General features: G+C 58.6%; 47 protein-coding genes, 1 tRNA gene, 3 pseudogenes and 1 riboswitch (2 of these 52 running past the window's edge). Of the genes and pseudogenes, 27 read left to right on the forward strand and 24 right to left on the reverse strand.

The window, feature by feature from the left end; genetic code table 11:
* The 6 genes from lepB to rpoE form a co-directional block, all read right to left on the reverse strand.
* A protein-coding gene (gene lepB / locus BLT55_RS15685) for a signal peptidase I (RefSeq protein ID WP_007248794.1) crosses the window boundary here: on the reverse strand, window positions 1–274 show its beginning. The gene continues 581 nt to the left of window position 1, outside the view; only the first 274 of its 855 coding nucleotides appear in the window; the start codon lies at window positions 272–274; the stop codon falls past the left edge of the window.
* A gap of 9 nt (window positions 275–283) precedes the next feature.
* Complete coding sequence (lepA, locus tag BLT55_RS15690; RefSeq protein ID WP_042912503.1) at window positions 284–2,080, reverse strand: translation elongation factor 4; 1,797 nt, start codon at window positions 2,078–2,080, stop codon at window positions 284–286.
* A 171-nt stretch (window positions 2,081–2,251) separates the two neighbouring features.
* Window positions 2,252–3,670 carry a DegQ family serine endoprotease gene (locus BLT55_RS15695; RefSeq protein ID WP_223862781.1) on the reverse strand — a complete coding sequence of 473 codons (1,419 nt, stop codon included), beginning with the start codon at window positions 3,668–3,670 and terminating at the stop codon, window positions 2,252–2,254.
* A 295-nt stretch (window positions 3,671–3,965) separates the two neighbouring features.
* Window positions 3,966–4,925: a MucB/RseB C-terminal domain-containing protein gene (locus tag BLT55_RS15700; RefSeq protein ID WP_055000560.1), complete on the reverse strand. Its 960-nt coding sequence runs from the start codon at window positions 4,923–4,925 to the stop codon at window positions 3,966–3,968.
* 8 nt (window positions 4,926–4,933) lie between these two features.
* Window positions 4,934–5,524 (reverse strand): anti sigma-E factor RseA C-terminal domain-containing protein, encoded by a 591-nt coding sequence (locus BLT55_RS15705; RefSeq protein ID WP_055000561.1) that lies wholly within the window; start codon window positions 5,522–5,524, stop codon window positions 4,934–4,936.
* A gap of 32 nt (window positions 5,525–5,556) precedes the next feature.
* Entirely contained in the window at window positions 5,557–6,138 is a 582-nt protein-coding gene (gene rpoE, locus BLT55_RS15710; protein ID WP_055000562.1) for an RNA polymerase sigma factor RpoE/AlgU, read from the reverse strand.
* A gap of 497 nt (window positions 6,139–6,635) precedes the next feature.
* Between rpoE and nadB the strand changes: the two genes are divergently transcribed.
* The gene (nadB, locus tag BLT55_RS15715) at window positions 6,636–8,252 is read left to right on the forward strand and encodes an L-aspartate oxidase (RefSeq protein WP_055000563.1); all 1,617 of its coding nucleotides are present in this window, start codon (window positions 6,636–6,638) and stop codon (window positions 8,250–8,252) included.
* Here nadB and BLT55_RS15720 read toward each other — a convergent pair.
* Both BLT55_RS15720 and BLT55_RS15725 read right to left on the reverse strand, forming a co-directional pair.
* Entirely contained in the window at window positions 8,221–8,688 is a 468-nt protein-coding gene (locus BLT55_RS15720; protein WP_055000564.1) for a protein YgfX, read from the reverse strand. The two genes, nadB and BLT55_RS15720, sit on opposite strands and share 32 nt — an antisense overlap.
* On the reverse strand, window positions 8,672–8,926 hold the full coding sequence (locus BLT55_RS15725; protein ID WP_004881759.1) for an FAD assembly factor SdhE: 255 nt from the start codon (window positions 8,924–8,926) through the stop codon (window positions 8,672–8,674). The genes BLT55_RS15720 and BLT55_RS15725 overlap by 17 nt, the downstream gene beginning before the upstream one ends.
* A gap of 159 nt (window positions 8,927–9,085) precedes the next feature.
* Between BLT55_RS15725 and ygfZ the strand changes: the two genes are divergently transcribed.
* Both ygfZ and BLT55_RS15735 read left to right on the forward strand, forming a co-directional pair.
* Window positions 9,086–10,027: a CAF17-like 4Fe-4S cluster assembly/insertion protein YgfZ gene (gene ygfZ / locus BLT55_RS15730; protein WP_055000577.1), complete on the forward strand. Its 942-nt coding sequence runs from the start codon at window positions 9,086–9,088 to the stop codon at window positions 10,025–10,027.
* 112 nt (window positions 10,028–10,139) lie between these two features.
* Window positions 10,140–10,961 (forward strand): HDOD domain-containing protein, encoded by an 822-nt coding sequence (locus BLT55_RS15735; protein WP_055000565.1) that lies wholly within the window; start codon window positions 10,140–10,142, stop codon window positions 10,959–10,961.
* An 11-nt stretch (window positions 10,962–10,972) separates the two neighbouring features.
* Here the strand turns inward: BLT55_RS15735 and BLT55_RS15740 are convergent, their stop codons facing one another.
* Together BLT55_RS15740 and BLT55_RS15745 are read right to left on the reverse strand one after the other, a co-directional pair.
* Window positions 10,973–12,358, reverse strand: coding sequence for a sensor histidine kinase (locus BLT55_RS15740; RefSeq protein ID WP_055000566.1), 1,386 nt, complete (start codon window positions 12,356–12,358; stop codon window positions 10,973–10,975).
* Window positions 12,351–13,022, reverse strand: coding sequence for a response regulator (locus tag BLT55_RS15745; protein ID WP_007248804.1), 672 nt, complete (start codon window positions 13,020–13,022; stop codon window positions 12,351–12,353). The genes BLT55_RS15740 and BLT55_RS15745 overlap by 8 nt, the downstream gene beginning before the upstream one ends.
* 482 nt (window positions 13,023–13,504) lie before the next feature.
* Between BLT55_RS15745 and BLT55_RS15750 the strand changes: the two genes are divergently transcribed.
* The 4 genes from BLT55_RS15750 to BLT55_RS15765 all read left to right on the forward strand — a co-directional run bounded on the left by BLT55_RS15750 (window position 13,505) and on the right by BLT55_RS15765 (window position 17,552).
* Window positions 13,505–14,488 carry a Bug family tripartite tricarboxylate transporter substrate binding protein gene (locus tag BLT55_RS15750; protein ID WP_174518622.1) on the forward strand — a complete coding sequence of 328 codons (984 nt, stop codon included), beginning with the start codon at window positions 13,505–13,507 and terminating at the stop codon, window positions 14,486–14,488.
* 62 nt (window positions 14,489–14,550) lie between these two features.
* Window positions 14,551–15,009 carry a tripartite tricarboxylate transporter TctB family protein gene (locus tag BLT55_RS15755; protein WP_055000568.1) on the forward strand — a complete coding sequence of 153 codons (459 nt, stop codon included), beginning with the start codon at window positions 14,551–14,553 and terminating at the stop codon, window positions 15,007–15,009.
* 1 nt (window position 15,010) lies between these two features.
* Window positions 15,011–16,525, forward strand: a complete 1,515-nt coding sequence (locus BLT55_RS15760) for a tripartite tricarboxylate transporter permease (protein WP_055000569.1) — start codon at window positions 15,011–15,013, stop codon at window positions 16,523–16,525.
* A complete protein-coding gene (locus BLT55_RS15765) occupies window positions 16,518–17,552 on the forward strand; it encodes an AbrB family transcriptional regulator (RefSeq protein WP_055000570.1) in 1,035 nt (344 codons plus the stop codon). Before BLT55_RS15760 ends, BLT55_RS15765 begins: the two co-directional genes overlap by 8 nt.
* Window positions 17,553–17,561: 9 nt before the next feature.
* Here the strand turns inward: BLT55_RS15765 and ung are convergent, their stop codons facing one another.
* Together ung and BLT55_RS15775 are read right to left on the reverse strand one after the other, a co-directional pair.
* A complete protein-coding gene (gene ung, locus BLT55_RS15770; protein ID WP_055000571.1) occupies window positions 17,562–18,254 on the reverse strand; it encodes a uracil-DNA glycosylase in 693 nt (230 codons plus the stop codon).
* Between the two features lie 163 nt (window positions 18,255–18,417).
* Complete coding sequence (locus tag BLT55_RS15775; protein WP_007248810.1) at window positions 18,418–18,792, reverse strand: hypothetical protein; 375 nt, start codon at window positions 18,790–18,792, stop codon at window positions 18,418–18,420.
* Between the two features lie 489 nt (window positions 18,793–19,281).
* Window positions 19,282–19,384: riboswitch (guanidine-I (ykkC/yxkD leader) on the forward strand.
* Between the two features lie 63 nt (window positions 19,385–19,447).
* On the opposite strand from BLT55_RS15775, the gene BLT55_RS15785 reads away from it, so the two are divergent.
* The 12 genes from BLT55_RS15785 to BLT55_RS15840 all read left to right on the forward strand — a co-directional run bounded on the left by BLT55_RS15785 (window position 19,448) and on the right by BLT55_RS15840 (window position 35,635).
* Window positions 19,448–20,515, forward strand: coding sequence for a putative urea ABC transporter substrate-binding protein (locus BLT55_RS15785; RefSeq protein ID WP_055000572.1), 1,068 nt, complete (start codon window positions 19,448–19,450; stop codon window positions 20,513–20,515).
* A 27-nt stretch (window positions 20,516–20,542) separates the two neighbouring features.
* The gene (locus BLT55_RS15790; RefSeq protein WP_055000573.1) at window positions 20,543–21,358 is read left to right on the forward strand and encodes an ABC transporter permease; all 816 of its coding nucleotides are present in this window, start codon (window positions 20,543–20,545) and stop codon (window positions 21,356–21,358) included.
* Window positions 21,355–22,137 carry an ABC transporter ATP-binding protein gene (locus BLT55_RS15795; RefSeq protein ID WP_055000574.1) on the forward strand — a complete coding sequence of 261 codons (783 nt, stop codon included), beginning with the start codon at window positions 21,355–21,357 and terminating at the stop codon, window positions 22,135–22,137. The genes BLT55_RS15790 and BLT55_RS15795 overlap by 4 nt, the downstream gene beginning before the upstream one ends.
* Window positions 22,134–22,859, forward strand: coding sequence for an urea amidolyase associated protein UAAP1 (locus tag BLT55_RS15800; RefSeq protein ID WP_055000575.1), 726 nt, complete (start codon window positions 22,134–22,136; stop codon window positions 22,857–22,859). Before BLT55_RS15795 ends, BLT55_RS15800 begins: the two co-directional genes overlap by 4 nt.
* Window positions 22,860–22,870: 11 nt before the next feature.
* Entirely contained in the window at window positions 22,871–23,488 is a 618-nt protein-coding gene (locus tag BLT55_RS15805) for an urea amidolyase associated protein UAAP2 (RefSeq protein ID WP_055000576.1), read from the forward strand.
* Window positions 23,489–23,597: 109 nt separating this feature from the next.
* The gene (locus tag BLT55_RS15810; protein WP_074800630.1) at window positions 23,598–27,962 is read left to right on the forward strand and encodes a 5-oxoprolinase/urea amidolyase family protein; all 4,365 of its coding nucleotides are present in this window, start codon (window positions 23,598–23,600) and stop codon (window positions 27,960–27,962) included.
* Window positions 27,959–29,773: an allophanate hydrolase gene (gene atzF / locus BLT55_RS15815; RefSeq protein WP_054998562.1), complete on the forward strand. Its 1,815-nt coding sequence runs from the start codon at window positions 27,959–27,961 to the stop codon at window positions 29,771–29,773. Before BLT55_RS15810 ends, atzF begins: the two co-directional genes overlap by 4 nt.
* Window positions 29,774–29,895: 122 nt before the next feature.
* On the forward strand, window positions 29,896–33,231 hold the full coding sequence (locus BLT55_RS15820; RefSeq protein ID WP_054998561.1) for a dermonecrotic toxin domain-containing protein: 3,336 nt from the start codon (window positions 29,896–29,898) through the stop codon (window positions 33,229–33,231).
* Between the two features lie 41 nt (window positions 33,232–33,272).
* A complete protein-coding gene (locus tag BLT55_RS15825) occupies window positions 33,273–33,506 on the forward strand; it encodes a cysteine-rich CWC family protein (RefSeq protein WP_007248820.1) in 234 nt (77 codons plus the stop codon).
* A 38-nt stretch (window positions 33,507–33,544) separates the two neighbouring features.
* Window positions 33,545–34,237, forward strand: a complete 693-nt coding sequence (locus BLT55_RS15830) for a 16S rRNA pseudouridine(516) synthase (RefSeq protein WP_054998560.1) — start codon at window positions 33,545–33,547, stop codon at window positions 34,235–34,237.
* Window positions 34,238–34,523: 286 nt separating this feature from the next.
* The gene (locus BLT55_RS15835) at window positions 34,524–35,405 is read left to right on the forward strand and encodes an alpha/beta fold hydrolase (RefSeq protein WP_054998559.1); all 882 of its coding nucleotides are present in this window, start codon (window positions 34,524–34,526) and stop codon (window positions 35,403–35,405) included.
* 156 nt (window positions 35,406–35,561) lie between these two features.
* Window positions 35,562–35,635 (forward strand) — tRNA-Gly (locus BLT55_RS15840).
* A gap of 210 nt (window positions 35,636–35,845) precedes the next feature.
* On the opposite strand, the gene BLT55_RS15845 is transcribed toward BLT55_RS15840, so the two are convergent.
* From BLT55_RS15845 to BLT55_RS15855, 3 genes are all read right to left on the reverse strand, one after another.
* Window positions 35,846–36,772, reverse strand: coding sequence for a sugar ABC transporter substrate-binding protein (locus BLT55_RS15845; protein ID WP_054998558.1), 927 nt, complete (start codon window positions 36,770–36,772; stop codon window positions 35,846–35,848).
* Window positions 36,773–36,863: 91 nt separating this feature from the next.
* Window positions 36,864–37,655, reverse strand: a complete 792-nt coding sequence (locus BLT55_RS15850; RefSeq protein WP_054998557.1) for a TIM barrel protein — start codon at window positions 37,653–37,655, stop codon at window positions 36,864–36,866.
* Window positions 37,652–38,674, reverse strand: a complete 1,023-nt coding sequence (locus tag BLT55_RS15855; protein ID WP_054998556.1) for a Gfo/Idh/MocA family oxidoreductase — start codon at window positions 38,672–38,674, stop codon at window positions 37,652–37,654. Before BLT55_RS15855 ends, BLT55_RS15850 begins: the two co-directional genes overlap by 4 nt.
* A 190-nt stretch (window positions 38,675–38,864) precedes the next feature.
* Between BLT55_RS15855 and BLT55_RS15860 the strand changes: the two genes are divergently transcribed.
* From BLT55_RS15860 to BLT55_RS15875, 4 genes and pseudogenes are all read left to right on the forward strand, one after another.
* A complete protein-coding gene (locus BLT55_RS15860) occupies window positions 38,865–40,862 on the forward strand; it encodes a sigma-54 interaction domain-containing protein (protein WP_054998555.1) in 1,998 nt (665 codons plus the stop codon).
* Window positions 40,863–40,868: 6 nt separating this feature from the next.
* Window positions 40,869–41,192: pseudogene (locus BLT55_RS15865) on the forward strand (HoxN/HupN/NixA family nickel/cobalt transporter); the annotation flags it as partial.
* A 45-nt stretch (window positions 41,193–41,237) separates the two neighbouring features.
* Entirely contained in the window at window positions 41,238–41,678 is a 441-nt protein-coding gene (locus BLT55_RS15870; protein ID WP_054998554.1) for a YqaA family protein, read from the forward strand.
* A 137-nt stretch (window positions 41,679–41,815) separates the two neighbouring features.
* Window positions 41,816–43,171, forward strand: coding sequence for a Fic family protein (locus tag BLT55_RS15875; RefSeq protein ID WP_054998553.1), 1,356 nt, complete (start codon window positions 41,816–41,818; stop codon window positions 43,169–43,171).
* Here the strand turns inward: BLT55_RS15875 and BLT55_RS15880 are convergent.
* From BLT55_RS15880 to BLT55_RS15895, 4 genes are all read right to left on the reverse strand, one after another.
* Window positions 43,126–44,424, reverse strand: coding sequence for a pectate lyase family protein (locus BLT55_RS15880; protein WP_074800633.1), 1,299 nt, complete (start codon window positions 44,422–44,424; stop codon window positions 43,126–43,128). The genes BLT55_RS15875 and BLT55_RS15880 overlap by 46 nt on opposite strands.
* A gap of 94 nt (window positions 44,425–44,518) precedes the next feature.
* On the reverse strand, window positions 44,519–44,989 hold the full coding sequence (locus BLT55_RS15885; RefSeq protein ID WP_054998551.1) for a GNAT family N-acetyltransferase: 471 nt from the start codon (window positions 44,987–44,989) through the stop codon (window positions 44,519–44,521).
* 25 nt (window positions 44,990–45,014) lie between these two features.
* Window positions 45,015–46,163: an L-threonine dehydrogenase gene (yiaY, locus tag BLT55_RS15890; RefSeq protein WP_054998550.1), complete on the reverse strand. Its 1,149-nt coding sequence runs from the start codon at window positions 46,161–46,163 to the stop codon at window positions 45,015–45,017.
* A 156-nt stretch (window positions 46,164–46,319) separates the two neighbouring features.
* A complete protein-coding gene (locus BLT55_RS15895) occupies window positions 46,320–47,540 on the reverse strand; it encodes a class I SAM-dependent methyltransferase (protein ID WP_054998549.1) in 1,221 nt (406 codons plus the stop codon).
* 297 nt (window positions 47,541–47,837) lie between these two features.
* Between BLT55_RS15895 and BLT55_RS15900 the strand changes: the two are divergent.
* A pseudogene (locus tag BLT55_RS15900) lies at window positions 47,838–48,101 on the forward strand (alpha-xenorhabdolysin family binary toxin subunit A); the annotation flags it as partial.
* A 106-nt stretch (window positions 48,102–48,207) separates the two neighbouring features.
* Here BLT55_RS15900 and BLT55_RS15905 read toward each other — a convergent pair.
* The 3 genes from BLT55_RS15905 to BLT55_RS15915 all read right to left on the reverse strand — a co-directional run bounded on the left by BLT55_RS15905 (window position 48,208) and on the right by BLT55_RS15915 (window position 51,895).
* Window positions 48,208–49,311, reverse strand: coding sequence for an IS5-like element ISPsy19 family transposase (locus BLT55_RS15905; protein WP_004663854.1), 1,104 nt, complete (start codon window positions 49,309–49,311; stop codon window positions 48,208–48,210).
* A 310-nt stretch (window positions 49,312–49,621) separates the two neighbouring features.
* Window positions 49,622–50,602, reverse strand: coding sequence for an IS5-like element ISPsy2 family transposase (locus tag BLT55_RS15910; RefSeq protein WP_054078085.1), 981 nt, complete (start codon window positions 50,600–50,602; stop codon window positions 49,622–49,624).
* Window positions 50,603–50,791: 189 nt separating this feature from the next.
* Window positions 50,792–51,895, reverse strand: a complete 1,104-nt coding sequence (locus BLT55_RS15915; protein WP_004663854.1) for an IS5-like element ISPsy19 family transposase — start codon at window positions 51,893–51,895, stop codon at window positions 50,792–50,794.
* A gap of 57 nt (window positions 51,896–51,952) precedes the next feature.
* On the opposite strand from BLT55_RS15915, the pseudogene BLT55_RS15920 reads away from it, so the two are divergent.
* Window positions 51,953–52,931, forward strand: a pseudogene (locus tag BLT55_RS15920) (alpha-xenorhabdolysin family binary toxin subunit A); the annotation flags it as partial.
* On the forward strand, window positions 52,928–53,944 hold the full coding sequence (locus BLT55_RS15925) for an alpha-xenorhabdolysin family binary toxin subunit B (protein ID WP_055001001.1): 1,017 nt from the start codon (window positions 52,928–52,930) through the stop codon (window positions 53,942–53,944). The pseudogene BLT55_RS15920 and the gene BLT55_RS15925, both read left to right, overlap by 4 nt.
* Window positions 53,945–54,001: 57 nt before the next feature.
* Here BLT55_RS15925 and BLT55_RS15930 read toward each other — a convergent pair whose 3' ends face one another.
* On the reverse strand, window positions 54,002–54,619 hold the full coding sequence (locus BLT55_RS15930; RefSeq protein ID WP_007248835.1) for a TPM domain-containing protein: 618 nt from the start codon (window positions 54,617–54,619) through the stop codon (window positions 54,002–54,004).
* Window positions 54,620–54,645: 26 nt separating this feature from the next.
* Entirely contained in the window at window positions 54,646–55,338 is a 693-nt protein-coding gene (locus BLT55_RS15935; protein WP_055001002.1) for a TPM domain-containing protein, read from the reverse strand.
* A 321-nt stretch (window positions 55,339–55,659) separates the two neighbouring features.
* Here BLT55_RS15935 and bglX point away from each other — a divergent pair, with 321 nt between their 5' ends.
* On the forward strand, window positions 55,660–57,671 hold the 5' portion of the coding sequence (bglX, locus tag BLT55_RS15940) for a beta-glucosidase BglX (protein WP_055001003.1). Its footprint extends 286 nt past the window's final position; 2,012 of the gene's 2,298 nt are visible here — the first part of the coding sequence; it begins with the start codon at window positions 55,660–55,662; its stop codon lies off the right edge, out of view.

The raw sequence follows: 57,671 nt of genomic DNA on the forward strand, positions 1-57,671 counted from the left end.
TCATGGAGCCCGAAGGAATCTGGAACGGCTCGACCAGAAACGAACGAAGCACCAGCACGATGAACAGCACCGGAAAGAACGATTTGCCGTATTCAACCAGCAAAGGCTCCTTGTTCAATCGCTCGACGACAGCAATGTCAGGTTCACCGACGCTGCCCTGATAATTCGAAATGGCCGCCCGGCGACGAGGCGCCAGGACAATCAGGTCGATCAGTGCAAGCACGCCACAGACGAACACAGCGATGACCAACAACAGCGGGAAATTTAGTGACATAGGACCTGACTATTCCAACCTGAGCACTGCAAGGAAGGCTTCCTGTGGAATTTCCACGTTGCCGACCTGCTTCATGCGTTTCTTACCGGCCTTTTGCTTCTCCAGCAATTTACGCTTGCGGCTGACGTCACCGCCGTAGCATTTGGCCAATACGTTCTTTCTAAGCGCCTTGACGGTTGTCCGCGCCACAATCTGACCGCCGATGGCCGCCTGAATTGCCACGTCGAACATCTGCCGAGGAATCAGCTCTTTCATCTTCTCGGTCAACGCACGCCCTTTGTAGTGGGCGTTGTCGCGGTGAACGATCAGTGCCAGGGCATCGACCTTCTCGGCGTTGATCAACACGTCGAGCTTGACCAGGTTGGCTGACTGGTAACGATCGAAATGATAGTCCAGCGAAGCATAACCGCGGCTGACAGACTTGAGACGGTCGAAGAAGTCGAGGACCACTTCATTCATCGGCAAATCGTAGCTCACCTGTACCTGGGTGCCGAGGAACAGCATGTCGTGCTGAACGCCACGCTTTTCGATGCACAGGGTAATGACGTTGCCCAGGTGCTCCTGCGGCACAAGAATATTTGCCCGAACAATGGGTTCGCGCATGTCTTCGATGGCCGACAGGTCAGGCAGCTTGGATGGGTTGTCGACGTAGATGGTCTCGCCGGTCTTCAACAGCAATTCAAAGATTACGGTTGGCGCGGTGGTGATCAGGTCGAGGTTGTACTCACGCTCCAGGCGCTCCTGGATGATCTCCATGTGCAGCATGCCGAGGAAACCACAACGGAAACCGAAGCCCAGTGCGTCGGAGCTTTCCGGCAAATACTGCAGCGAGGAGTCGTTCAGCGTCAGCTTTTGCAGGGCTTCGCGGAAGTCTTCGAAGTCGTCCGAACTGACCGGAAACAGACCGGCATAGACTTGCGGCTGAATGCGCTTGAAACCCGGCAGCACGTCTACGTCAGGGGTGGTGCTCAGGGTCAGGGTGTCACCCACCGGCGCACCGTGAATGTCCTTGATGCCGGCAATGATGAAGCCCACTTCACCGGCTTTCAGATCAACGGTGGCTATGTGCTTGGGATTGAACACACCCACGCTGTCGACCAGGTGCATCTTGCCGGTGGACTTGACGAGGATCTTGTCGCCCTTGCGCACGCGGCCATGGCGTACACGCACCAGCGACACAACGCCCAGGTAATTGTCGAACCATGAGTCGATGATCAGCGCCTGCAACGGCGCTTCGATGTCGCCGGTCGGTGGCGGGATGGTCGCTACCAGACGCTCGAGGACTTCGTCGACACCCATGCCGCTCTTGGCGCTGCACGCGACGGCGTCAGTGGCATCGATGCCGATGATCTTCTCGATCTCTTCCTTGACGCGGTCCGGATCGGCCTGCGGCAAATCCATCTTGTTCAGAACCGGCATGACCTCCAGGCCCTGCTCGATGGCGGTGTAGCAGTTGGCAACCGACTGGGCCTCAACGCCCTGACCGGCATCGACCACCAGCAACGCACCTTCGCACGCAGCCAGGGAACGGCTGACTTCATAGGTGAAGTCGACGTGCCCCGGGGTGTCAATGAAGTTCAGTTGGTAGGTGATACCGTCTTTGGCCTTGTAATACAGGGTAACGCTATGGGCCTTGATGGTGATCCCGCGCTCGCGCTCGAGGTCCATGGAGTCGAGCACCTGCGCTTCCATTTCGCGCTCGGACAGGCCGCCGCACATTTGAATGAAGCGATCGGCCAGCGTCGACTTGCCATGGTCAATGTGGGCGATGATGGAGAAATTGCGGATATGACTCAAATCACTCACGGATCAACACTCAAAAAGGTTGCAGGCAGATTGCCCGCCGAAAAATAGCCGGGAATTGTACCTGAACTAAGCAAGAGGCGTCACGCTTACAGGCATCCGGATCGGTGCCGGGCAAACAGTCAGCCACAAAAAAGGGTGGCCGCAGCCACCCTTCCCGGCCAAATCAGCCCGTTACTCGGACAGCTTGAAGGTAATGAAGGTCGCACGGCCCTGGCGCAAAACACGCATCGAGACGGAACGATCCTTGGGCAGGCTTTTCGCAACTTCGGTGAACTGCTTGCCGGAGATGATCGCCTGATTGTTCAGGTGAGTGATCACATCACCCGGTTGCAGGCCGATCAGCGCTGCCGGACCACCGGAGACTTCTTTGATGGCCACGCCACCTTTGATGTCCAGAGTCTTTTTCTGCTCGGCGGTCAGCTCGATCACCGATACGCCCAGACGATTGCTGCTGCGCTCGGCACCGGAACCTGAAATGTCGCCCATCTCCTGACCTTCATCCGGCAATGCGCCGACAGTCACGGTCAGTTTCTGACGCTTGCCGTCACGAATTACTTCGAGTTCGGCTTTGCTGCCGTCCTTGAGGTTACCGATCAAGTGCGGCAGGTCAGCCGACATAATGATTGGCTGGCCGTTGGCGCTGAGAATCACGTCACCGACCTGCAAACCACCCTTGGCCGCCGGGCCATCTTCCAGAACCTGGGCAACCAGCGCACCGGCAGGTTTGTCCAGCCCGAACGATTCGGCCAGGTCCTTGTTCACTTCCTGAATGACCACACCCAGCCAGCCGCGGCTGACTTTGCCATTGGCCTTGAGCTGGTTGGCAACGTCCATAGCGACGTCAATCGGGATTGCGAACGACAGGCCCATGAAGCCGCCGGAACGGGTGAAGATCTGCGAGTTGATCCCAACCACCTCGCCCGCCATGTTGAACAACGGGCCGCCCGAGTTACCCGGGTTGATCGCCACGTCGGTCTGGATGAACGGCACGTAAGTGTCATTCGGCAGACTGCGGCCCTTGGCACTGACGATGCCTTTAGTCACCGAATGATCAAAGCCGAAAGGCGAACCGATGGCCAACACCCACTCACCCACTTTGAGCGTGTTGGAATTGCCCAGCTTGGCGGTTGGCAGGTCTTTGCCCTCGATTTTCAGCACGGCCACGTCAGTGCGCGGATCAGTACCGACCAGCTTGGCTTTCAATTCACTGCGATCGGACAGGCGCACGAGAATCTCGTCGGCGCCATCGATCACATGGTTGTTGGTCAGAACGTAACCGTCCGACGAAATAATGAACCCCGAACCCAGCGACTGCGCTTCGCGCTGGCGATCACCTTTGCCTGGCGCCCGCGAACCCGGCGGCATACTGCGCTCGAGAAACTCGCGGAGCATGGGCGGCAAGCCTTCCATATCCGGCATCTGTTGGTTGGCGACAGCGCGATCCGGCAATTTCTGACGGGTACTGATGTTCACCACTGCGGGCGAGGCCTGCTCGACCAGCCCGGTAAAGTCGGGCAGGTTCTCGGCCTGAGCCGCAGCGACCTGTCCGAGCATCAGCACGGCGGCGATCAATGAAAAATAAGACTTCATACGTGGTATCGACATACGGCTCCCGTTCGTAACGAGCAAAATTAAGCAGTACAGAGCAGCTGACTCAAAGACCCTGAGCCACGATGCTCACTCCAGAGTCAGATATAGGGCCCACAAACGACAAAGGCCAGAGCTGCGAGGCTGTGACCTATAGAAAAAATAGAGGATTTTTGCAACGTGAAAACCTCACCAAACATTTCAGTATCTCGCCCAAGGCCAGGTTGACTGCGGTCAGGCGGCTCATCGAGCCCAAGATGAAAATTTTTACATCCCGGGCATTCGTCGCTTCAGATGTTTATTGCTTTACCGGAGTTTCATCATTGCGCATGGATAACGCAATACGCTCGGCCGTACCCATGGGCACTTCTCCGACGACCGTCACCATCATGTCACCCTGAGGCGTAGTGAGACGACGCGAAACCGCCGCGGTCGGCCCCAATTGAGTGCGGATATCTGACGAAGACGCCCCTTTCACGGATTCGATAAACACCGAAAAACGCGCCAGACCATCGCCGTACATCAAACGGGTGACAGAGGACTGCGTGGCGGGGTCCTTGCGGACGCCACTGCTGCTGAGCTCAAAACCGGGAGGCAACCAGTCCGAGCGCCATGCCACCGGGCTGATAGCAACTTCAGGCTTGGTTTTCACGACAGGCACCGGCTTGCACTCATCACTTGCCTTGAGCGTTTGCTCGGACAATAGGCTGGATGTATCAAGATCGGTAAACTGGAAACGCTCGAGCAATTGACCCCGCTCACTTAATAACAGTGATTTGAGCAACAGTCCGGCTTCATTATCCAGATGAAGTTCGAGGCCGTAACGATGCTGATCCTTGGGCGCCAGCGCGACAATGGTCGTTGGGCGGCCAGCCACTCTGGATTTGCCGACAATTTTCATGTCGTACCAGGCAGAAAGTCTTTTGACATCGAATGCACGGGCGGTGGAAACAGCCGGATTGGCTACACCCGCTTCAAGCGTACCGCTGACGCACTGGGTAAGTCCGCCAACGCGCAACACTTCCTGAGCAGACCCATCAAGTTGCAATAAACGCTCTTGGACCTTTCCATCCGCGATGCGGTGCCAGATTCGGTGGGTAGAAAAACTACCATTACGCTCGTAAACAAATGCGCCTTGATAACTCTGCGACTGATCGACTTTGGCAAGACGATTGATAGCGTCCTGCGCGTCGTCAGCCTGTACCGGGAGGGCAAGCCATCCACTAAGCAGTAACGGCAGTAGAGGGACGGCTCGCATGATCCTCCTTAACGGTTTTCCAGGCTGGCAGCACGGGCATACGGCAACGCGCTTTCAGTGCCTTTCAACGCTGCTTCCTGAGCGTGTTGACGCAGGTAACCAGGCAGACGCTGATCGCCTTCACCTGCACCCTGCAACACACCGTTAGCCATCGGGCCTGGTGCCTGCTCGGCGCTTTCAGTGTAGCCGGCAAGTACAGCCGGGCCTTTTACTTGCGGCACGGTCAGGCTGGCAGGCTGTTGGGTCTGCTGTGCTAGCTGCGCGCCGGCTATTTCATCCTGGTTGTACAGGCGGACACCGGCCAGAACGGCTACGGTAACCGACGCTGCAACGGCCAGACGACCGAGCGTACGCCAAGGACCACGCGCTGCCTTGAGCGGGCTGACTTCATCGGCAATGGCGGCAGATACAGCAGCCGAAATATCCAGATGAGGCATCAGTAACTCTTTGTGCATCGCTGCACGGGCAACTTGATAACGCGCCCATGTGGCGCGAGTATCGGCATCGTCAATGGCATTCAATACCCGACGTAATTCCAGTTCGTCCGCTTCGTTATCCAGTACCGCGGACAGCGATTCCTGCAGGGCTTCACGACTCATGGCGGGTCCTCTCTTGGGCTATCGCCGCTGTCTCAGGATTCCTGCAACAACGGCTGCAGGGCTTTATCGATGGCTTCCCGAGCGCGAAAGATGCGAGAGCGCACGGTACCAACAGGACACTGCATGACGCTCGCAATGTCTTCATAACTCAGACCATCGAATTCACGTAAAGTTAGTGCCGTACGTAAATCTTCCGGGAGAAGCTGGATGGTCCGATGGACGGTGCCCTCGATCTCATCCCTCAACAATGCACGTTCCGGCGACTCGATGTCCTTGAGGTCGTGATCGCCGTCGTAGAACTCCGCGTCTTCAGACCTTACATCGCTATCAGGTGGCCGACGACCTCTCGACACCAGATAGTTCTTCGCCGTATTAATGGCGATGCGGTACAGCCAAGTATAAAAAGCACTGTCGCCGCGAAAATTTCCGAGTGCACGATAAGCTTTTATAAACGCTTCCTGTGCAACATCCTGAGCCTCATGGGTGTCGTGCACGAATCGCACGATCAACCCTAGAATTTTGTGCTGATATTTCAGCACCAACAGATCAAACGCTCGCGTATCACCGCGCTGTACGCGCTCGACAAGCTGCTGATCCTCTTCCTGGGTTAGCATGAACACTCCTCGTTAAGCTTGAAGGAGCGTTGCAACTGACAGTGTTCAGGCTTGCAAACATAGACTCGGGCTTTTCGCAAAAGTTCTCCCCCTTCCAGCAAGTTTCCTGCAGACCATCTTGACGCCTGCACGAAAAACGCAGCTCGACAGGGTCGGCTGCGCGAATAGTCTTGTCGTCGAATTCGCAGTTGATGATCACTTATCTAACACTGCAAAAAACGACGCTGTTCCTGTGTAGGCAACCTGCTATTGAGCCTGGAACCCGGTAAAAAGTTCCATTGACACAATGTCAGGCGTGGACCCCAGACTGCATATATCGCCAGGAAATCACTGAATTGAAGCATTTCCAGTGAAGAACCCGGTAAAACAAATAGGCATGACATCAGGGACTGGAGCACAATCCCTGCCCGCCGTGGTCTCACATTGCCATGTAGGCGCGGCTATTGTGCCGTTACCCCCATACTTATACTAGTGGCCGCCAAGGACAGAATGCGCAGATGAGTCAACATTTTCAGCACGACGTACTGGTAATCGGCAGCGGCGCTGCCGGACTGAGTCTGGCCCTGACGCTTCCCGGGCATCTGCGGATTGCCGTGCTGAGCAAGGGCGATCTGGCCAACGGTTCGACATTCTGGGCGCAAGGCGGCGTGGCGGCGGTCCTCGATGACAGCGACACCGTGCAGTCTCATGTCGAAGACACACTGAACGCCGGCGGCGGCCTTTGCCATGAAGACGCCGTGCGCTTTACCGTGGAGCACAGCCGCGAGGCCATTCAGTGGTTGATCGATCAGGGCGTGCCGTTTACCCGTGGCGACCACGGGGACACGGACGAAAGCGGCTTTGAGTTTCACCTGACCCGCGAAGGCGGTCACAGCCATCGACGCATCATTCACGCCGCCGACGCCACCGGCGCGGCGATATTCCGAACCTTGCTCGAGCAAGCCAGCAAGCGACCGAACATCGAGCTGCTGGAGCAGCGCGCCGCCATCGACCTGATCACCGAGCGCCGTCTCGGGCTTGACGGCCAGCGCTGCCTGGGCGCGTATGTGCTCAATCTCAGCAGCGGCGAAGTCGACACCTACGGTGCGCGCTTCACGATTCTGGCCTCGGGCGGCGCTGCAAAAGTCTATCTGTACACCAGCAACCCGGACGGCGCGTGCGGTGACGGCATCGCAATGGCTTGGCGCTCGGGCTGCCGGGTGGCGAATCTGGAGTTCAACCAGTTCCACCCCACCTGCCTCTATCACCCGCAGGCCAAGAGCTTTCTGATCACCGAAGCGCTGCGCGGCGAAGGTGCCTATCTCAAGCTACCCAACGGCGAGCGTTTCATGCCGCGATTCGACGAACGGGCAGAATTGGCCCCGCGCGATATCGTAGCGCGGGCGATCGACCACGAGATGAAGCGCTTGGGCATCGACTGCGTTTTTCTGGACATCAGCCACAAACCCGAAGCATTCATCAAGACACACTTCCCCACCGTCTATGAACGCTGCCTCGAGTTCTCCATCGACATTACCCGCCAGCCCATTCCAGTGGTGCCCGCCGCGCACTACACCTGCGGCGGCGTGATGGTCGACAGTCACGGCCATACCGATGTGCCCGGCCTGTATGCCATCGGAGAAACCAGCTTCACAGGCCTACACGGCGCAAACCGCATGGCCAGCAATTCGCTGCTGGAGTGCTTTGTCTACGCGCGCTCGGCAGCCGCAGACATCGAGCAGCAACTGGATGAAGTGTCCATGCCCACAGACCTGCCAGCCTGGGATGCCAGTCAGGTCACCGATTCGGATGAAGACGTAATCATCGCCCACAACTGGGACGAGTTGCGGCGCTTCATGTGGGACTACGTAGGCATCGTGCGCACCAACAAGCGCTTGCAGCGCGCCCGGCATCGGGTGCGTCTGTTGCTGGACGAAATCGACGAGTTTTACAGCAACTACAAGGTCAGCCGCGACCTGATCGAGCTGCGCAACCTGGCGCAGGTCGCCGAACTGATGATTGAGTCAGCCATGCAGCGCAAGGAAAGCCGTGGCCTGCATTACACGCTGGATTATCCCGACATGCTGCCCGAGGCGCTCGACACTATTCTGCTGCCACCCAATTACGCCGGCTGAATTTCAGACGCACGCGCAGGCGTCGATGCATGTCCGGCGTCAGCGCATCGCGAGGTATACAGCAACTGCTGGTGAACCCCGAGGGCCTGCCGTCGCCGTCGATCAGGCGAAAACGCATCATCACGACCCACGGCAAGGCGAGGCTATCAGGCCTGAGGCAGACAGGTTGCCAGCCGCCCCGCTCACTCCAGAGCTGCCACCCCTGGCGATCACGTTTCAGCGCGCGGTACGCCGCAGGATGATTAAGCAGGATCGACCGGGGCAGCACCCAGACGGCGTGCGCCAGGCAAGAGGCGGATCCGACCAGTGTCGCCCATGGGCTGATATCCAGCTGGCACAACGCAATCAACGCCAGCAGCTGAGCGACCAGATAAGCGGCCAGCAGCAGACGCGACGCCTGCCAGTGGCACTCGAAACGGTCACTTGGGCTGGACACGGTCCAGAATCATGCGAACCATGCGTTGCAGCTCAGGGTCTTCGGATTCGGCACGCTGCATGAACCAGCCGAACATGTCCTGATCCTCACAGGTCAGCAGACGACGATACAGATCGCGGTCCACGTCATTCAAATGCGGGTAGACCTCACGGACAAACGGCACCAACAGCACGTCCAGTTCAAGCATGCCGCGGCGGCTGTGCCAGTAAAGGCGGTTGAGTTCAACGTCTTCGACCATGGAGCGCTCCTCAAAGTAGGCGGCGAGTATACAGCCGTGAGCCGACGGAGCGAACCGCACAATGGTCGCAGCAGTTTTCATGTAACCGTATTCATATCGTCGACTGGGCACTATGCACTATGATGTGCCCCCGGACTTTTTCCCCAATCTGCGATGACCATGGCCCACACAGCTTTTTTCTGCACGCTATCCCATGAGGGCGTTCTCGCCGTTCGCGGCGTGGATGCCGGCAAATTCCTACAAGGTCAATTGACATGCAACCTCAATTATCTGAGTGAGAGCCAGTCCAGCCTGGGCGCACGCTGCACGCAGAAAGGCCGCATGCAGTCGAGTTTTCGTATAGTTTTCGAAGGCGATGGCTGCCTGCTGGCGATGGCCAGCGAACTGATCGAGCCGCAATTGCTGGACCTGCGCAAGTACGCCGTGTTCTCCAAATCGAAACTCACCGACGAAAGCGCTGCCTGGGTGCGCTTTGGTTTACAGGAAGGCGACGACGCGCTTGCCAGCCTTGGCCTGGATCTGCAGCAGGAAACCGGGGCGGTGGCGAGGACCGACGCGCTGATCGCCATTCGCGTTTCGCCGGCCCGCGCCGAACTCTGGGTACCCGCCGGGCAGGCGGACAGCACCCGATCGCATCTGGCAGCCCGACTGGCAGAAGGCTCGCTGAACGACTGGTTGCTGGGCCAGATACGTGCCGGTATCGGCCAGGTATTCGGCAGCACGCGTGAAGAATTCATCCCGCAGATGATCAATCTGCAGGCGGTCGGCGGTGTCAGCTTTAAAAAGGGCTGCTACACCGGCCAGGAAATTGTCGCGCGCATGCAGTACCTGGGCAAACTCAAGCGTCGGCTTTATCGCCTGACCTTGCAGGCTCAGGAAATTCCACAACCCGGCACAGCGTTGTTTTCGCCTGTACACGCCAGTGCCGTAGGCAACGTGGTGCTGGCCGCGCAGTCTGACCAAGGCATCGAATTGCTCGCCGTGCTTCAGGGTGATGCGGCCGAAAGTGGACAGATACACCTCGGTTCGCCGCAAGGCCCGGCGCTGCACATGAGTGAACTGCCCTACACGCTGGACAGTAAACTCGAAACTCTGCGCTAGGCCTGGCGAACACATTCACGTTCCTAATGTCTCTAGAGCGATCCAGCAGCACGCTGGCGCTGCTTTGGGCGCGCGGAAAACTCTGGACACTCTTAACGGCTGCGAGATGCACATGAGCAAGATGGCTGACGAGGTGCAGAGAAACCTGATCAAGGCTATCGATAGAGATGCCCTGTTTCTGCCGACCCTGCCGGAAGTAGCATTGAGAATTCGCCTTGCCGCCGAAGACACTGAAATCAGTATCGCGGACTTGAGCAAGGTCATTGGTAGCGATACCGCCCTCTCCGCACGCCTGATCAAAGTGGCGAACAGCCCCTTGTTGCGCCCGAATTTTGAAGTCAGCGACGTCAACACAGCGATTCGTCGCCTGGGCGTCAATTACACCTGCAACCTGGCCATCGGCCTGGTGGTCGAGCAAATGTTTCACGCCAAGTCGGAAGTCATCGAACAGAAGATGCGTGAAATCTGGAAACAGAGCCTTCAGGTCGCCGGGATCAGCTACACGCTTTGTCAGCGCTACACCCACCTCAAGCCAGATCAGGCGACGCTTGCCGGGCTGATTCATCTGATCGGCATTTTGCCGATCCTGACCTATGCCGAAGATCATTTCGAATTGCTGGCGGACCCGATCAGCCTCAACCATGTGATTGACAGCATTCACTCGGTCATCGGTGAGCGCCTGCTGCGTTCATGGGACTTCCCCGAGCCACTGGCTTGCGTGCCGGGCCAGTTCCAGGACTTTGCCCGCGTATCAAAAAACCCTGATTACACCGACCTGGTGCAGATTGCCACGGTGCACATCCACAAGAACACCGACCACCCGTTCAGTGAGATCGAGATGACCGATCTGCCTGCATTCCATCAGCTAAGGCTGAGCGAAGCCGACGGCACGCTGGCGGCGCAGATGGAAGAAGCCAAGAGCATGCTCTACTAGCCCGATCAGGATCAAGACATCGTCGTGAAACTGACCCGCACCTTGAGACCTCGCTCGGCGCCATCATGCAGCGTAATTCTGGCCAGATGCGCCCGGCAGATCTCGCCCACGATAGCCAGACCGAGCCCTGCGCCACTGCCCCGCTGACTGCTGCGATAGAAGCGTTCGAAAACCCGTTCGCGCTCGTCTTGCGGAATGCCCGCACCGTCATCCTCGACCTCCAGCACAGCGGGCGCGTATACCCGCAGCACCACATTGCCGCCTGGCGGCGTGTGCGCCAGCGCGTTGTCGATCAGATTGCTCAGCAATTCGTTCAACAAAGTCGGCTCGCCACGCAGCCAGACCGGTTCGTCAGCCTCCAGCGCCAACGCGACGCCGCGTGAATGGGCCAGCGGCGCCATGGCCATGCCCAGCTCTCTGGCCAGTTGACTGAGGTCCAGTTGCTGCGCGCCACCTTCGGCAATCGCCCGCGCACCGTTTTCGATCCGCGCCAGCGACAGCAACTGATTGGCCAGATGCGTGAGGCGATCTGTGCCCAGCGCTGCCGCTTCCAGCGTTTCGCGCCAGCGGTGCGGTTCACGCTCACGCAATCCGAGCTCGACCCGTGCCTTGAGGGCTGTCAGGGGCGTGCGCAATTCATGGGCCGCATCGGCGATGAACTGCGCCTGCCGCTCGAACTGCATGCGCAGCCGTTCAGTGAAGTGGTTCAGCGCGCCGACCAATGGGCGCAGCTCATGCTGCACCTCGACCATCGGCAAGGCGCGAAGATCGTCCGGCTGACGCTCTTCGACCGACGTGCGCAGTCGCTCCAGCGGACGCAACGCTGCGCTGACCGTGAACCAGACCAGCAGCAATGCGCCACCGCCGAGCATGCCCAGGCGCAGCAAGGTGTCGGCCATCAGGCTGCGCGCCATGCCTTTGCGCGCTTCCTGAGTTTCCGCCACGCGAATTTCCGCAACCCCGTTCATGCCAGGGTCCGTCACCGGCTTGAGCAGGCTGACCACCCGAACGTCCTGGCCCTGATAGGTGCCGTTATAAAACTTGGCCAGCGCCGGGTAATCGTCGGTGCGCAGAGTACCCGGCGGCGGAGAAGGCAGGTTTTCGTAGCCGGAGATCAGCTTCTGGTGGATGTCATTGACCTGATAATAAATGCGTCCTTCGCTGTCGTAAGCGAAAGTGTCCAGCGCCACGTAGGGAATGTCGGCGCTCAAGGTGCCGTCACGCTGAGTCAGGCCGGCCGCGATGGTTCGCGCCGATGCCAGCAGCGTACGGTCGTAGGCCGTATCGGCCACTTCCCGGCCATTCCAGTAAGCACTCATGCCGCTGGCCAGCATCAACACCACCAGCAGCAATGCCAGATTCCATAGCAACCGCCAGCGCAGGCTGTCGTTAATCATCGCGGCTTTCAAGCAGATACCCCAGACCCCGAAAGGTCACGATGGCCACGGCATGCCCGTCGAGCTTCTTGCGCAGGCGGTGAATATAGATTTCGATGGCATCGGGGCTGGCTTCTTCATCAAGCCCGAAGACCTGTGCCGCCAGTTGCTCCTTGCTCATCACCCTGCCGGGCCGGGCGATCAGGGCCTCCAGCACCGCCTGCTCGCGCGAGGTCAACGTCAACAGTTCTTCGCCGAGCGTGAAACGCCGTGTGTCCAGATCATACGTCAGCACGCCGCAGCACTGCTGCCGCTCGCCGCCCAGTACGCTGCGCCGCAGCAAGGCCTTGACCCTGGCTTCCAGTTCCGACAGTTCGAAAGGCTTGGCCAGGTAATCATCCGCCCCCAGATTGAGGCCGTGAACGCGATCCTTGACGTCACTGCGCGCGGTCAGCATCAGCACCGGCAGGTTCTTGCTGCGCGCCCGCAAACGCGCCAGCACCTCGAAGCCGTCCATGCGCGGCAGCCCGACATCAAGAATCGCGACGGCATATTCCTCACTGCTCAAGGCCAGGTCGGCGGCCACGCCATCATGCAACACGTCTACGGTCAAACCCGCGCTCTTGAGCGCCTGCGCAACACTTTCAGCCAATTGCAGATGATCTTCCACAAGAAGAACACGCATCGCCGTCTCCTGATTGACACTGTTGTTATCCGGGGCTTGTGGCGGAGGAGTTTACAGGCAGGCCGCTGCCTGTGAAGGACAGAAACGACTTGAAGCTTCATCGGTCACCTGACAGGCCGCTGAAAGGTTTGCGAAAGGTTGATGATTTAGCATCGCTTAACGACCCGCTAAAACGGGCACGTAAACACAGACACCCGGATGCGTCTGAAAATAAAAACAATAAATCGGTAAATGGAGTCACCCCCATGTCTACGCCCTTCCAGGCCTGCGCCTCCCCCGGCTGTCTGTCCCTCGTGGATAGCTCAGCGCCCCTGCTCCACGCTCTTCAACCCGTCACGCTTCAATCCGGCAGTGCCCACCTCTGCACCGATGACAGCCTGTTGTCAGCGAACAGCGTTTCGTTGTGCGCGCGACCAAAGCGATTGCCCGGCAGCTTCCTGACCCCACAAAACTCTCTCAGCTAAAAACAACAAATCTGGAGACTGAACATGAAAATTTCCCTGCGTCAGCTAGCGGCCACTGCTGGCTGTCTGTTGCTTGCCAGCCAACTGTTTGCAGACCCTCGGCGCCCGGAGTGCATTGCACCGGCATCGCCCGGCGGCGGCTTCGACCTGACCTGCAAACTGATCCAGAGCGCGCTCATCAACGAAAAGATTCTGTCCACGCCGATGCGCGTGACGTATATGCCCGGTGGTGTCGGCGCAGTGGCCTACAACGCGGTGGTCGCTCAGCGCCCGGCTGATGCAGGCACGCTGGTTGCGTGGTCCAGCGGCTCGCTGCTCAATCTGGCACAAGGCAAATTCGGCCGTTTTGACGAGAACGCCGTTCGCTGGCTCGCCGCCGTCGGCACCAGCTACGGTGCCATCGCCGTGAAAAGCGATTCGCCGTACAACAACCTCGACGATCTGGTCAAAGCCCTGAAGGCCGATCCGAGCAAAGTCGTGATCGGCTCCGGCGGCACGGTCGGCAGCCAGGACTGGATGCAAACCGCACTGATCGCCAAAGCCGCAGGCATTAACCCTCGCGACTTGCGCTATGTCGCGCTTGAAGGTGGCGGCGAGATCGCCACGGCGTTGCTGGGCGGCCACATTCAGGTGGGCAGCACCGACATTTCCGACTCGATGCCACACATCTTGAGCGGTGACATGCGCATGCTTGCCGTTTTCGCCGAGAAGCGCATCGACGAGCCGGAAATGAAAGGCATCCCGACCGCCAAGGAACAGGGCTACGACATCGTCTGGCCTGTCGTGCGCGGCTTCTATCTGGGGCCGAAGGTCAGCGACGAAGACTACAACTGGTGGAAAGCGGCGTTCGACAAGATTCTGGCTTCGGAAGATTTTGCCAAATTGCGTGATCAGCGCGAGCTGTTCCCGTTTGCCATGACAGGTCCGGAACTGGACACCTACGTCAAGAAACAGGTGGCCGACTACAAAATGCTGGCCAAGGAATTCGGCCTGATTCAGTAATTCAACGCAATTGACTGACTTTCGGTTGCGCCCGCCAGACGGGCGCGACGCAGGAGCTTCTCATGGTCATACAACGCATTTTCGCGGCCATTCTGTTAATGGCCTGCGCAGGCCTGGCCCTTATGGCCTGGCCTTATCAGGCAACTTTTTCCTACGAACCGGTCGGCCCCCGCGCCTTCCCGCTGCTGATTCTCGGGCTGATGGGCGTTGGCCTGCTGTACATGCTGATTCGTCCTACGGCCATCGTCCACACTGAAGAAGAGCCCGCGCTGGACCGTCAAACCCTGATCAAGATCGGCGTGTGCATCGGCCTGCTGCTGATCTTTGCCGGACTGTTCGAACCGCTGGGCTTCATTCTCAGCAGCATCCTGATCGGCATCCCCATGGCGCGCCTCTATGGCGGACGCTGGCTGCCCAGCATCGTGGTGGTGATTCTGACGAGCGTCGGCCTGTACCTGCTGTTCGACAAGGCCATGGATGTCCCGCTGCCTTTGGGCCTGCTCAGCGTTCTGGAGAACTGATATGGATACGTTCGGCTATCTGGGCCAGGGCTTCGGCGTCGCCCTCACTCCCTACAACCTGATCACTGCGCTGTCCGGCACGCTGATTGGCACCGTCGTCGGCCTGCTGCCGGGGCTTGGACCGATCAACGGCGTGGCGCTGTTGATCCCGATTGCCTTTGCACTGGGGCTGCCGCCCGAATCGGCACTGATTCTGCTCGCGGCCGTGTACCTGGGTTGCGAATACGGCGGCCGTATCAGCTCGATTCTGCTTAACATTCCGGGTGAAGCCTCGACCGTCATGACCACGCTGGACGGTTACCCGATGGCGCGTCAGGGCCTGGCCGGCGTCGCGTTGTCGCTGTCCGCGTGGAGTTCGTTCATCGGTGCGTTCATCGCAACCTGCGGCATGGTGCTGTTCGCGCCGTTGCTCGCCAAGTGGGCGATTGCCTTCGGCCCGGCGGAATACTTCGTGCTGATGGTGTTCGCGATTGTCTGTCTGGGCGGCATGGCGGGCGACAGGCCGCTGAAAACGTTTATCGCTGCGTTGATCGGCCTGTTTCTGTCTGCTGTTGGCATCGATGCCAACAGCGGCGTGTATCGCTTTACTGGCGATAACATTCACCTGACCGATGGCATTCAGTTTGTGGTCCTGGTTCTGGGGCTGTTCTCGATCAGCGAAATTCTGTTATTGCTGGAGAAAACCCATCGCGGCCAGGAAGCGGTCAAAGCCACCGGGCGCATGATATTCAACGTCAAGGAGGCCGCTTCGGTATTCGCTGTGAATGTGCGCTGCGGGCTGCTGGGCTTCATCCTCGGTGTGCTGCCGGGTGCGGGGGCGACGCTGGCCAGTGCGGTCGCCTACATGACCGAGAAACGCATCGCCGGGGCAAGCGGCAACTTCGGTCAGGGTGACATGCGCGGTCTGGCCGCACCGGAAACCGCCATCGGCGCCACGGCCTGCGGCGCTCTGGTGCCGATGCTGACCCTGGGCGTTCCCGGCTCGGGCACCACGGCCGTGATGATCGGCGCGCTGTCGCTGTACAACATCACACCAGGGCCGATGCTCTTTCAGCAACAACCGGACATCGTCTGGGGCCTGATCGCGTCGTTGTTCATCGCCAATATCATGCTGGTGATCCTCAACATTCCGATGATCCGCATCTTTACCCGCATCCTTACCGTGCCGAACTGGGCGCTGGTGCCGGTGATCGCGATCATCACCGGGATTGGTGTGTACGCGGTGCATGCGACCACGTTCGACTTGTTCCTGATGGTCGGCATCGGCATTTTCGGTTACATCCTGCGCAAGCTGGACTTCCCGCTGTCGCCGATCCTGCTCGGGTTCATCCTCGGCGGCCTGATGGAGCAAAACCTGCGCCGCGCCCTGTCGATCTCCAACGGCGAACTGGGGATTCTCTGGTCCAGCCCGATCACGCTCGGAGTCTGGGTGGTGACGGTGTTCATGCTGCTGTTCCCGCTGCTGCGGATCTGGCGTAAACGCGCGAAACAGCGCGCCACCACGATTCATGGCTGAGCCTGCTCTGCGCCACTGGTGGGCGACACCGCTGGTCGGCCTGCCGGGCGGCTACCTCGCCAGTCAGGTCGGCTGGCCGCTGCCGTGGATGGTTGGCTCGTTGCTGGCGATCATCCTCGTGCGCTGCCTGACGCCCTGGCAACTGGCGCAGATTCCCGGCGGCCGCAAATGCGGTCAGTTGATCATCGGGACCGGCATCGGCCTGCACTTCACCCCGGTGGTCATCGAACAGGTGCTGGCGCATTTCGGCTTGATTTTTATCGGTGCGCTGGTCACCAGCCTGTCGTGCCTGATCGGCGTCTGGCTGATGCTGCGTACTGGCGAGGACCGGCCAACGGCGTTTTTCTCCAGCATGCCGGGCGGTTCGGGAGAGATGGTCAACCTCGGTGCCCGCAATGGTGCGGCGCTCAGCAGCGTGGCTGCCGCGCAAAGTCTTCGAGTGCTGGTCGTGGTGCTCTGTGTGCCCGCGATTTTCAAATACTTGCTGGGGGATGGCGCACCCACGCTGCACGCCACGATGGTGGACTGGCGCTGGCTGGCGTTGCTGCTGCCGGTCGGTGCCGCACTGGCCTGGATATGGCAACGTCTCAAGCAGCCCAACCCATGGTTGTTCGGCCCGTTGTTGCTGAGCGCGGTGGTGAGTGTGGTCTGGGATCTGCGAATCAGTTTGCCCAACGGCGCCAGCCAGCTCGGTCAGTTGCTGATCGGCAGCGGGCTGGGCTGTCACTTCAATCGGGCGTTCTTCCGCCGCGCGCCGTCGTTTCTGGCGCGCACCCTGCTGGGCACTGCATTGACGATGCTGATCGCGGCACTCGCAGCGCTGGGCCTCAGCGCCCTCACCCAGCTGGATTTGCGTTCGTTGACGCTGGGCATGATGCCCGGCGGCATTGCCGAGATGAGCCTGACCGCCGAGGTGCTGCAACTGTCAGTGCCGCTGGTCACGGCCATGCAGGTCATGCGTCTACTGTTCGTACTGTTTCTCGCCGAGCCGCTGTACCGCCTCTGGAACAAGCGGTTCACTGACTGAATGCGTCGTTCACAGATTCGGCAGTCGCCAATCGATCGGTTCGATGCCGTTTTGCTCAAGGTACTTGTTGGCCCGCCCGAAATGACCGTTGCCCAAAAAGCCTTTATAAGCCGACAGCGGCGATGGATGGACGGACGTCAGCACCAGATGCTTGGTCGCATCGACCAACTTCTGTTTGCTCTGCGCATGAGCGCCCCATAACAGAAACACCAGATGCGGCTGATGCTCGCTGACCACCCGAATGATCCGGTCGGTAAAGTGCTGCCAGCCTTTGCCCGCATGCGAGGCAGCGTTGGCGCGCTCGACAGTCAGGGTGGTGTTGAGCAGCAGCACGCCTTGGTCGGCCCAGGATTGCAGGCAACCGTGATTGGGAATGTCGATGTTCAGGTCACGCTTCAGCTCTTTATAGATGTTGACCAGTGACGGTGGCGTCGGCACGCCGGGCTGCACCGAGAAGCACAAACCGTGGGCCTGATTCGGGCCGTGGTACGGGTCCTGACCGAGGATTACCACTTTCACGTTATCCAGCGGCGTGGAATTCAGCGCGTTGAAGATCAGTGGTCCCGGCGGATAGATCTCCTTGCCGGTCGCATGCTCCTGACGCAGAAACTCACGCAGCTGAGCCATGTAGGGCTGTTCGAACTCGTCACGCAGGGCTTCTTTCCAGCTGGGCTCAAGCTTGATGCGGTCTTCGCTAGTCATGGTTACATCCGGTAAAAACAATGCGCAGACACTAGGAAAGCCCGGCGGCAAAGTCAATGGCGGTTGCGCTTGCACACTCAAGACAGAACGCAGAGCGTCCAGAAAGGCGTGCCGACGCGGAGCATCGGCACGACAGTGAGCGTCAGTCTGACATGAGTTTCAGCTATCGATGGCCACCACGACCATCGCCACGCCCGCCTCGTCCATGATCCCGGCCATCGCGCCCGCTTCGACCGCCATGGTCGTCCCAGCCGCGATTGCCACGGTCTCCGCGGAAACCGTCGTTACGCCCGAAACCGCCATTGCCACGAAAGCCATCATTCCTCCAGCCGTAGCCCGGCGGACGTCCTGGCTGGTAGTAGTGCGGAACCGGCGGCGGCGCGTAGTAACGCGGGGCCGGAACGTAATAACGGGGTTGGCTGTAATAGCGCGGCTGGGGCGCTACGTAGATGCGCCGCTCTTGGTAATAAGTGGCGTTATAGCCGTTGTCATACGCATAAGTGCCACCACTGACGACCGTCGTCGGCTGTGTGTACACATCGGATTCGTAATAACCGGGGCCTCCGTAGCAACCAGCAAGGAAAAGGGTCAGCAACGTGACAAGCAAGGGTCTTCGATACATGGCGGCCTCCTGGACCGCGATTGGGCACAAACCAGCGACGCTGGTCGGCGTCCGCCAAAGCGGTTGGCGAACAAGGGTTATGACAGTGAAATGCCCTTCTAGTGCCCTGAACACGCCCCTGACCGGGACCCGTCCATAATGGCGATATGGCGCCGAGCGGCCCGAAAACCGCGCACCGCGGGACTGTTTCAGTTTTATACAAACATGCTACAAAACATTTCACCTCGATAAATGCACAGACGCCTCATCGCGGTGCAAGGCCGCACCAGTACAAGGCAATTGCGCATTCACCGCCAGCTCGACGTCAGCAGCGCCCCGGTAAACCGTCACTTCTGGCGAGTTGGCACAACTCTCGCTTAATGACTGGCGTGCAGGAGTCAACACAGGTTCGCGGCACCACAATTTGCAATAGCCGACTAGGGTTCCGGCTTGCCGACAGGCAAGTGGCTGGTCCGAGAGTTGGCGACCTCCAGTAGAGGTTACACGGCGGGACAAAAGCCCGGGAGACAGGGACACCAGTGGTGTCACGTTGCTCCTGGCCGCCTTTTTTCACTACTGGAGATTTCTCAACATGCAAAAGTCTCGTCTTTTCGGCCTGCTCACCGCAGGCCTGCTTGCTGCGTTGAGCCTCTCGGCGACTGCCGCCCAGAAAGATCACTTCAACGTCTGCTGGACCATCTACGCAGGCTGGATGCCGTGGGAATACGCCGGTAGCCAGGGCATTGTCGACAAGTGGGCGAAAAAGTACGGCATCAAGATCGATGTCACTCAGCTCAATGACTACGTCGAATCCATTAATCAGTACACTGCCGGCCAGTTCGATGGCTGCACCATGACCAACATGGACGCCCTCACCATTCCGGCCGCAGGCGGCGTGGAAAGCACAGCGCTGATCGTCAGTGACTTCTCCAATGGCAACGACGGCGTTGTGCTCAAGGGCGAAGGCAAGAAAGTCGCTGATCTCAAGGGCATGGACGTCAATCTGGTCGAGCTGTCGGTGTCCCATTACCTGCTGGCCCGCGCGCTGGACAGCGTCAAGCTCAGCGAAAAAGACCTGAAAGTCGTCAACACCTCGGATGCCGATATCTCGGCTGCCTTCAATACGGATGACGTGCAGGCGGTCACCACCTGGAACCCGATGCTGTCGGACATCAAGGCCAAGCCCGGCGTGACCGAGGTGTTCAATTCCAGCCAGATCCCCGGCGAGATCATGGACATGATGGTCGTCAACAGCCAGACCCTCAAAGACAACCCGGCCCTGGGTAAAGCCCTGACCGGCGCGTGGTTTGAAGTGGTTGCACTGATGAACGCCAAAAATGCCCAGAGCAAAGCCGCGCTGGAACACATGGCCAAGGCATCGGGCACTGATCTGGCCGGTTTCCAGGCGCAGCTCGACACCACCAAGCTATTTGCCACTCCAAAGGAAGCGCTCGAGTTCGCCACCAGCAAACAGCTGCCCGAGACCCAGCGCAAGGTGGCTGACTTCTCGTTCGCCCACGGTTTGCTCGGCGAAGGCGCTCGCGACGCGAACGCGGTCGGGATGTCGTTCGCCAACGGCGTGGTTCTCGGCGACAAGGCCAACCTCAAGCTGCACTTTGACCCCAGCTACGTGCAGATGGCCGCCGACGGCAAGCTGTAAATCACGCTCAGTAGAAAGGTCATTGCCATGCGCTTGATAAACCGCCATCCGGATCGCGCCGGTCGCCTGATTCTGGTGATCCTGCCGTTCGCCCTGTTGCTGCTCTCCTATTTCATGGGCTCGGCCACCCGGCTTGCGGAAAACCCCACCGACAAACTGCTGCCCAGCGCAATGCAGATGGCCGATGCGGTCAAACGCGTGGCGTTCACTGCCGACGCCCGAACCGGCGACTACCTGCTGTGGCAAGACTCCGCGTCGAGCCTCAAGCGCCTGGCGATCGGTCTTGGCATCAGCGCATTGCTGGGCCTGTGTCTGGGTATTGCAGCGGGCATTCTGCCGCTGTTCAGCGCACCGTTGTCGCCGTTGCTGACGGTGCTGTCGATGGTGCCGCCGCTGGCGATCCTGCCGATTCTGTTCATCGTCTTCGGCCTGGGCGAGCTGTCGAAAGTGATGCTGATCGTGATCGGCATCACGCCGATTCTGGCCCGTGATCTGGAACAGCGCGCCCGGGAAATTCCGGTCGAACTGCTGATCAAGGCGCAGACGCTGGGGGCCACCACCTGGACGCTGATCCTGCGGGTGATCCTGCCGCAACTGTTACCGCGTTTATTGATTGCCCTGCGGCTGGTGCTCGGTTCGGCGTGGCTGTTCCTGATCGCAGCCGAGGCCATCGCCTCAACTGACGGTCTGGGCTACCGGATCTTTCTGGTGCGGCGTTATCTGGCGATGGATGTGATTCTGCCGTATGTAGTGTGGATCACTCTGCTCGCCTGGTTGATGGACTGGGGCCTCAAAGCCCTGACCCGACGCGCGTTCCCTTGGTACGAAGGAGCCCGCGCATGAGCTTTATCTGTGTGCGTAATGTCTGGCAACGATACGACGATCAAGTGGTGCTCGAGGGCCTGAATCTGGACGTGGCAGAAGGCGAGTTCTGCACACTGGTCGGCGCATCGGGCTGCGGCAAATCGACATTTCTGCGCCTGCTGCTGGGCCAGGAAACCCCGAGCCGCGGCCTGATCACGCTGGACGGTGAAGCCTTGTGCAATGAACCGGACGCCAGCCGTGGCGTGGTCTTCCAGCGCTATTCGGTGTTTCCGCATCTGTCGGTGCTGGACAACGTCGCGCTGGGCCTGGAGTTGCCCCGCTCGCCGTTGCTCGGTCGCCTGTTCGGCCAGGCCAAACGCGAGGCCCGCGAGCAAGCCGCGCAATTGCTGGACAAAGTCGGCCTGAGCCACGCGCTGGACAAGTACCCGACGCAGCTATCCGGCGGCATGCAACAACGGCTGGCGATTGCTCAAGCGCTGATAATGAAACCCCGCGTTCTGCTGCTGGACGAGCCGTTCGGTGCGCTCGACCCCGGCATTCGCAAGGACATGCACCACTTGCTGCTGGAGCTGTGGCGCGAGACGAAACTGACCGTGTTCATGGTCACCCATGACCTGTCCGAAGGCTTCAACCTCGGCACCCGCCTGCTGGTGTTCGGCAAAGTGCGCCACGACCCGCACGAACCCGGTGCATATGGCGCGCGCATCACTTACGACATCCCCCTCAACAGCGAACGCCGCGCCGAACGCGCCGCCATCGATTCGCTGCTTACCGTTTCAGAGGAGCCCGTTCAATGACTGACTCGACCACGCTGTACCCGGTTTTCGCCGAAGAACTGCTGCCCGGCGGCGGCCATCGTTCGTTCATCCTCAAGCGCGGCGAACTGCTGCGCCTGACCGACCTGCACGGCAACGCCAACGTCAGCCTGACGCTGCTCAACGCACACGAAAAAACCGAGCGCCTGAACCTGCCCGACAGCCTCAAATGCCAGCACACCGCCAAGTTGAGCAACGGCCATTGCCTGTACTCGGACATGGGCCGCGTGCTGGCCGCCATCGTCACCGACACCTGCGGCTGGAGCGACAGCATTGGCGGTGTGCTCAACGCTCAGGAAGTCGCTGAAAAATACGGCCAGGGCCGCTATCAGGAGCTGCGCAACGGCTTTTTCCGCAACGGCGTCGACAACCTGCTGGTCGAGCTGGGCAAATGGGGGCTCGGGCTGTCGGACCTGCTGATGACCCTCAACCTGTTCAGCCGCGTCGATGTCGACGACACCGGCGCGCTGCATTTCGCCGCGAACAACTCGAAAGCCGGTGATTACATCGAGCTGTATGCGCCGATGGACACGCTGGTGGTGCTGACCGCGCTGCAACACCCGATGGACCCCAACCCGGAGTACGCGCCGCAGCCGCTCAAACTCAGCTGGATGAAGGCCGATGCCAGCGTTGCCGAGCACTGCCGCACCTCGCGCCCGGAAAACGAGCGCGGTTTCATCAACACCGACCGCCTGTTCGCCTGAGGAGCCCTGCCATGAACGCTCATAATCATCATTGCTGCGACGCAACCATTCCGGCCGGCGAGCCGTTTCTGGCCGAAGTAAAGGCCGGGCAGACCGTGCGCATTCTCGATCTGCAAGGCAATCAGGCGGTCGACACGCTGTTTTTCAGCCTCGCTAACCCGCGTGAACGCTACGACGTGCAGCGTACTTTGCGGCGGCAGAACAGCGTTTACCTGACCACCGGCAGCGTGCTGTTTTCCAACCTCGGCCAGCCGATGCTGACCATCATCGATGACACCTGTGGTCGCCACGATACGCTGGGCGGTGCGTGCGCCCAAGAGAGCAACACCGTGCGTTACGCCCTGGAGAAACGCTACATGCACAGCTGCCGCGACAACTACCTGCGTGCCTGCCTGCACGACGGGCGCCTGACCAAGACCGACATCGGGCCGAACATCAATTTCTTCATGAACGTGCCGGTGACAGCCGACGGCGGCCTGACCTTCGAAGACGGTATTTCCGCACCCGGCAAATACGTCGAACTGCGCGCCGAAATGGACGTGATCGTGCTGATTTCCAACTGCCCGCAGCTCAACAATCCTTGCAACGGCTACAACCCGACGCCCGCGCAGTTGCTGATTCGCGACTGACCCGGCGACCGCCCTCAGCAACGGACGACCGTTGCGTAGATAGATCAATAGCGGGACGGCCCGCTTCCCATCACGAAACCGGGCTCAGCCAGGTTTCCGGGGTTATGCCATGTTCGACAAACTGCTGATTGCCAATCGTGGCGCCATTGCCTGCCGCATCCTGCGGACCCTGCGCACCTTGCAGGTCAAAGGCGTGGCGGTGTATTCCGAAGCCGACGCTGCCAGCCTGCACCTGATGCAGGCCGACGAAGCCCACAGCCTGGGCGAAGGCGGTGCGGCCGGGACGTATCTGGCGGTGGACAAGATCCTCGCCATCGCCAACGCCAGCGGCGCCAAAGCCATTCATCCCGGCTACGGCTTTCTTTCTGAAAACGCCGGCTTTGCCCAAGCCTGTGAGGACGCCGGTATCGCCTTCGTCGGCCCGACGCCCGAGCAGCTACGCGTGTTTGGCCTCAAGCACACCGCCCGCGCGCTGGCCCGACAACATGGCGTGCCACTGTTGGAAGGCACCGAATTGCTCGACAGCCTGGAAGCCGCCATCGCAGCCGCGCGCAGCATTGGCTATCCGGTCATGCTCAAAAGCACTGCAGGCGGTGGCGGCATTGGCATGCGCGTGTGCCGCAGCGCCGAAGAGCTGGCGGATTCGTTCGAAGCGGTAAAACGTCTGGGCCAGAACAACTTCAGCGACGCGGGCGTGTTCATCGAGAAATACATTGAGCGCGCCCGCCATCTGGAAGTGCAGGTGTTCGGTGATGGTCAGGGCGAGGTGCTGGCCCTCGGCGTGCGCGACTGCTCAGTACAGCGCCGCAACCAGAAAGTGCTGGAAGAAACCCCGGCGCCCAACCTGCCGGACGGCATGGCCGATGAGCTTTGCGCGGCGGCCATCAAGCTGGCCAGAGCGGTCAACTATCGCAGCGCCGGGACCGTCGAGTTTGTGTTCGACAGCGAAGATCAGCGCTTTTATTTTCTGGAAGTGAACACGCGCCTGCAGGTCGAGCATGGTGTAACCGAGCAGGTGTGGGGCGTCGATCTGGTCAGCTGGATGGTGCAACTGGCCGCCGGTGATCTGCCGCCGCTCGATCAGTTGCAGGCCGGTTTGAAGCCGGTTGGCCATGCCATTCAGGCGCGGCTGTACGCCGAGGATCCGGGCCGTGACTTCCAGCCCTGCCCCGGCCTGCTGACCGCTGTCAGCTTTCCGCCTGCCGATGGCCTTGGGCTGCGCATTGATACCTGGGTGGAAGCCGGTTGCGAGATCCCGCCGTATTTCGATCCGATGATCGCCAAGCTGATCAGTTGGGCGCCGAACCGCGATCAGGCCAGCGCCGGGCTGGCTGCCGCGCTTCACGAAACGCGCCTGTATGGCGTGGAGACCAACCGCGATTACCTGCGCCAGATCATCGACGATGCACCTTTCGCCAGCGGTCAGCCGTGGACGCGCTGCCTGGAAGGTCTGGTGTATCACGCTGATACATTTGAAGTGCTGAGCGGCGGAACGCACACCAGCGTGCAGGATTATCCCGGTCGACTGGGTTACTGGGCGGTCGGTGTGCCGCCGTCCGGGCCGATGGACAGCCGCGCCTTGCGTCAGGGCAACCGGCTGCTGGGCAATGCCGAAGGCTGCGCCGCGCTGGAAATCACCATGAGCGGGCCGCTGCTGCGCTTCAACACCGATGCGGTGATCGCCGTGACCGGCGCGCAGATCCCGATCACACTGGACGGCGAAGCCTGCGCCATGAACACCGCGTTACTGGTGCGCGCAGGGTCGACCCTGTCGCTGGGCACTATCGCGGGGGCAGGCGTGCGCAGTTACCTGTGCGTGCGCGGCGGGCTGGACGTGCCGGATTACCTGGGCAGCAAAAGCACCTTCACCCTCGGCCAGTTCGGCGGGCATGGCGGCCGGGCGTTACGCGCCGGTGACGTGCTGCATATCGCGCCCTTGGTTGACCGCAATGCGGGCCAGCGGATTGCCGATGAAGAGCTTGATGAGCTGAAAGAGGTTCGCCAGATTCGAGTGATCTATGGCCCGCATGCTGCGCCGGAATACTTCACCGAAGCGTATATCGAGACCTTTTTTGCTACCGACTGGGAGGTGCATTTCAACTCCAGCCGCACCGGCGTACGCCTGATCGGGCCCAAGCCGGAATGGGTTCGTGCGGATGGCGGCGAAGCGGGTCTGCACCCGTCCAACATCCACGACAACCCATATGCGATCGGCGCGGTGGATTTTACGGGCGACATGCCGGTGATCCTTGGCCCGGATGGCCCGAGCCTGGGCGGCTTTGTGTGCCCGGTGACCATCATCGAAGCGGACTTGTGGCAACTGGGGCAGGTGAAGGCTGGAGACCGGGTGCGGTTTTATCCAGTGAGTGTCGAGTCGTGTCACGCGGCGATGAACCCACAAGGCTCCACATACAACTGTGGGAGCGAGCTTGCTCGCGAAGCCGATATTCCAGACACAAAAAATGCATCGGATGTACCGGCCCATTCGCGGACAAGTCCGCTCCCACAAGGCCCCATACACCCCTGTGGGAGCGAGCTTGCTCGCGAAGCCGATATTCCAGACACAAAAAATGCATCGGATGTACCGGCCCATTCGCGGACAAGTCCGCTCCCACAAAGCCCCATACACCCCTGTGGGAGCGAGCTTGCTCGCGAAGCCGATATTCCATACACAAAAAATGCATCGGATGTACCGGCCCATTCGCGGACAAGTCCGCTCCCACAAAGCCCCATACACCCCTGTGGGAGCGAGCTTGCTCGCGAAGCCGATATTCCATACACAAAAAATGCACCGGATGTACCGGCCCATTCGCGGACAAGTCCGCTCCCACAAAGCCCCATACACCCCTGTGGGAGCGAGCTTGCTCGCGAAGCCGATATTCCATACACAAAAAATGCACCGGATGTACCGGCCCATTCGCGGACAAGTCCGCTCCCACAAGGCCCCATACACCCCTGTGGGAGCGAGCTTGCTCGCGAAGCCGATATTCCATACACAAAAAATGCACCGGATGTACCGGCCCATTCGCGGACAAGTCCGCTCCCACAAGGCTCCTTATACAACTGTGGGAGCGAGCTTGCTCGCGAAGGCAATAGTTCAGACACAGAAAACACATCGGATGCATCGGCCTCTTCGCGAGCAAGCTCGCTCCCACAAGGTGTCGGCTCGTTCCTACATAAGTTGCCCAGCCCGATCATTCTCGACATCGGTCAGGACGACAAACGCCTCGTTGCGCGGCTGTCGGGCGACACCCATCTACTGCTGGAAATCGGTGCGCCCGAGCTGGATCTGGTGCTGCGCCTGCGCGGCCATGCCTTGATGCTGGCGCTGGAAGCCAAATCGCTGGCGGGCGTGATCGACCTGACGCCGGGCATTCGCTCGCTGCAAGTTCACTATCGCCCCGAGCAACTGCCGCTTAGGCGACTACTCGACATTATTGCTGGCGAATGGGACGCCGTGTGCGCGGCGAAAGACCTGCACGTCGCCTCACGCATCGTCCACCTGCCCCTTTCCTGGGATGACCCGGCCTGCCAGCTGGCCATCGAGAAATACATGACCACCGTGCGCAAGGACGCGCCGTGGTGCCCGAGCAACCTGGAATTCATCCGCCGCATCAATGACCTGCCCAACCTCGACGAAGTACAACGCACGGTGTTCGACGCCAGCTATCTGGTCATGGGCCTGGGCGACGTCTACCTCGGTGCGCCGGTCGCCACCCCGCTGGACCCGCGCCATCGCTTGGTGACCACCAAGTACAACCCGGCACGCACCTGGACAGCGGAGAACTCGGTCGGCATCGGTGGCGCTTACATGTGCGTGTACGGCATGGAAGGCCCCGGCGGTTATCAATTCGTCGGCCGCACGTTGCAGATGTGGAACCGCTATCGCGAAGTGGCCGCATTCGAAGGCAAACCCTGGCTGCTGCGTTTCTTCGATCAGATTCGCTTCTACCCGGTCAGCGCCGACGAACTGCTGCGCATCCGCCGTGACTTTCCGCTCGGCCGCTTTGCACTGAAAATCGAACACAGCACCCTGAACCTGGCCGATTACCAGGCCTTCCTGACCCGCGAAGCCGACGGCATCGCAGCATTTCGAGCCCAGCAACAATCGGCCTTCAACGCTGAACGCGAACGCTGGATCGCCAACGGCCAGGCAGACTTCCAGAATGACGAAGGCGCTGCGCCAAGCAGCGAAGAGTTGCCCTTACAGCCAGGCCAGCAAGGCATCGACAGCCATATCGCAGGCAACCTCTGGCAAGTGCAGGTGCAACCCGGTGAGCGGGTCGAAGCGGGTGATGTGCTGGTGATTCTGGAGTCGATGAAGATGGAAATCCCGCTCCTCGCACCGGTCGGCGGCGTGGTGCAGGAAGTCAGGGTGCAACCCGGCTCGGCGGTCCGCGCAGGGCAGCGGGTCGTGGTGCTGGCAGCAGACGGAACCGATCAACTTTTCAATGTCGAGGGAATCCTGTCATGAACGACACCGCTCTGCCGAACAACCTGCGCCTGGACACCGTGCGCGCGGCCTACCAGTCTGGCCATCTGTCGCCGCGCCAGTTGATCCTGGCCCTGCGGGAAAAAGCCGCTGCGCTCAATCCCGACTATCACCTGTTCATTCACCTGCTCAGCGCGGTTGAACTGGAACCTTATCTCGTCGCGCTGGAAGGTCGTGAACTCAAGGATCTGCCACTCTACGGCGTGCCTTTCGCGATCAAGGACAACATCGATCTGGCCGCTATTCCAACCACCGCCGCCTGCCCGGACTACGCCTACACACCCGAACGCTCGGCGACGGTTGTCGAGCAGTTGATCGCGCTGGGCGCCGTGCCGATGGGCAAGACCAACCTGGACCAGTTCGCCACTGGCCTGAACGGCAGTCGCTCGCCCTACGGCGCTTGCCCCAACAGCGTTCTGGCTGACTACCCATCGGGCGGTTCAAGCTCCGGCTCGTCCTTGGCCGTCGCGCTTGGGGTCAGCAGTTTCTCGCTGGGCACCGACACCGCAGGCTCGGGGCGAGTACCGGCGGCGCTGAACAATCTGGTCGGCATGAAGGCCAGCAAAGGGCTTATTTCCACAGCGGGCGTCGTACCGGCCTGTCGTACCCAGGACTGCGTGTCGACCTTCACCGCCACGGCGAGAGAAGCCAGCCAGTTACTGGGGCTGATCGCCAGGTTTGACCCGCGCGACGAGTACAGGCGCCGCAACCCACAGTGGAACGACGCCTCGGCATTCGGCGCGCCCCGCCCGTTTCGCTTCGGCGTACCACGTGCCGAGGATCTGGAGTTCTTTGGCTGCGCTCAAGGACCGTCGTTGTTCGGCGATGCCATCAACCGCCTCACTGCATTGGGTGGCGAAGCGGTCAGCGTGGACCTTTCACCCTTTCTGGAAGCGGCGCGGTTGCTGTACGAAGGCCCTTGGGTGGCCGAGCGTTACAGCGTTGCCGGGCAGTTGATGGAAGACAATCCCGAGGCCGTACTGCCGGTGATTCGAGCCGTATTGGGCAAGGCGCCCTCGGTCAGCGGCGTCGACACCTTTCGCGCGCAATACCGCCTGCAAGCGTTGAAAGTGATCTGTGACCGGGCGCTCGAAGGGCTGGATTGCGTGGTGACGCCCAGCATCGGACGCCCGGTGACCTCGGCAGAACTGACCGCCGAGCCGGTGCTGCGCAACTCGGAACTGGGTTACTACACCAACTTCGTCAACCTGCTTGATTACGCTGCCATCGCCGTGCCCGGCGCGTTCATGGACAACGGCCTGCCGTGGGGCGTCACGCTGTTCGGCAGAGCGTTCACGGATCAATACCTGCTCAGTCTGGCAGACGCCTTTCAACGGCAAACCGCCCTGCCGCTGATTGGCGGCGACCGCCCTTCGCTGCCCGCCCCGACCACCGCCGCGCGCAATGACCTGGCGCGGCTGGTGGTGTGCGGCGCGCACCTCGACGGCCTGGCATTGAACGGGCAGCTCAAACAACGTGGCGGCCGACTGCTGGAGGCCACGCAAAGCTCCGCCGATTATCGCCTGTACGCACTGGCCGGTGGCCCGCCGTTCCGGCCCGGCATGGTGCGTGTGGCCAAGGACGGCGTGGCAATTGCCGTAGAAATCTGGGAGCTGCCAAGCGCCGAGCTTGGCTCGTTTCTGGCCGGCATCCCTGCGCCGCTCGGGCTGGGCAAAGTGCAACTGGCCGACGGGCGCTGGGAAACCGGTTTCATCTGCGAAGCCTATGGTCTGGAGGGTGCGCAGGACATCAGTCATCTCGGTGGCTGGCGGGCACACCTGCAACAACAGTAAACAGACAAGGCAGCGTGCTCAGGCGTGCTGCCTTGCGCGATGCAGGGTCGCGATACATAGTTATGGCCTTCAAACGCACGCTCTCCGGCATAGTGGGCCTCTTTTCATTTTGACGGCCCCTCATGAATCCCTTCTGGAGTCCGCTTCGTCAGGACACGCTGTTTGATCCGTCCGCTTACCTGCTGGAACAACCCAGTGTTCTGCGCCCTGAGCACAGCAGCCTCAGGCATGACACACTTAACGCATCAACGCTGGCAGCGCAGTCGACCGCCCTTTTTCCGTCCGCAGAACCCAAACGCCCGACCTCACCCGAAGCGCATGAGCCGCAAGACGTCGCGCAGCCTGTCGAACGCCAACTCAAGACCCTGCGCAACAGCCCTGGCTTCCGGCTGATTGCCGACTCGGCGCTGTTTCTCAAGGCCTGTCAGCTGGACATGGATTTTCCGCCGACCCGCCAGGATTACGTTCGCCATCAACTGATCACACTGCTGCTGCAAAAAAGTGGCAAGGTGCTTGACCCGGACGCCTTGCAGATCACCTTCAGCAGCGAGGATCGACCCGCTGTGGACGATCAGGGCAACGAACGCTACAGCGTCAGCCTGTCGCTGACCGACGTGGCATTGGCCTGCTTCGAACCCGCGTACTTCGTGGCCCTGTGTCGCAGCGCCATTAGCGATACGTCACTGTCCGAAGACGCTCCCTCGCTGACAACAGCGCAGGTCTTCAAGTGGATTGGCGAGATGCCTCTGGAGGGTGATTACAGCGCCGCGCTGGAAGCATTCCAGACCCGGCACAAGGCCACTTGGCGCAGCTTGTCGCGGCTGGCTTTTCTCGACCAACTGGCCGCGCGGCACACCCACCGGCATATCAGCCGGGACGGCTATTGGCTGGCGCTGGACGCCTTGGGGTTGAGCAATTTCCCGGTCGATACAGAGACGCTGGACAAAGGCGGACGCGGTGAACAGTCCGAGGTTCGAGCACTCTCGCTGAACGGCGAACAGGTGCCGGGGATCTTTCAGGTCAGGTCAAAAACCACGTCGCACTGCTTCATTCATCTACTCGGGACAAAGGGCAAGGTCATCGAATACATCAGCGATGATCCGCGCTACATGACCGGTCGTTTATTGGCGGCCATGAATGCGTCAGGGTTCTACGGCCACGCACTGCTCGCGCTTGAGCACCATGCAGGCATTGTTGCCGACGCCCCACTGATCGAAGGCGATGTGTTCGACACACTGACGCAGGCTTCATTCGCCGGTTTTCTGCCTGGCAATAATTCCCGCGACAGCACCGATCTGCTCCGGTCCGTGGCGCGCAGCCTGACGTTGGCGGGCGCGATCGACCTGTGGCAGACACGACCGGCCATTCTGGAGCAGCTACCGGTGGCTTCGACAATGGCTGCGCAGGTCATGGCGAGCTATCTACAGGAACGTCATGGGCTGACACTCAACCCCGAGCATGTCTTCATCGCTTATCAGCCCGGCTATTCGACCAGACCGCTGGGCGATCCTCGCGTGCCGCCTACCTACGTTCACGCCCCCGACGAAAAACCGATCAGCCTGAGCGAAGCGCTGGTCAGCCATTATCGAGTCGATCATCCGGCAGGCTATATCGATCACGGCGGCAGCACGGTGGTCTTCTTCGACCCTACCGGGCTTGGCGACCGTGAGCGGGGCCGGCTGCTGGAGATCAGCCCGCAGGCACTCGAGGACTACATCCACACGTTCGATTTCCTGACCTGGATGACCCGGCGCCTCCATGACTTCTGGGGCCAGCAGAAAACGAGCATCGAACAGGCGTTCAGATCAGCCTTTATCAACCAGGCACTGCTCAGTCTCAAGCGGGGCAGTCTCACGCGCAGAGGCTTCGATCTGGTAGTGGAAAGTATCGCGCCCGCTGCACAGCAGCCATGGCGGGCGCTGGGTTTTTTCGTTCAGGGCTCGATGATCGACGGTATGGAACATCAGTACACCGGCCTGCTGTTGCTCGAACAAACGGGCACACTGAAAGTGCTCTATCAAGCGGGCCACGCCGAGGCGTTCATCGAATGTGCCGATGACAAGGCGCTGGAACAGCACCTGATCCGGAAAACGGCCGATCCGCAGTGGCGTGAAACGGTCATGCGCTACGTACCCAGCCGTCACCACCCGCGGCTCGACTACCTGTTCAAACTGTGGGGCGGCACACAGGCGCCCACTCCACCCGTTTCGATCCTGCGCCCATGGACCGACGCGCTGTACAACCCGGACACACGACAGGCCATGCACCATTCACTGTGTGAAAAACAACTGGAAGACACACCGTTCGCTTTTTTGCAGCAACACCTCAAACAGAACGCGCTGGATGATGCGAAGGATCAGATCGTTACCTCGGCGCAGGTTTCGCTGGCGGACTGGACAGACCGGTTGCAGCACTTGCAGCGTCTGCTGGTGCCCATGTCCCTGCTACTCACACCCGCGTTTGTCGCCGTGCTGGCGACCGAGCTCGGCATCACGGCGCTGACCATTGCCGCAACACAGCTGCCGGGCAGGCGTTACGCGGAGAAAAACCAGGCGCTGCTGACCACGTTATCAGTGGGCTTGTTACAACTGGCTCCGCACACCCCACGGCTGCTGCGCTCACTGCACAGAATCGCCAAACCTGCCGCGCGCAACACCCCGATCACAGCAACCACGACCGGCAGAGCGCCGGGCACCCAGCCGCTGCGCAGGCATTTTGTGCCGCCGCGCCAGACCCGGCTGGAAAAATTCTTTCACACCGACGCGCTGCTCAAGCGCTGGACCATCACCGCTGCCACATCGCCAAACCGGATGCCGGTACATGCCTGGAAACTGGGCCGGAGGTTTTTGTTATGGACGTCTGACAGAGGTCAGGCGCGCACCCTGGTGGTCAGCACTCACGGGTACTACACGCCGTGGACGCGTACCGTAACAATCCCCAACGGCACGGAGATTCGCACTTACGCGCCGCATGGCTATGAACTGATGGACCCCAGGCTGCACCGCGTCGTCAACAAGAACGCCCGGCCTTTCGCACGCTCGAACACAGCGCTCAATAGCGTGATGCAACCCACAACGCTGGACTCGCTGCTCATCACCGACAAACTCATCGCAGGCACTTCGCTGCCCGGCAGATTGAAAAATTACAGCCTGTCCAAGTTTCAGACTGCATCGGACGAAACCTATGACGAAATCGCACGCGTGGTCGGTAACTCCCAGGCGTCATCCTTGCGCGGCTGGTTGCCGCCGACGCCGATGGATGTGCTGACCGTGCGCAATCGCTTCGGCATGCCCCCGCCGTCGCTGGCCGACCTGTTCGACAGCCTGTCCATTCAAGGCATTCATTACGACAGAATCCTGCTGGTGCATTGCCGATGTGCCGCGGTGTCGGCCCTGCTGGGCCGCGCGCCCGTCTATCATGCGCCGACAGCGGGTTCGGTGATTGCTAATATGGCCTGAACCGACCGCACCGATCATCCAGCATGGCGCCCACATCCGACATGACCACCGCCCTTCCCGACACCGCGCTATGCCCCGTGTGCGGCTTCAGCAACCGATGCAGCCTGGCCGATCCACGCACGGCGGATCAGCCTTGCTGGTGCTTTTCCGAGCGCATCGATCCGGCGCTGCTTGCTGCACTGCCTGACGAAATCCGCAACCAGTCCTGCCTCTGCCCGCGTTGCGCCGGGGTCGAGGACGCCGCGCCCGGGCAACCCGTCCGTCAGGGCACGTAGTAAGATGCCCGCCCGCTCTCTCTTGCCTCACTTCAGCCATGCGTCTTGATCGTTTCCTGAGCAACCTGCCGCGCTTCAACCGCAAAAACGTGCGTCTGGCACTGGTCGGCGGACACGTGAAAGTGGACGGGCTGACGACCACCGATCCGCATCACGAAGTGCGGGAATTCAGTTGCGTGGTCTTCGACGAAGAAATCCTTCAGGCGGGCAAGCCCGCGCGCTACTTCATGCTGCACAAGCCGCAAGGCTGCGTCAGCGCGACGGTCGATGCGCAACACCCGACGGTCATCGACCTGCTGGACGAGCCTGACCGGCGCGAGCTGCATATCGCCGGACGGCTGGATTTCAACACCACCGGGCTGATGCTGATCACCAATGACGGCCAATGGTCGCGCCGTCTCACCCAGCCGCAGACCCGGCTGGCAAAAGTGTATTACGTCGAGACCGAGCAGATCATCGACGAGCGCTACGCGGCCAGATTTGCCGAAGGTCTGTATTTTTCTTTCGAGAACATCACCACCCAACCGGCGCAACTGACCTTGCTGGGGCCGCGCTGCGCACGCTTGAGCATCACCGAAGGCCGCTACCATCAGGTGAAGCGCATGTTCGGCCACTTCGACAACAAAGTCGTGACACTGCATCGAGAAAGCGTGGGTGAACTATTGCTCGACCCGACGCTTGAGCCGGGCAATTACCGCGCGCTGCATGCACCGGAAATCAGCCTGTTCTGAAGGTAATGACCGTCTGGCGGATAGGCTGGCAGTCACTTGCGAGATGGCTGATCGCCTGCTTGACTCGACATGTCAGTGCACACGCGGCTGACACGACACATCCCTATTCCAAGAAATCTTTTGTCATGCGCGCTACCTGGCCCACGACAAACTGCCCGCCAATAACAAGACCTGTCGACCCGCTCGTCAGGATCAACCTGGGCCTTTAATAGGCTATCGCTTGCCTGTCACGAAACTCGTGCAACGTCGTTGCAACGCACACCTGTTTACCCCAGGAGTTATACCTATGTCGCCAGAAAAAGCAGTGCTGGACATACAAGGACAGTTTCGGGTTTACACCGAGTTCTATCGCACCGACGCCGCCGCGAAGACCATCATTCTGGTCAACGGCTCACTGGCCACCACCGCATCATTTGCCCAGACCGTGCGCAGCCTGCATCCGGCTTTCAATGTGGTGCTTTACGACCAACCCTATTCGGGCAAGTCCAAGCCGCACAACCTGCATGGCACGCCACTGACGCGGGAACAGGAAGGCCAGCTGCTGCTGGAACTGATCGATCACTTCAACGCCGAGCACGTGCTGTCTTTCTCATGGGGCGGCGCAGCCACGCTGGTGGCACTCGCGCACCGACCAAAGCGCATCGAAAGCGCGGTCATCAGTTCGTTTTCCCCGGTCATCAACGAGAAGATGCATGACTACTTGCGTCAGGGGATCACGCACCTGGGCGCGCATAACCGCTACGACATGGGCCACTTGATCAACAGCACCGTGGGCAAGCATCTGCCGGAATTATTCAAGCGCTTCAATTTCCGGCATATCAGCAATCTGGAGACTCACGAGTACGACCAGATGCATTACCACTTCAGTCAGGCACTGGAACTCGATCCGGACAATTACCTGACCGCCGGCAAAAACATCAACACTCCGGTGCTGTTCATCAATGGCGCCCTGGACGAATACACCTCCGCAAACGACGCGACCAACTTCTCCAGGTACTTGCGCGATTGCAGCTTCAGCACCATCGACGCCACCGGGCACTTTCTGGACATGGAACACAAAGCCGCCAGCCGCGACTCGAAACAGGTGCTCATGACATTCCTGCAACCGGAACACGTGTCGCGCAACGGCTATCACCAGACCCAGAGCCACCCGACCCTGACCTTTTGAAACCGCGCAGGGAGCCACCGCCATCTGCGGAATGTCTTCAGCGGGCGGTTGGTTTCAGGGCGAAAATCAACAGAAAAACCGCTACGCAGCGAAATTAGCGCTTCAAATCAGGGCAGGGTTCTGGTACAAAGTCAGCCGCTCAACGCGCGTCTCAGAGCGGGTATAGTTTAGTGGTAAAACGAAAGCTTCCCAAGCTTTAGTTGAGGGTTCGATTCCCTCTACCCGCTCCATATCACCTCAGTGTTAGCCCCTTATTTCCAAGCCTTCTGGCATCAGCGATGACCCAACCTTGTCCTGCCCAAGGAAGCTGCGGCCTGCTCCCTTCTACTTACTTAGAGGTAGCGTGCAGTGTTGCTCACCAGGAACAGTCGAAGCTGTATCAGGGTTTGCGGATCACCGCTGATCCCTTCCGGGACCGCGGCGAAGTGTTGACCTTGCCACTACTTGTAATATTGTTCAAACACCGTCAACTGCTCGGGCCTGATCAACTGAAACGGCACCCATACGTCCGTCTCTACAGGCTCTCCCTTGATCATCTTGAGCGCTGATTGCACCGCGCTGGTCGCTTGGGCTCTGGGATCCTGGAATACCGAAGCGACCAGCATTCCGCGCTTGATTGCCGCCAGACCGTCAGGCAAACCGTCGATTCCGATAATCGCAATCTCGCCTTTGGCTTTACCGGCCTGTTGCAACGCCATAGCTGCACCGATAGCCATCTCGTCGTTGTTGGCAACGATGGCATCGAAACGACTACCAGCCAGCAACCAGTTACTGGTCAGGTCCATTCCTTTGTGGCGTTGCCACTCGGCACTTTGCTGCTCGACAATCTTGATCCCGGGATAATCCTTGAGTACCTGTTTGACGCCTTCGGTGCGGTCGCGGGTGGCGTTTTGCGCCAGGTCACCCATGATGATCGCGAGGTTGCCTTTGCCTCGAAGCTTTTCAGCCAGGTAGCGCATTTGTAACTGCCCGGCCTCAATGTCATTGGAGGCCACTGTAACGACGCCTTTGGGCAGGTTGCGTTCGTCCGGGTGACGATTGACGTAAACCAGCGGTGTCTTCGCCTCGACCGAGGCGCGCGTGATGTTCGCCGTAGCGGAGGTGTCCACCGGCAGGACAATAATCGCGTCGACTTTCTGGTTGAGAAAGCCTTGGACATGGTTAAGTTGGCGCACTACATCGCCTTGGGCGTCTTCAAACTGAATCTGCACGTTTTCCTTTTTAGCGGCGTCAGCCAGCCCGTTACGCACGTAGGTCATGAAGTTGTCGTCGACTCTGGCGATGCTTACGCCGATGCGATAGTCGGCGACGGCCCATTGACTTAAAAACACTAGCAGGGTGGCGAAAAGCAGTGTGCAACGACGCATGATGGTTTTCCTTTTGTTGTTATAGGTTGAAACGTCATCAAGAGATAAAAAGGTGTATTGCTTACGAGTGGTATTCGTTGAAACGATGAGGTTACCCCTCAAGCGTGAAGGCCTGCCTGAAACGCTCAAGCGCGACCTCGCTATCACCGCTGGCCCAGCTTTCAAGGCCGACAACACCGCTATACCCCATACCGAACAAGGCCCTGGCAATCGCGGGATAGTGTATTTCGCCGGTGCCGGGCTCCATGCGCCCGGGAACATCGGCAACCTGGATTTCGCCGATGGCGCTGCCAGCGCGCTGAATCAGTTCGATCAGGTTTCCCTCGCCGATCTGTGCGTGATAAAGGTCCAGGTTCATCTTCAGATGCGGGCTGCCCACGGCCTCGATCAACGCTAGGGTATCGTCAGCGCGAGCGAACGGCGTGCCCGGATGATCAACTTCAGTGTTGAGGTTTTCCAGCAGGAACACCCGACCCGCGTCTTCACCCAGACGAGCGATTTTTTCCAGCGTCTGGCATGCACTCAACCACATGCGCCCGGTGGTCTGAGTGACCGGTTTAACCGGCAAGCCCTGGTCACCGAGACCGGTGCCATGCAGGTTAAGACTTGGGCAACCCAACTGCGCGGCAACCGCCAGGGACTCCTGTGCGCTGTCCAGCAGGTGCCGGATACCATCAGCCTCGGTCAGGTTGCCGGAGATGTAGCCGGTCATGGAGGTGAAGTCCGCGCCGGTCGCCGCAAGGGCCTGAATGTCTTTGCTCGTCCAGTTCCATATCTCAACGCTGAAACCTAATGCATGGATGCGTTTGACACGCTCGATGAAGGGCAAATCAAGAAAGACCATTTCGGCGCTGATCGCCAGTTTGAACGGTGTCAAACTCATGAAAGAGCTCCTTGCACACGCACCGTTTTGCCCTGCTGAAAAGATTCGATACAGGCGCGGGCGATAGCCAGTGCCGCCCGTGCGTCTTCGCCGCTAGCCAACGGTCTTTCTCCGCTGCGAACACAGTGAACGAAGTGATTGAGCTCGGCTACATACGCATCACGCAACAAGTCGGTATCCATGCGCTGGGTATCGGCCTGGACCCCATTGGCCAGGTACCGGAGCAGGTCTGAGTCGTTGACATTCCCCATCGTCAGCATGCCTGCGCTGCCGAACACTTCGCCCCGAACGTCGTAGCCATAGACCGCCTGGAAACTGGCTTCGGCAGTGGCGATGGCACCATTGTCGAATCGGATCGTGACCACCGCCGTATCGAGAAATCCTTTCTCTTTGTAGCTTGGTGCAATCAGGGCATCAGCCATCACAAACACCTCAACCGCTTCTGCACCTGGATTCAGATAGCGCAGAGTGTCGAAGTCATGGATCAGGGTTTCCAGAAAAATCACCCATTGCGGTGACGCTGCCGGATTGTTCAGAGCAGGATCGCGGGTCAGCGAACGCAGCAGTTGTGGCGTACCGATCCGACCGGCAACTACATCCAGATGAGCGGTGCGGAAGCTCTTGGCAAAGCGACGGTTGAAGCCGACTTGCAGCGTCACTCGTGCATCGGCCGCAGCGCTGATTGCGCGATCAGCTTCGTCGAGGGTGATCGCCATCGGCTTTTCACAGAAGACGCCTTTGCAGGCGCGGGCCGTACTGATGACCAGTTCGGCATGGCTGCGGGCCGGAGCGGCGATCAGCACGGCGTCGATATCCGGGTCATCGAGCAATTGCTGAGGATCGGTGTAGACCTTCTGCACACCAAGTTCTGCCGCAAGGCGTTCAGCCTGGCCGGGGGTAGGGTCAGCGATGGCGGTAAGGCTCGCGCCGGGAACATGACGGGCGGCGCTAAGGCCGTGAAAGCTACCCATGCGACCAGCGCCGATGAGGCCAAGGCGGATGATCCTGGTTGCACTCATGAAAATGACTCCCTTATTGTTTTTATGACTCGGCGGTAAAGTCCTCGTCTGTTTATGCAGGGAGCAATCACTGTGCCAATAAGTAATTCATTGATATTTAAGGTTTTATTTATTTATCTGGATTGAACAGTGTTCATTTTGATGACATGTCTATACTGGCATGTCAAAAATATCGACATAGAGTTGAGTGATGAATCAGCCACCTGCCGAATTAAGTGCCGAAGACCGTGATTACCTCACAGCATTAGGCCCGGCTTCTTTAAACGCAGGACCGGGCAGCGCGCTGGATCAAGCCTGGCAAGCGTGCTTGCAGGGGGCGATCGATCGTCCTCCAGGCATCAGGCAGGTGGTTTGGGGGTCCTGGTTGCGCAGCGTCAATGCCGGGCTTGATCCAGAGGATGGTGAATACCGTTTTGTGACGCCCACCGAGCTCGATGCAACGCAGGCAGCCAATCGGGTGCTGATCACAGTAGCGGCGCAAGTCATGCGAGGTTTACTCGCCTATAACCCCAAAGGCCATATCAACCTGACCGATGCCGAAGGCACGACATTGTATTTCTGTGGCCTTGACCTGACCCCCGTAGGCAGTCGACTGCTGGAGTCGGTGCAGGGCACCAATTGTACCGGGCTGGCGATCATCGAAGATCGTTTGGTCTATGTGCTCGCCGAGGAGAACTTCGGGCTTGGCCTGCGTCAGCGCCGCATGCATTGCGCCGCCGCGCCAATCCGTGATGCCCAGGGCAGGACGCTGGGTATGTTGACCTTGACGGCAGAGCCTGGCTGGTTTCATTTCCACACGCTGGGTACTGTCCAGTCGGCCGCCGAGGCGGTTTCGCGGCAGATGGCGCTGCAAGCCTTGCTGGAAGAGCAACAGACTGTACTTGAAGTGCTCAACGAGGGCTTGGTGGTACTGGATGATCAGGGCTGTATCAAAGCGCTCAACCATTACGCCCGACAGTTGTTCCGCGTTGGCCGCGACCTGCTCGGCAGTCCATTCAAAAGCCTGGGGCAGAGCGAGTTAACCGACTCAGTCCTGCTCGGCAGCCAGGAAGGGGTGCGGGACCTGGATTGCACCTTCGAGCTGCACGACCGTAGTCATCTGGCGTGCCTGGTGTCGGTCTGCCCGCTAGAGCAAGGCGGGCGGATTGTATCGTTGCGCGAGAACCGACGTATTCGGGAAATCACCCGGCGAATCATCGGCACTCAGGCCAGCTACACCTTCGAAACTATCCTGGGCCGCTCTCAGGCGATTCAGGATGCAATGCATCTGGCTCGCATAGCCAGTCGCAGTGATTCGACCACACTGATTCTCGGTGAGAGCGGCACTGGCAAGGAACTGTTCGCCCAGGCAATCCATAATGCCAGCGACCGGCGTGCGGGCCCTTTCGTGGCGGTCAATTGCGGAGCCATTCCCCGCGAACTGGTGCAAAGCGAGCTGTTCGGTCATGTAGAAGGTGCTTTCACCGGATCGGCTCGGGGTGGTTCGGCAGGCAAATTCGAATTAGCCGATGGAGGAACGATCTTTCTGGACGAAATCGGTGACATGTCCTTTGATGCGCAGGTCAGTTTGCTGCGCGTGCTGCAGGAAGGTGAAGTCACACGCGTGGGGGCGAAAAAATCTCTGCGGGTCAACGTTCGTATCGTCGCCGCCACTCACCGCAACCTGAGCCAGGCGGTGGCCGAGGGCGCCTTTCGTGAGGATCTTTACTACCGACTCAACGTGCTGAATATGACGGTGCCGCCATTGCGGATGCGCCGCGAAGATGTGCCGCTGCTGGCACGGCATTTTCTGGCGCGTTGTGCCCGGTCGTTGCGCAAGTCGATGCAGGACTTTTCACCCGCAGCGCTGGATATTCTTGGCACCTATCACTGGCCGGGCAATGTTCGCGAGCTGGAAAACGTCAATGAGCGAGCGACCAACCTGGCAATGACCGAATTGATCGAGCCGAGCGATCTGGCGCTGGAAATCAGACAGAGTGGGCGACCCTCGACGAGGGGAATGGCGCCCGAACCCCGAATGGCTCAGGACCTCGGCACCTATGAGATGAATGCGATCATTGCCGCCCTGAAAGACACGCGCGGAAATATCCGCCTGGCTGCTCAACGGCTGAATGTATCGCGCGGCGGGTTGTACAACAAAATGAGCCGGTTTGGACTCAACGTTGATACGTTCCGTTCTTGTGATTAGGCTCTGCACGAAAAGTCGGCGAGCGAAGGTCAGGCAAGACAAAAACAGGCGAGGAACGGTCAGATCCTGATGTTCGGTTTGACGGGCGGGCTCATTCCTTGTCCGGCAGCCATCACTGTTTTGCTCTTGTGCCTGCAAGTGAAGCAAGTCACGCTCGGCGCCGCGATGGTGCTGTGTTTCAGCGTTGGTTTGGCCATCACCCTCGTGACGGTTGGCGCCGCTGCCGCAATCGGCGCTCGTGAAGCGTCCAACCGTTTTCCCTGGCTCAATGCCGCCGCCCGGCGCGCACCTTATCTCTCCAGCGCGCTGATTATCTGCGTAGGGGTGTAGGTGGGTATCCACGGCCGGAACGACCTGTATTCGTGAGATGACATCGTGTTCGAGCTGACCAGTTATCTGGGTCTCTTTTTAGTGGCATTCGGTGCCGCCACGCTGCTGCCCTTGCAGTCTGAAGCCGTGTTGGTCGGCATGCTCCTTTCGGAGCGCTACGTGACCATCCTGCTTTTGCTGACCGCTACGGCGGGCAATGTTCTGGGCTCGGTGGTGAACTGGTACCTGGGCCGCTCGATAGAACGCTTTCGCCATAAGCGCTGGTTCCCCATCAGCGAGCGTCATCTCGACAAGGCGCAAACGACGTATCGTCGCTATGGCCGTTGGGCATTACTGTTCAGTTGGGTGCCCATCATCGGCGACCCGATTACCATGATCGCCGGTGTCATGCGTGAGCCACTGTGGCGTTTCCTGCTTGTTGTCACACTGGCAAAAGCCCTGCGTTATCTGACACTGACAGTGATCACGCTGGGCTGGGCGACATAGACGAGGTCGACAAATCCGCACACCACCGAGTCTGACTTCAAAACCGGTTCGGCGGTTTTTGTCATTTCAATTCCATCCAAAATTGAAATCTTCGCCTGGCCGCCGTATTCTCCATTTCAAATTTCCGGACATTTGAAATGACGATCAAGTCGCCACCCAGGCTCATCCAGAATGCGTTCGCCAGGATTATCAAGGACCATGCCGATCACGCAGACGCCTACCTTGAGCTTGCGCAACCCTTCGATGCACAAGGGCGCTATCTGCATTTTGACAAGCTGCGGTTCAGATTTCCGAAATCGCTGGATACCGATCTGGCCTGGTCGGTCGTCAGGCAAGCCAGAAATCGCCAGTTGAGCATGGCCATTTCCCTTGGTGAGCCGTCAAAGCTCTGCGGTTTTCTCTATACGCCTGCGATGCAGATGGCGGTGTCTGCCTGTGACCAGAATACGACCACTGCGACACTGGAATGGATGAATGCCAGGTTTGGAGAGTCCAGACAACTGAAGTACCTGCTCAACGATCTGGTCGAAGACGAAGCCATCAGCAGCAGTCAGCTCGAAGGTGCCGCAACGACTACTCAGTTGGCGAAGGAACTGTTGAAGCGCAAACGTGGCGCCCGTACCCCCGATGAAAAGATGATCATCGGTAACTTCCGGATGATGCAACACACTTGGGAATATCGGAACGAGGCGCTTTCACTTGAGCTGATAACCGACCTGCACCGAGTGGGCGTCGAGGGGATCGACGATAAGCGCTACCGCCCAGGCGAATATCGGTCTGTTGATGACGTTGTCGTCGAGGACGGTAATGGCAACATTGTTCACCAGCCGCCGCCCGCACAAGCGTTGTCGCAGCGGCTTCAGTCAGTCATTGACTGGGTAAATACCGACCACACCAATGTAGACGGCAAGCCCTATATCCATCCGTTGATAAAAGCGGTCATTCTCCACTTTGTCATCGGTTTTGAGCACCCTTTTCACGATGGCAATGGTCGGGTCGCAAGGTCATTGTTTTACTGGTACGTGTTCAAATGCGGTTTTGATGGGTTCAGGTATATCGCGATCAGTACGCTGCTGAAAATCGCGCCGGTCAAATATGGTCGAAGCTACTTGTATACCGAAACTGATGACATGGACCTGACGTACTTTATCGACTATCAGTGCCAGATCATTGCGCGAGCCATCAAGGCGTTCACGAGAAATCATGAGTCAGCCGTGGCTGCGGTTGATCAATTCAATGCGTTTCTTTATGAGTCCGGGCTGTATGCAAAACTGTCGGACAAACAAAAAATTGTCTTTAACGTAGCCAGGTCAACCAGTAACCGGTCATTTACCGTGACCGATGTCAAAGACAATCTGGGATGCGCTTACAACACAGCCGCGACCCTTCTCAACGGCCTGGTGGAGTTCAAGCTGTTCAGTAAAACCAAGGCCGGCAACGAGTGGGTCTACTCGCTGGTCGATACACCGCAGACTGTGAAATCATGGCAGTAAACCCGCCCTGATCTTCCCCCCCCTGCCTCCTCCGGGCCCCGCGCCCTGGCCTCTTGCGCCGACACCGGCACCACCAGATACTGCCGATACGCCCTGAACGCTTCTAAAGCAGAGGCATCCTGAGGGCGATAATCTTCGCCACTCGACTGTTGCCGATTCGCGACACATGCCCTGCCGATCACACTCGCACAGGCACCGTTCGCGGCGGCTGAAACTTGATCGAACAGAGCGAACGCCGTGCCCGGTTGATCCGCATAGTTGAACAGCGGGTGAGCCACGTTATCGAAGTCATTTCCTTCAACCAGCAACTGTGAAGACGACGTTCGCGACATGATTGCGCCTTGATAAGTCATGCGCTGGAAGACGTTGTTGACCAGTTGCGCACGAACTTGCGCATGGTTCATTCCTCCGGAATGAGGCGTTCTGCCGGAGGTGTCGTGGACGTAGTTTCTCGACAGCGTCAGCGTGTCCTGGCTGCCGAGAAACAGCCAGACCCAGTAATGATGACCGTCGCAAGTAGACGAGTACGGTGTACGGCCGTCGAATTCATTATTGGAGATGGTCACGTGGGACGCCGCTCCCCAGCCCGTCACGATCATCTGTCTGCCGACTCGAGCGAAGGTGTTGTGATCGATCCATACGCCATCGGCCTTGTTCAGGGTGAGTGCATCGCCGCCCCATACGACACGTGGATTGATGTCCGAAAGCGTCAGGTTGCGAATGATCACATTGTGCGCGCCGCCACCGATGAACAGCCCTGCACCCTGAATGCCTGCCTTGTCGCCGACTCCGATCAGCGTCTTGTTCGAACCGACTTTCAGGGGCTTCAACCCGGCGTTGTCGTAGGTCACCATTACCGGCGGCCTTGAGTGGCAGAAGTTATTGGCACCATTGAGTGCAAATTGCTCACCGCCCTGCGGGCAGGGTTTCACCACACAGCCAGGCTCGGTGCTTTCGGCAAGGCCATCGGCAATCACACTTCCACGGAAATCGAACAGGTGGTCCAGGACAATCACTCGCGGCGTTTCATCGGTGCAGACACCGTGCGAGTTACGAGATGCACAGAGCGCTGATCGAAGATCATCCAGTGTCGCGGGATGCACGGCGGCGACAGAACCACCACCTGTTACCTCTTTGGCAAAGCCTTGCGGTTTGTCTGCTGCCTGCACGTAAGGCGCACCTGACAGGATCAACGCGAACGTAACGGCGCATCTCAAATAGCCGTGATGCGAAAGAGCGCGCAGTAACCTCATCGGTTGACCTTTCAGGCAGGTTCGCGGGAATCGCGAGGACGGCCTGAATGCTAAACGCACAATGTCGTGACGGACTCGGGTTTTATGGCTTTTGTCAGCCTTCGTTCAGGCATCTTGTTTGCGAAAACGTCAGTTCCATCCTGACGCTGTCGATCCCGCAACCATGCCCGTCGGCTTCCACCGAAACCACGGCAAAGCCCAGATTCGAGTAGAACCCCTGAACACGCTGGCTGGTGTTGATGTAAGCGCGGGTGACGCCCGGCAAAGCCCTCATGACGTCAAGCCGGGCCTCGGTCAGAAACCTGCCGAGACCGCTGCCGTGGCGGTCGCTGCTGACCATGCCCCAGGTCAGCTCGGCCACCGACGGGTCTGACAGCACCAGGTAGCCACCGCACGCAACTACTTCGCCATCACGCTCGACAACGAAGTAGTGACCCAGCGGCGCCATCAGGAAACTGGCGAATTGCTCGCGCTCTGCAGGATCAAAATAACGCGGAACGTTGGTGTTGAAGATATCCAGACAACGATCACGATCTGCAAGGGTGTAGGGCCGAAGCATGTCCATTTACAAGCCTGTACGGTGTCGGTAATCAAAGCGCCTGGCGAAATATATCCTGAATCTGTTCAAGATCCGCCGGGCGCGGGTTGGTCAGCCCGCAGGCGTCTTTCAGCGCGTTGGCAGCAAGCATCGGAAAGTCTTCTTCCCTGACGCCCAGCGCTGTCAAGCCTGCCGGAATGTCCACGTCGGCAGACAACGCACGAATAGCGTCGATGGCTGCCTGAGCGCCTGCTTCTGGAGACATGCCGCGAATATTGGCGCCCATCGCATGCGCGACGTCGGTCAGGCGCGCAGCACTGACGCTGGCGTTGAAGCGCTGAACATGCGGCAGCAAAACAGCATTGCACACGCCATGCGGCAAATCATAGAAGCCACCCAGTTGGTGCGCCATGGCATGCACGTAGCCCAGCGATGCATTGTTGAAGGCCATGCCCGCGAGAAACTGGGCATAGGCCATGTTCTCGCGGGCCGTGATGTGGGTTCCGTTGTTGACGGCTTCACGCAGGTTGTTGGCAATCAGCGACATGGCCTGCAACGCACAGGCGTCGGTGATCGGGTTGGCGGCGGTCGAGACGTAGGCTTCGATGGCGTGGGTCAGCGCGTCCATGCCGGTGGCAGCCGTAAGCGATCTGGGCATTGCCACCATCATGTTCGGGTCGTTTACCGACAACAGTGGTGTGACGTTGCGGTCGATGATGGCCATTTTTACGTGACGGGCTTCGTCGGTGATGATGCAGAAACGCGTCATCTCGCTGGCTGTGCCAGCGGTGGTGTTGATAGCGATCAGCGGCAATTGCGGTTTGGCCGAACGGTCGACACCTTCGTAATCGCTGATATGCCCGCCATTGCTGGCGCACAGCGCAATCCCCTTGGCGCAGTCGTGGGGCGAGCCGCCGCCCAGAGAGATCACGAAATCGCATTGCCGCTCTTGCAACAGCGCCAGGCCATGCTCGACGTTGGCGATGGTCGGGTTGGGCCGGGCACCGTCATACACCACCGAGTCGATGCCCTGCTCCACCAGCAATCCGGCCACCTGACTCGCCACGCCCGCCTTGGCCAGCCCGGCATCCGTGACGATCAGAGCCTTGTGAAAGCCGTATTTGCGGATGGCTTGCATCGCCTCATCAATACAGCCGGTGCCGATGATGTTCACAGCGGGGATGAAAAAGGTGCTGATCATGACGGACCTCGTGGCAGGCGCGGGTGCCTGGGTAATAGCTCAAGCATCCGCCTCGCGCGCGATACAACCATTGATCCAGAGCAATGAAGCCGTCATTCCGAGAACCGCTGGTCGCAGACTATCGGCCGCGACCGCTCTCTTCAGTTCAGGTACTCTTCAGTTCAGGAGCCCATCGGCCTGAAGCAGGGTTTCCAGACAGTGCTCGGTGATGCCGTAAAACGTCTTGAGCTCTTGGATGCGCGCCAGCAGCAAGGCCGGGTTGACAGGCTCGGCGCGTTTGACGGCGAGGATCATTTTGTTCTTGTTGGTATGTTCCAGGGAGATGAATTCGAACACCTTGGTGTCGTAACCGCAGGCTTCCAGTAACAGCGCACGCAGGCTGTCAGTCACCATTTCCGCCTGCTGGCCCATGTGCAGACCGTATTGCAGCATCGGCTTCAACAGCGTCGGGCTCTGGATCTGCAAGCGGATCTGTTTGTGACAGCACGGCGAGCACATGATGATCGAGGCTCCGGAACGAATGCCCATATGAATGGCGTAGTCGGTCGCGATGTCGCAGGCGTGCAGCGCAATCATCACATCCAGCGCGCTGGGCGCCACGGTGCGCACGTCACCATGCCGGAACGTCAGGCCGGGGTGATCGAGCGCCGCCGCAGCGGTATTGCACAGCGTCACCATGTCTTCACGCAGCTCGACGCCGGTCACCTGCCCTTGGGCTTGCAAGGTGTTGCACAAGTAATCGTGGATGGCGAAGGTCAGATAACCCTTGCCCGAGCCGAAGTCTGCGACCTTGATCGGCTGATCGAGCTTCAGCGGCGATGAACTCAGCGCATGGGAAAACACTTCGATGAACTTGTTGATCTGCTTCCACTTGCGCGACATGGCGGGAATCAGCTCATGCTGCCGATTGGTCACGCCGAGATCGGTCAGGAATGGCCGGGACAGCTCCAAGTAACGCTTTTTCTCGCGATCGTGACCTGCCGCAGGCACTTCGCGCTCTTGCTGAGCCTTGCTTTTGAACAGCGTGGTCTTGCCTTTTTTGCTGAATTCCAGCTGGACTTCGTCGCTCAATGACAGCAGGTGTGCGTTCTTGAACGATTCAGGTATCAGGCTGGCAATAACGGCCACCGCCTCAGCAAGCGGAAAGTTCTTGGTGATATCGCGCGTCTTGTAGCGGTATACAAAGCTCAGGCAAGGTTGCTCCTTGACGGTCAACGACTTGATGATGACCCGCTGCAGCTCGGCTTCGCTGCCCACGTATTTGGCCAGGACCAGCTTGATGAGCGAGTTCTGCGACAGACTGGTGTCCAGCAGCTCAAGAAACTGCGCGCGGTGATCGGTTGCAGGAGTGAGTGACGTGGGGGTGATGACTGACATTGAACATGTGCCTCAAGCGTCCCGACCGGGACTCGAAAAATCAGACCTGCATTTTAGGCGCGTCAGCTCATCAAGGGCACCCCTATTTTCCAGCGACTACACACGTTGTTCGCACTGCCCTACACGCTAAGACGAAATGCACATAACCGGTAAAATAATCCCTGCCCAAAACCACGGGCCATTACTTGTACTGCACAAAAACATCTTTATAGTCGCCCTGACTGATTACCCGTAATCAGATCATACTTCTGGAGACCCGTGACTCCAACAAAATAACCCGCACAAGGAACGTGCATTATGTTAAGTCAAGCAGCACTATTGGAAAACGAAGACATCGCACGGGTTACTTTAAAACCCGTAGAGTACTTGAACCTCATACTGGATGATGAAAAAAACGGTGGCCGGAGCGCAGCCCTTATTCTGACCAAGGAAGACATCCTCAGTCTGAAGCGTTACGAACGTCACGCCCTGAATATTCCCACCTCGCTTTCTCGTGTCGAACAGCAATTGGGTTTTACGAGAAGTGGCATGCCCGGGCTTGAACCTAGGGAGGCGCTGATTTATTCGATTTTTCGTCCCTGCAACGCTCTGGAGGCCTTGATTTATCTGGGGGCAACAGCTGGGTTTTAGAATAAATCAGCGTCTCCCTAAGAGGGTGTAGACAAAATCATGTAGTGAGTCGGCGCGCGAGTATTCGAGCCTCGGCCAACCAAACCCATGCCTCGCTTACCGCAAAAAGGCGATCATGATGCATGATCAGTCGCCGAGCTCTCTCATTCCAGGCATGAGTTCGCTCCACTACCCATCGCTTGGGCATGACCACAAATCCAGTCTGAACAGGCTCCACGGAAAATAGATCGCCTTGTTCAGAGTGCCATTGCCCTGTTCTTCTGTTATTCGGGCCACGGATCACTTGAACATCGATAGCGTGCAGTTGATGGGTGCGCTGTGCCCATTTTCCTGCGTACGCACTATCAACAAAAAGCGTGCTCAGTGACGGATATTTTTCCTTCGAGTACGCCACCGCATCATCCGCCGCGTCACGATCCTGCACGCTTGCAGCACTGATACTGACAGCCAGCAGCAGGCCCAATGTATCGACAATCAGACTTCGTTTACGCCCCTTCACTTTTTTGCCTGCGTCGTAGCCGCTGTCACCGCCTTGAGGAGAACTGCGGGTCGACTGTGAATCCAGGATCGCTGCTGACGGGCTGTCAGCGCGTTCTTCCCGCTCACGCCATTGAGCTCGCAAGCGATCATGCATTTGCTCGAACTTGCCTTGAGCGCTCCACCGGCGGAACGTTTTGTAGACATTGTCCCAATGAGGAAAATCGCGGGGTAGCATTCGCCATGAGCACCCCGTGCGTACGACATAGCAACAGGCTTCCAGCAACGTGCGCCGAGAGTGAAGCGGTGGCACTCCTCGTCCGCCCTGGCTTTCAAACAGGTCGGCGACCAGTGCCCACTCGGTATCTGTCAAGCAACTCGGATATAGCTGCTCCGGCAGTTGGCGGCGGTGGGTTTCATTGTAGCCATAGGCTTTATTAGGTTCAGGTGACTGAAAACTTCCCTTGGCCCGCTGCTTTACACGCGTAATCCCTGCCATTTTCAACGCTTTTGCAAAGGTGTCGGGATGCGCAGTGATACCGGTTTCGGCGAAGAATACGAGCGCCAATTCGGCCTGGCTGGAATAGGGCTGTGCATGAGCGAGTTTCACCAGCACGGGATAGTGCTCGGCGGCAATCGAGCGAGGACGTCCGGTTTTAGGCATGGCTTGAGGGCTATTCAGACAAGGGAGTGAAAGTTTAATTTATTTTGTCTACACCCTCTAAGGAGACGCTGATTTATTCTAAAACCCAGCTGTTGCCCCCAGATAAATCAAGGCCTCCAGAGCGTTGCAGGGACGAAAAATCGAATAAATCAGCGCCTCCCTAAGGAAGGTCTGAAGTAGCCGGATGTTTTCCGGCTACCGAGTCCTCAGCACTTTTCAAAAAAAGATGCATGTCGAAATTTGCTCAATTATCTTCGCTTTTTAGCTCTTTCGGCCGCTGCAAAGCCTTTTGCGGTAACCATTTCCTGCATTACACGCGCACCTCTCCTGCGCTCGCCAACAAATGTCGGCGGGCCATCCACAGGTTTGACAGGGCGAACAACGTCACCATCTGCGCGGTGTTCTTGGCCAAGCCCCGAAAGCGCACTTTTTCATAGCCAAACTGGCGTTTGATGACCCGAAACGGATGCTCGACCTTGGCGCGAACCTGGGCCTTGGCCTTCTCGATTTTGCGGATCGCCTTGTACAAAATACTGCGTTTTCCGTGCTTTTTGTAAGTGCTGCGGCGGGCGGCAATCTGCCAAATGACCTTGCGCCCAGCGTGTTCTTCGCGCTTCTCGACCCCGGTGTAACCTGCGTCGGCGCAGACTACGTTTTCCTCGCCGTGCAGCAGTTTGGCAACCTGCGTGACGTCTGCCACATTGGCCGCTGTTACTACCACGCTGTGCACCAGGCCTGACTCGTCGTCGGCGCCGATGTGAGCCTTGGCGCCGAAATAGTACTGGTTACCTTTCTTGGTTTGATGCATCTCAGGATCGCGTTTGCCATCCTTGTTCTTGGTCGAACTGGGCGCGTGAATCAGCGTGGCATCGACGATGGTGCCTTGACGCAACGACAAGCCACGGTCGCCCAGATAACCATTAATTACGCCGAGAATCCCGGTCGCCAACTCGTGCTTTTCCAGCAGACGACGGAAGTTGAGAATGGTGGTTTCGTCTGGAATTCGCTCCAGGCTCAGGCCTGAAAACTGACGCAGGATGGTCGTCTCATACAGCGCTTCTTCCATCGCCGGATCGCTGTAGCCGAACCAGTTCTGCATCAGATGAACACGCAGCATCGCCATCAGTGGGTAGGCGGGCCGGCCACCTTCTCCTTTTGGATAATAGGGCTCAATCAGGGCAATCAAACCTTTCCAGGGCACCACCTGATCCATCTCGATCAGGAACAATTCCTTACGGGTCTGCTTGCGCTTGCCGGCATACTCGGCGTCGGCGAAGGTCATCTGTTTCATCATCGAAAAGCTCGGCGACTGGTGTCCGGAGATTTTGCCAAATTAGGGAGACGCTGATTTATTCTAAAACCCAGCTGTTGCCCCCAGATAAATCAAGGCCTCCAGAGCGTTGCAGGGACGAAAAATCGAATAAATCAGCGCCTCCTTAGGAAGTCTTTTTCAGAGTTTCCCTAGAGGGTGTAGACAAAATCATGTAGTGAGTCGGCGCGCGAGTATTCGAGCCTCGGCCAACCAAACCCATGCCTCGCTTACCGCAAAAAGGCGATCATGATGCATGATCAGTCGCCGAGCTCTCTCATTCCAGGCATGAGTTCGCTCCACTACCCATCGCTTGGGCATGACCACAAATCCAGTCTGAACAGGCTCCACGGAAAATAGATCGCCTTGTTCAGAGTGCCATTGCCCTGTTCTTCTGTTATTCGGGCCACGGATCACTTGAACATCGATAGCGTGCAGTTGATGGGTGCGCTGTGCCCATTTTCCTGCGTACGCACTATCAACAAAAAGCGTGCTCAGTGACGGATATTTTTCCTTCGAGTACGCCACCGCATCATCCGCCGCGTCACGATCCTGCACGCTTGCAGCACTGATACTGACAGCCAGCAGCAGGCCCAATGTATCGACAATCAGACTTCGTTTACGCCCCTTCACTTTTTTGCCTGCGTCGTAGCCGCTGTCACCGCCTTGAGGAGAACTGCGGGTCGACTGTGAATCCAGGATCGCTGCTGACGGGCTGTCAGCGCGTTCTTCCCGCTCACGCCATTGAGCTCGCAAGCGATCATGCATTTGCTCGAACTTGCCTTGAGCGCTCCACCGGCGGAACGTTTTGTAGACATTGTCCCAGTGAGGAAAATCGCGGGGTAGCATTCGCCATGAGCACCCCGTGCGTACGACATAGCAACAGGCTTCCAGCAACGTGCGCCGAGAGTGAAGCGGTGGCACTCCTCGTCCGCCCTGGCTTTCAAACAGGTCGGCGACCAGTGCCCACTCGGTATCTGTCAAGCAACTCGGATATAGCTGCTCCGGCAGTTGGCGGCGGTGGGTTTCATTGTAGCCATAGGCTTTATTAGGTTCAGGTGACTGAAAACTTCCCTTGGCCCGCTGCTTTACACGCGTAATCCCTGCCATTTTCAACGCTTTTGCAAAGGTGTCGGGATGCGCAGTGATACCGGTTTCGGCGAAGAATACGAGCGCCAATTCGGCCTGGCTGGAATAGGGCTGTGCATGAGCGAGTTTCACCAGCACGGGATAGTGCTCGGCGGCAATCGAGCGAGGACGTCCGGTTTTAGGCATGGCTTGAGGGCTATTCAGACAAGGGAGTGAAAGTTTAATTTATTTTGTCTACACCCTCCTAAAGACATGCTGGTGACTTACCAGGCAATCAATAACCATGGCAAGAGCTGGCGGGGTATCGAGGATGGCATCAAGCGCAGCGGGTTCGCCATTGACCTGTTTGCCGCACAATTCTCGGGGCAGGGCCAGACGATCATCAACTACATTGAAAAGATGGACTTTGCCAGTCAACTGGATCTGACCGTTGCCGACTTGACCATTGAAGAGGTCCGCGACAAAACGCCTTCGCCATTGAGTGAAACCGACCAAAGGGTCTGTATCACACTGGCCGAATTTCTGAAAAAAACGGCCTCTCAGATAAAAGGTCACCAGCACGCAGCAGGAACGCTGGCGCAAAACATCGACACGTTCAGCAACGTCCTGAGCGTGCGGCTCATTCCCGGCATCAACGACAAAGTAAAACTGGCAGCGCGCTCGGACCTGAACGACCAGATCAAGGAGCTGGAAAAAGATATCGAACAACTGACGACGGTAATCGAGCAGAAAAACAAAGAGTATAAAACGGCAATGAATAATATTGCCTGGGGTGGTTTCGGCGGCCCTATCGGGGTCGCTATCACAGGAGGTATTTTTGGCGCCAAAGCGGAGAAAATCCGAAAAGAAAAAAAATCGACTGGTAGCTTCCAAGAATCAGAAAGTTCAAATACTCAAAGAAAAAGTTCCTTTGGCAGCCGCCGTGCGCAGCCTGCAAATACTGTTTGAAGATATGAATATTCGCATGTTGGACGCTCACAAGAGTGCCACCAACCTGAAAGACCTCTGGACCATGCTGGCCGCGTACATCGACGGCTCTGCCAATGAACTGGCGGCGATCAGTGACGATCAGGCACTGATGATATTCGCCATGCAGTTTCAAGGCGTAGTCACACCTTGGCTGGAAATAAGAGGCCTGACGACTCAGCTACTGAAAATATTTGAAAGTGCGCTGGATCAGTTTCAACGCGAACAACAATCCGTCATTACACTAGAGCAATGAGCATGAGCACTGAAACCGTGGATAAGGCATTGATCCTGACCCCTCCCGACACTGAAATCATGAACGCCGCCCGCCAGAACATTCTTACGCAGGCAATCGCTTTGAAATTGGACTTTCTGCCTGTAATGAAAGAAAAAATGCGGCCACTTCAAACAGCGTTGACGCGTGCGAACGAGGTTTATCGCGATCAACTCGCCGCGATCACCGTCCAGTTGAATAGCGTGAACCTGCAGCCCATTGATCTCAAACAGCAACAGATTGAAGCGGACCAAAACCTCAGCGACAGACACAAACAGCAAGCCATCAGCCTGCTGAATGCACAGCGTATTCGTCAGGTATCGAACCTCACTGCCGTCGTGCGCAATAGCGCTAAAGCCATTGCGGAATACAGCGATGATATGGCACAGATCAACCTGAAACTGGAAGGCAATCGTTTTCTGGAAACCCTTCAGGAACACATCGACAGTATGAACCTGCGCTCAGCAACGCTGGAAAGCGCTATGGGTGAAATCACCGCCGACCGACGCCTGCTCGATAACACCATCAAGACATTTGAAAAATACAATCTTGCCGACGTGTTCAAGGAAATGTTGCCCACCGCGGAAGAACTCGAACTGATCAAGCTGCCATCGCCGGAACTTGCATTGGTTACCGCCGGGATTGCCAGACTCGGCAAACTCCTCGACAAGGTCAGCAGCGCTCTGAATTACCTGGATCTTATTGAAGAACGCGACAGGCTGAGGCTGCGCTTTAACGCCTTGCTTGAAGAGTCTCGCACTGCTGCTCGGGAAGCAACGGCCACCGCAGCAAAAATTGACGAATTGACAGGGCTCGCTAGCGTCAATCAGAGCAAAGCGCTTTGGGTCGAAGAGGCGAAAAAAGTGTATCGGTCGCTTTACAACTTTTTGGACCAGATCACGCCGCAAGATGATTCCTCGGCGTCGATCAGCCCGTATGTCGAACAATTGAAGACGTATATAAAATCGTTCTACGATGTAAAACGCGTCGTCTGACGCGCCGGTTTTCAAAAAAAGCAGGTGGCGATCACATCGACACCTGCTTTCTTGTTCTTAACCCAGCACCACCAGTCTGTTGGGCAGTTCGTTTTTACCGTGAGTCACTGGCACGTGGTCGGCGAGCAGCTCGCCACAGGCGTGAATACACCCCAGAAACCCCTGCAGGATCTGCCCGTCCCGGACCTGTTGAGTAAACACATCGACCATCGCCTTCCACGTATCGTCGTGCAAACGGCTGGCGATCCCGTGATCGACCAGAATTTCGACGTAACGCTCGGCTTCGCTAACGAACACCAGAATGCCGGTGCCGTCGTGGGTCTTGTGCAGGTTCTGCTCAAGAAACTGCCGACGGGCGAGATTGCCTGCACGCCAGCGCCTGACCGATACCGGGACCAGAAAAGCGGTCACTTTCGGAACCCGACACACCAGCGCCACGACAATGAACGTGCTCATCTGCGCGAGCATCAACTCATCCGCGCTCAGCCACTGCAGGCAGTAGTTGATCGTGCCCGGCAGCAACAGACCGATCAGGCCGGCCCAGATCAACGGCATGTAGGCGTAATCATCCGCGCGCGCGGCCAGTACCGTGACCAGTTCGGCATCGGTGCGCTGTTCGACGCGATCGATGGCCTCGGCGACCTGTCGCTGTTCTTCTTTGTTCAATAACGCCATGGTTCCCTCATTCCTGAAATGCCCGATTACCAGTTCCCTGAAGCGCCGCCGCCACCGAACCGGCCGCCAGCGTCACGGCCCGCGCCACTTCGCGCAGACCGGCCAGCGGAACCGCGCCTGATACTGATGACCACGATGCCCAGCACGATGAGGGTCAGCACGATTGCGATCAACCACACCTGATCGTCATTGACCTGCTCATCATTAACCGCCACCTGTTCGGCAGGTTCGGGGTGGTCGGGTATCTGTCCACCCAATGCGGTGATAATTGCCTGAGCACCTCGTTCTATGCCGGCCGCAAAATGGCCATCGTCGAACTCGGGCGTCATCAGCATATCTATGATCAGCGCGGCCTGAGCGTCATTGAGACGATCTGCCAGCTCAGCGCCCACCTCCATGAATACCTTGCGCTTGTCGCGGTAGACCATCAGCAAAACACTTTTGGCGGCACCGTGCTGCCCCAGACTCCAGGCAGTGCCGAGTCTGGAGCCGAATTCTTCGATGCTTGCGCCTTGCAGATCAAGCAGGGTAACCACCACCACGCGTTCGCCGGTCGCCTGTTCATGCGCGCGCAGCAACCTGGCCAGTCGCACTGCAGTCTGACTGTCAAGCATTTGGGCAGCATCCACCACGCTGCCTGTCATAGGCGGAAACACCAGCGCGGGCTGGTCTGCCTCAGCCCGAAATATCCCTCCAAACAGCATTACCACGTACAACATCAGCCGTGAAACACCCTTCAAAACCAGACCTCCAGTGCTTTTTTGTCTCTGTTGAAACGACGCGCCTTAGCCAAAACGCAAGTTCCCCGGCATAATCCACCGGCGACACCGGATACCGGTCAGTCGCTGAGCAGACAGGGTTTGTACAAAAATCCAGCAACCCACCATTTTTGTACGTACCTTGGGGAAACTTCGTACAGTGATGCGGATAGTCACTATCCTTGCGCCCTGCCCGAACCATAACGCCAAAGGTCCATAACCCAAAAACTGGCTGTCGGACATTAAACGCGAGTTACCGGCAAAAGCCTTGAGAAATTATTCGTGAATAAGCTGTGTTTATTAAGTTTGCTGGTCGGCCTGGCCAGTCAGTCAGTGGTGGTCCAGAGTGCCGCCGCTGCCGACAATACAACGCTTCAGGCCAAGAATGCTTTCATCGGCAAACTGATGAAACAAATGACTCTGGACGAAAAGATCGGTCAGCTGCGACTCATCAGCATCAGCTCGGAAATGCCCCAGCCGCAGATTCTCAAGGAAATTGCTGCCGGAAGAATCGGCGGCACGTTCAACTCGATCACCCGCTCGGAAAACCGCCCGTTGCAGGAAGCGGCGGTCGCCAACAGCCGCCTGAAAATTCCGATGTTCTTCGCCTATGACGTGGTTCACGGTCACCGCACGATCTTTCCGATCAGCCTGGGCATGGCTGCCAGCTGGGACATGGACGCGATCGCGACAATGGCCCGGGTTTCCGCCAAAGAAGCCAGTGCCGACAGTATCGACATGACGTTTGCGCCGATGGTCGATATTTCCCGTGACCCACGCTGGGGACGCAGTTCCGAAGGTTTCGGTGAAGACACTTACCTGGTGTCACGCATCTCCGACGTGATGGTCAGGTCGTTTCAGGGCAAGAACGTTGCAGCCAACGACAGCATCATGGCAGCGGTCAAACACTTCGCCTTGTATGGCGCGGTGGAAGGCGGACGTGATTACAACACGGTGGACATGAGCAAAACGCGCATGTACCAGGACTACCTGCCGCCCTACAAGGCCGGTATCGATGCCGGTGCTGGCGGTATCATGGTCTCGCTCAACTCGATCAACGGCATCCCGGCGACCTCCAACACATGGTTGATGCAAGACCTGTTGCGCAAGGACTGGGGCTTCAAGGGTGTGACCATCAGTGACCACGGCGCGATCAAGGAACTGATCGAGCACGGCGTCGCCAAGGATTACCGCGAAGCCGCCAAGCTGGCGATCAAGGCGGGCGTCGACCTGAGCATGAACGACGTAGCCTACGGCGAGCAATTGCCGGGGCTGGTGAAGGACGGCGAGGTTTCCATGAAGGAAATCGACAGCGCCGTGCGTGAAGTGCTGGGTGCCAAATACGACATGGGCCTGTTCGCCTCGCCTTATGGTCGTATCGGCGTCGCTGCCGATGATCCGGTCGACACGTATTCCGACGACCGCCTGCACCGCACCGAAGCTCGCGACGTGGCCCGCAAGACGCTGGTCCTGCTGAAAAACCAGAACGACACGCTACCGCTGAAGAAACAAGGCACCATCGCGGTCATCGGCGGACTGGCCCAGAGTCACCTCGATACACTCGGTAGCTGGTCGGCAGCGGGTCGGCCCAACCAGTCGGTCACCGTGTACGAAGGCTTGGCCAATGCCGTCGGCGACAAAGCCAAACTGCTCTATGCCCGTGGCGCCAACGTCAGTGATAACGAGCAGGTCCTCACTTACCTGAACTTCATCGAGAAGGAAGTGGAGATTGATCCACGTCCGGCGCAGGAAATGATCGACGAAGCGGTCAAGGTCGCCGAACAGTCCGACGTCATCGTTGCCGTCGTGGGCGAGTCGCGCGGCATGTCGCACGAATCGGCCAGCCGCAGCAGCCTGAATATTCCGGGCAAGCAGCGTGACCTGATCAAGGCGCTCAAAGCCACTGGCAAACCGCTGGTCCTGGTGCTGATGAACGGTCGTCCGCTGGTTCTGGTCGACGAACAGGAACAGGCCGATGCCATGCTCGAAACCTGGTTCCCGGGTACCGAAGGCGGCAATGCCGTGGCTGACGTGCTGTTTGGCGATTACAACCCGTCGGGCAAGCTGGCCATGTCGTTCCCGCGCTCGATTGGCCAGTTGCCGGTCTATTACGCACACCTGAACACCGGTCGCCCGTATCATGAAGGCAGCCCTGGCAATTACACCTCGCACTACTTCGAGGAGCCGAACGGTCCGCTGTTTCCATTTGGCTACGGCTTGAGCTACACGCAGTTCGATGTCTCAGACGTCAAGCTGTCGAACGCCAACATGCAGCGCAAGGGCAAGCTGACGGC

The organism is Pseudomonas cannabina (genome assembly GCF_900100365.1).
In the GTDB taxonomy this organism is placed as follows: Bacteria; Pseudomonadota; Gammaproteobacteria; order Pseudomonadales; family Pseudomonadaceae; genus Aquipseudomonas; species Aquipseudomonas cannabina.

Bases quoted from the DNA above. Each gene is read 5' to 3' on its own strand.
- BLT55_RS15695 (WP_223862781.1), bottom strand. From the start codon at position 3,670: ATGAAGTCTTATTTTTCATTGATCGCCGCCGTGCTGATGCTCGGACAG.
- BLT55_RS15700 (WP_055000560.1), bottom strand. From the start codon at position 4,925: ATGCGAGCCGTCCCTCTACTGCCGTTACTGCTTAGTGGATGGCTTGCC.
- BLT55_RS15705 (WP_055000561.1), bottom strand. From the start codon at position 5,524: ATGAGTCGTGAAGCCCTGCAGGAATCGCTGTCCGCGGTACTGGATAAC.
- rpoE (WP_055000562.1), bottom strand. From the start codon at position 6,138: ATGCTAACCCAGGAAGAGGATCAGCAGCTTGTCGAGCGCGTACAGCGC.
- nadB (WP_055000563.1), top strand. From the start codon at position 6,636: ATGAGTCAACATTTTCAGCACGACGTACTGGTAATCGGCAGCGGCGCT.
- BLT55_RS15725 (WP_004881759.1), bottom strand. From the start codon at position 8,926: ATGGTCGAAGACGTTGAACTCAACCGCCTTTACTGGCACAGCCGCCGC.
- ygfZ (WP_055000577.1), top strand. From the start codon at position 9,086: ATGGCCCACACAGCTTTTTTCTGCACGCTATCCCATGAGGGCGTTCTC.
- BLT55_RS15735 (WP_055000565.1), top strand. From the start codon at position 10,140: ATGAGCAAGATGGCTGACGAGGTGCAGAGAAACCTGATCAAGGCTATC.
- BLT55_RS15740 (WP_055000566.1), bottom strand. From the start codon at position 12,358: ATGATTAACGACAGCCTGCGCTGGCGGTTGCTATGGAATCTGGCATTG.
- BLT55_RS15745 (WP_007248804.1), bottom strand. From the start codon at position 13,022: ATGCGTGTTCTTCTTGTGGAAGATCATCTGCAATTGGCTGAAAGTGTT.
- BLT55_RS15755 (WP_055000568.1), top strand. From the start codon at position 14,551: ATGGTCATACAACGCATTTTCGCGGCCATTCTGTTAATGGCCTGCGCA.
- BLT55_RS15760 (WP_055000569.1), top strand. From the start codon at position 15,011: ATGGATACGTTCGGCTATCTGGGCCAGGGCTTCGGCGTCGCCCTCACT.
- BLT55_RS15765 (WP_055000570.1), top strand. From the start codon at position 16,518: ATGGCTGAGCCTGCTCTGCGCCACTGGTGGGCGACACCGCTGGTCGGC.
- ung (WP_055000571.1), bottom strand. From the start codon at position 18,254: ATGACTAGCGAAGACCGCATCAAGCTTGAGCCCAGCTGGAAAGAAGCC.
- BLT55_RS15785 (WP_055000572.1), top strand. From the start codon at position 19,448: ATGCAAAAGTCTCGTCTTTTCGGCCTGCTCACCGCAGGCCTGCTTGCT.
- BLT55_RS15790 (WP_055000573.1), top strand. From the start codon at position 20,543: ATGCGCTTGATAAACCGCCATCCGGATCGCGCCGGTCGCCTGATTCTG.
- BLT55_RS15795 (WP_055000574.1), top strand. From the start codon at position 21,355: ATGAGCTTTATCTGTGTGCGTAATGTCTGGCAACGATACGACGATCAA.
- BLT55_RS15800 (WP_055000575.1), top strand. From the start codon at position 22,134: ATGACTGACTCGACCACGCTGTACCCGGTTTTCGCCGAAGAACTGCTG.
- BLT55_RS15805 (WP_055000576.1), top strand. From the start codon at position 22,871: ATGAACGCTCATAATCATCATTGCTGCGACGCAACCATTCCGGCCGGC.
- BLT55_RS15810 (WP_074800630.1), top strand. From the start codon at position 23,598: ATGTTCGACAAACTGCTGATTGCCAATCGTGGCGCCATTGCCTGCCGC.
- atzF (WP_054998562.1), top strand. From the start codon at position 27,959: ATGAACGACACCGCTCTGCCGAACAACCTGCGCCTGGACACCGTGCGC.
- BLT55_RS15820 (WP_054998561.1), top strand. From the start codon at position 29,896: ATGAATCCCTTCTGGAGTCCGCTTCGTCAGGACACGCTGTTTGATCCG.
- BLT55_RS15825 (WP_007248820.1), top strand. From the start codon at position 33,273: ATGACCACCGCCCTTCCCGACACCGCGCTATGCCCCGTGTGCGGCTTC.
- BLT55_RS15830 (WP_054998560.1), top strand. From the start codon at position 33,545: ATGCGTCTTGATCGTTTCCTGAGCAACCTGCCGCGCTTCAACCGCAAA.
- BLT55_RS15835 (WP_054998559.1), top strand. From the start codon at position 34,524: ATGTCGCCAGAAAAAGCAGTGCTGGACATACAAGGACAGTTTCGGGTT.
- BLT55_RS15845 (WP_054998558.1), bottom strand. From the start codon at position 36,772: ATGCGTCGTTGCACACTGCTTTTCGCCACCCTGCTAGTGTTTTTAAGT.
- BLT55_RS15850 (WP_054998557.1), bottom strand. From the start codon at position 37,655: ATGAGTTTGACACCGTTCAAACTGGCGATCAGCGCCGAAATGGTCTTT.
- BLT55_RS15855 (WP_054998556.1), bottom strand. From the start codon at position 38,674: ATGAGTGCAACCAGGATCATCCGCCTTGGCCTCATCGGCGCTGGTCGC.
- BLT55_RS15860 (WP_054998555.1), top strand. From the start codon at position 38,865: ATGAATCAGCCACCTGCCGAATTAAGTGCCGAAGACCGTGATTACCTC.
- BLT55_RS15875 (WP_054998553.1), top strand. From the start codon at position 41,816: ATGACGATCAAGTCGCCACCCAGGCTCATCCAGAATGCGTTCGCCAGG.
- BLT55_RS15880 (WP_074800633.1), bottom strand. From the start codon at position 44,424: ATGAGGTTACTGCGCGCTCTTTCGCATCACGGCTATTTGAGATGCGCC.
- BLT55_RS15885 (WP_054998551.1), bottom strand. From the start codon at position 44,989: ATGGACATGCTTCGGCCCTACACCCTTGCAGATCGTGATCGTTGTCTG.
- yiaY (WP_054998550.1), bottom strand. From the start codon at position 46,163: ATGATCAGCACCTTTTTCATCCCCGCTGTGAACATCATCGGCACCGGC.
- BLT55_RS15895 (WP_054998549.1), bottom strand. From the start codon at position 47,540: ATGTCAGTCATCACCCCCACGTCACTCACTCCTGCAACCGATCACCGC.
- BLT55_RS15905 (WP_004663854.1), bottom strand. From the start codon at position 49,311: ATGCCTAAAACCGGACGTCCTCGCTCGATTGCCGCCGAGCACTATCCC.
- BLT55_RS15910 (WP_054078085.1), bottom strand. From the start codon at position 50,602: ATGAAACAGATGACCTTCGCCGACGCCGAGTATGCCGGCAAGCGCAAG.
- BLT55_RS15915 (WP_004663854.1), bottom strand. From the start codon at position 51,895: ATGCCTAAAACCGGACGTCCTCGCTCGATTGCCGCCGAGCACTATCCC.
- BLT55_RS15925 (WP_055001001.1), top strand. From the start codon at position 52,928: ATGAGCATGAGCACTGAAACCGTGGATAAGGCATTGATCCTGACCCCT.
- BLT55_RS15930 (WP_007248835.1), bottom strand. From the start codon at position 54,619: ATGGCGTTATTGAACAAAGAAGAACAGCGACAGGTCGCCGAGGCCATC.
- BLT55_RS15935 (WP_055001002.1), bottom strand. From the start codon at position 55,338: ATGTTGTACGTGGTAATGCTGTTTGGAGGGATATTTCGGGCTGAGGCA.